Origin of the sequence: Yersinia thracica (assembly GCF_902170565.1) — a bacterium.
Taxonomy (GTDB): Bacteria; Pseudomonadota; Gammaproteobacteria; order Enterobacterales; family Enterobacteriaceae; genus Yersinia; species Yersinia thracica.
Genome location: NZ_CABHXX010000002.1, coordinates 1 through 57,671 on the forward strand (window position 1 = coordinate 1; position 57,671 = coordinate 57,671).

Genomic DNA, 57,671 nt, shown 5'->3' on the forward strand with positions numbered 1-57,671 from the left:
CATTTAGGTTCAAAAACCGGTCTTAAAGTGGCGCACTTTTAAAGCATAACTGTGGCTCATTTTTAGACCATAATTGACAATTCCTGCACCTGGCAGTGATTTCACAGCTAATATGCATATAGCACCGGTTTCGAGTGCTGGTCCAGGAAACCCGGCGGGAAGTGTGTGGTTACGTGCTAATGCATCACCGTCAGCTGCAATAATTGGTCTTAATACAACTACTAACATAAGTGTCGTAACAGGGGTACTCACTGGTAGCACTGGTACTGCTGGCAACCTCACAATCTCGGCAGCTAATACGAATAATTTCTATATCGAAAATAGAACAGGGTCATCTAAGACGTTTATTATAACCCTATTAGGAAATTAAAAGTCCGCGTCAGCAACATCCATTACTGACACGGAAACATTACTTAATAAAAATAACACCATCAGTGATAGGTTTTAATGGAGTGCAGCCATTCTTGAAGTTTATATATGTGTACCCCTCATCGCTAAATGTAGTACCAGTATTTTCATCTGTGCATAACTCTCCATGCATTTTGTATTCATTTGGCACAAGTACCTTCATTATTTTTCCATTATGTGAGAATGCTGGGTACCCTTTTTCTGAATATACATTTTTGAATGGTACTTCCTTGCCATAAAATCTCTCCCAGAAAATTTCAGGTGTTGGATTGTATATGGTTGGAATGTTTTTATATGCCCACAATGCAACATTTGAGCTATTTAGATTTTTTAAGCTAAAATATGAATTATTATATTGCAATGCGTAGGTAAACAACTGGATTAAAACTGATAGTGATAATAAAATCCAAAAAATAATCTTGTTTTTAATGTTAAATAAAAATTCAACAAATGCAAAAACCAGAGGTATAGACGCCCAGAATGCATACCTCATAACATTATCCGCACCAGAGTTCCAGTTTGTCGTTGACAATGACGGAATAGTGGAAATTATTGTTATGAAAACTAACAATAACACTGTTCTATTGTTTTTTTTCTTTATATTTAAAATTGACAATAAAGCAAATATAGGAGTTAGCAATAATATTGCTGGGTAAAGAAGTATGGAGCCTTGATTTAAATCATAATGCATTGAAATAAATCGTCGCATTGATATTAAGTCCGCTCTTGCCCAGCCAGTCGCTATTAAACTTGGGACTCCATAATGATATAAATAAAACATTGATGGAATCAATACTATGAGTCCGCTAAGAAAAGAAAAGGATATGTACTTTATTATTAGGTTTTTATTTCTAATTACATCAATTATACTTTTTTGTTTTGACTCTACCGCATCAGCTACAACACCATAAAATAACACAATGGCGGCAGCTAACCCAAGAGGTGGATACTGAAGTGATGCCAATGCAAAAATGACCGATGCTAGAAGTACCTTTTCTCTCTTTATAAGGCATATTGCAATAATGGAAAGAGAAACTGTTATTGATTCAGGGTGAGGCCATTTCATGTATAAAAATGTTGTTTGTCCAACAATAAAAAATAAAAGTGACAATCTATATAGTAAGGATTCTTTTAGAATGAAAAGCACAAAGAAAATGGATATTAGGAAAAATACTGCATTAGTGAGGTAAAATGATTTTGTTGGTGCCTTATCAAAATTATTGGTTAATAGTAACGCAGGGGTATTTATAATAGAAAGGAATGAAAAGTGATAAGAGTAAAAGTCTCCATGTTTATCTTTGAAGTACCCATTCATTGCATACTTTGAGTCGCTGCAATCTTTTTCGTTGCCACATATATATAATGGGCTATTAAATTTAGCATCTTCTCGTCTGAATGCATTAACCAAATCACCTACATCTTTACTTTCTCGAAGTTGTGGCGTTCCATGATTAAGGAATGACTGGCTCATCAGTATGTATTCATGACCATCCCCTCTGATACCTGGAGATTGAGCGTTAAATACAAAAGCCAAGAAAAATAAAGATACAACTATATAAATCGTTTTTAATATTCTGTTATTCATCTCTAATGCTCTACTTTGAGATTATTAATACGATGCCAAATATTACAAGCACGGCACCAACTATCATTTTTATTGAAATTGTTTCACCGAAAACCATACCAGCAATCATTAGCTGCAAGATGGCGAAGGAAACCATCACAGGGTATGCTCGAGAAACATCAATATCTTTAAGCCCGATACTGTACAGCACAAACCCAGCACCATAAAAAGCAATCGCCGGAAGCTTAATTAGTAGTGGATTAGATGATATTGAGAGTAACCCAATTTTATCAGGATATTTTAGAGCAATGCTTGCAGCAGCGCTGCATAGAGCACTTAAAAATAAGCAGATATATCCAAACATTTAAAACCCCGCCGCAAAAATCATTAAGGTTGCCATGCAAATACCCATAAGCTGGCTCGTTCTATCTTTAATAGCAAAAGCGACAGGGTCATCATGCATATCACCACGCCATGTAAGCAACCACACACGGGTAAGCCAAACGAAAAGAATTGGTGCGATTAAATATAAAACATCAGGGTTGTTGTAGTTCTGCAAGCTAGCTGAGCTATCTATATAGAGAACAAAAACAAGGATTGAGATATACCCAGCTGATATCCCCGATGATAAAAGCAATGGTATGTCAGTAGGGTAATAACCTCGACCCTTTATCTTTCCATCTGATTCAGCGGCTTTAAGTTCGACAACTCTTTTTACGATAGCAAGACTGAAGAAAATAAACATAGAAAAAGAAATTAGCCAGTTTGACAATATAATTCCCGTTGCCGCTGCCCCTGCGACGAGACGCATTGAGTACAAAATTGCTAATGTTGCGACATCGACCACAACCTTGCTTTTAAGAGAAAAAGAGTATGCCAGAGTGATAACGTAATATGAAGCCAATGCAAAGGCGAACTGTATTGGGAGATATGATGTGATTATTATGGATAATATGAACAATATAACAGCAGCAATAATTCCATGTATTAGTGGTATTGCCCCTGATGCCAGCGGTCTGTTTCTCTTTGTTTTATGCTCTCTGTCTGCTTCTAAGTCTACAAGGTCATTAAGTAGATAAACGCTTGATGCACAGAACCCAAATGCAATGAAAGCAAGCATTGCATCTAATAGTAGTGATGATTTACTTATCTCATGTGCAGCCAATATTGGAATAAAAATTAGTAGGTTTTTTGCCCATTGATGAATTCTTATTTCCTTTAGCCATGATTTTATGGTTTTTTTATCACTATCAAATTTATACAAAATTGGTACTGATACTTTATTCATTAATTTCTTTGGCAGGTCAACAACGATAGCGCCTATTGACTTATCCCACACCTTAATATCGTCAGATGAGTTACCCGCATAATCAAACGAGTCGGTATGAGATAAAATTTCATCTGCTTTAACTGATGATGAGACATTCTTAGTATCATTACTCGCAATTACTTTCGAGAAGATGCCTAGATGTTCTGATACTGATTGCGCTATTTTCTCATTTGCGGCAGTACACAGCCATATTTCCCTGCCATTTCTATGCTCTTCATGAAGCATAGCGAGCAGGCTTTCGTTATAAGGGAGTGATGACGCATTCATTGTTACGCGCTTAGCTATCTCGTTCTTAAGCGCAGCTTTGCCACGAATAAGCCATAATATGCATGCGAAAGCATAGAGTGGGTTTTTCTTAATCAGCATGAAGAATGATTCAACTAATGTATCTGTGCGCACTAATGTGCCATCCAGATCAATGCAAAGTGGCGTTCCCATAGAATTCATAAAGATCCGTATTTTTTTAATAGCAGGAGTTTAGCACCTGAATGGGTGATGGTCATCTTTGGTCGGCAAAAGTATATAATTGCCTGGAAGAATTAGAACGCGGTGGTGAGTGTGTCAAATTTGTGCCAGAACAATGGCACAAAAATGCAGAATAATGCAGATAACGATAATTACCACTTAAGCTGGCTGGCTTGTGTAGCGGGCTAGACAGTTGTTATGATGCGCTCCTTTTAATCACGCATCAGACTGTTTCTCTGATGCTGGAGGTTATGTGAAGTACGAATTACAAAAAACTGATGGGCGCGCCCGTCGTGGTCGTCTGGTATTTGAACGCGGTGTAGTAGAAACCCCGGCATTTATGCCTGTCGGCACCTACGGCACGGTAAAAGGGATGACGCCGGAAGAAGTGGCCGAAACCGGTGCGCAAATCTTGTTGGGGAACACTTTCCACTTGTGGTTGCGTCCGGGTCAGGAAATCATGAAGTTGCACGGCGACTTGCATGATTTTATGCAATGGCATGGTCCTATCCTGACAGATTCTGGCGGTTTTCAAGTGTTCAGCTTGGGCGCGATGCGCAAAATCAAAGAAGAAGGGGTGACATTCCAAAACCCTATCAACGGCGATAAAGTTTTTCTCAGCCCAGAAAAATCGATGGAAATCCAGAATGATCTCGGCTCTGATATCGTGATGATTTTCGACGAATGCACACCTTACCCAGCAGACTGGGATTATGCGAAGCGTTCGATGGAAATGTCATTGCGCTGGGCTGCCCGTAGTCGTCAACGCTTTGATGAACTGAACAATAAAAATGCATTGTTCGGTATTATTCAGGGCGGTGTTTACGAAGATTTACGTGATGTCTCCGTAAAAGGGCTGGTAGATATCGGTTTTGATGGTTACGCTGTGGGCGGCCTGGCGGTCGGTGAGCCAAAAGAAGATATGCACCGCATTCTGGAGCATGTTTGCCCACAGATCCCGGAGGATAAACCCCGTTACCTGATGGGCGTGGGGAAACCTGAGGATTTAGTTGAAGGTGTACGTCGCGGTATCGACATGTTTGACTGTGTAATGCCAACGCGTAATGCCCGTAACGGCCATTTGTTTGTCACTGACGGAGTCGTAAAAATCCGTAATGCCAAACATAAGAGTGATACAGCAACGTTGGACGAGCATTGTGATTGTTATACTTGTCGCAATTATAGCCGTGCCTACTTGCATCATCTTGACCGTTGCAACGAAATACTGGGTGCGCGGCTTAATACCATTCATAACCTGCGTTACTACCAACGCTTAATGGCGGGTTTACGTCAGGCTATTGAAGAGGGTAAATTAGAGAACTTCGTTGAAGATTTCTATGGTCGGATAGGGAAACCTGTTCCGCCATTATCTCCACAAGTAAGCGTTTGATTTTAAAATTATTACCTTTGTATTTGTCGGTCTAACAGTTAGGATTCACCGTTTCTGTTTTATCGCACTGATTTCACACTACTGATATTGATAACAATGAGGGAATTTTAATGAGTCTTTTCATTTCCGATGCTGTCGCATCCGCTGGGGCCCCGGCTCAGAGCAGCCCGTACTCCCTGGTGATTATGCTGGTGGTATTTGGTCTGATTTTCTACTTCATGATCCTGCGTCCACAGCAAAAACGTGCCAAAGAACACAAAAAACTGATGGATTCTATCGGTAAAGGTGATGAAGTTTTAACCACGGGTGGTTTACTGGGTCGTGTTACTAAAGTTGCGGAAACGGGCTACATCGTTATCGCACTGAACGACACCACTGAAGTGATGATCAAACGTGACTTCGTTGCTGCCGTTTTACCGAAAGGTACAATGAAAGCTCTGTAATTTTTGATTTTCCCGAAGGGAATTGCCGTGTTAAACCGTTATCCTTTGTGGAAGTATCTGATGCTGATCGTTGTGATCTTCATCGGTCTGCTATATGCACTTCCCAACCTTTATGGTGAGGATCCGGCTGTTCAAATCACTGGTGCGCGAGGAATCGCCGCCAGTGAAACAACGCTGGTCCAAGTCCGTGACGTTTTAGAAAAAGACAACATAGCGAGCAAGTCCATTGCGCTGGAAAACGGTGCAATCCTGGCTCGCTTTAGAGATCCCGACGTCCAGTTGCGTGCCCGTGAGGCACTGATGGAAGCGATGGGAGACAAATACGTTATCGCGTTAAACCTGGCTCCGGCAACGCCTTCCTGGCTTGCTAAGTTGGGTGCCGAGCCGATGAAGCTTGGCCTTGACCTACGTGGTGGTGTGCACTTCTTGATGGAAGTGGACATGGATACCGCGCTGGGCAAGCTGCAAGAGCAAACGATGGATACCCTGCGCAGCGATTTGCGTGAGAAAAATATCCCGTATGCCACTGTGCGTAAGCTCGATAACTATGGTGTTGAAGTGCGTTTCCGCGATGATAAAACCCGCGATGACGCCGTCAGCTACCTTTCTTCTCGCCACCGTGACTTGGTGATTGGCTCCAATGGCAGCAATACCTTAAAAGCTGTGATGAGTGATGACCGTCTGCGGGAAGCGCGCGAATATGCAGTCCAACAAAACATCACGATTTTGCGTAACCGGGTTAACCAGTTAGGTGTAGCCGAACCTTTGGTTCAGCGCCAGGGTTCAGATCGTATTGTGGTCGAGTTACCCGGCATTCAGGACACTGCACGTGCTAAAGAAATTCTTGGTGCAACCGCGACTCTTGAATTCCGTCTGGTAAACAGCAATGTTGACGCCACTGTTGCAGCCTCCGGTCGTGTACCGGGCGATTCCGAAGTTAAAAATACCCGTGAAGGCCGCCCGGTTGTCTTGTACAAGCGCGTTATCCTGACCGGTGACCATATTACCGATTCAACCTCCAGCACCGACGAATATAACCAAGCCCAGGTTAATATCTCGCTCGATAGCGCGGGTGGTTCTGTCATGTCTAATTTTACCAAGGACAATATCGGCAAGCCGATGGCGACTTTGTTTGTAGAATATAAAGACAGTGGTAAAAAAGATGCTAACGGCCGAGCGATTCTGGTTAAGCAGGAAGAAGTTATCAACATCGCGAACATTCAGTCGCGCTTAGGTAACAGTTTCCGTATTACCGGCATTGATAACCCGGCTGAGGCTCGTCAGCTTTCTCTGCTGCTGCGTGCGGGTGCATTGATTGCCCCAATCCAGATTGTAGAAGAGCGCACTATCGGGCCAACTTTGGGTTCTCAGAACATTACCCAAGGTCTGGAAGCCTGCTTGTGGGGCTTGGCGGTGTCTATCCTGTTTATGGTGGTTTACTACCGTAAATTTGGTGTAATTGCCAGTACTGCACTGTTGGCTAACTTAGTGTTGATCGTGGGCGTGATGTCTCTGTTACCGGGGGCGACATTAACCATGCCGGGTATTGCCGGGATTGTATTGACGCTGGCGGTAGCAGTTGATGCTAACGTGCTGATTAACGAGCGAATAAAAGAAGAGTACAGGAACGGGCGAACGATTCAGCAAGCGATTCATGAAGGGTACAAAGGTGCCTTCTCGAGTATCGTCGATGCGAACGTAACGACGCTGATCACTGCGATTATTCTATATGCTGTGGGTACCGGTTCGATTAAAGGCTTTGCCATTACAACGGCAATCGGTGTTATAACGTCAATGTTCACCGCAATAGTCGGTACTCGTGCCATCGTCAACCTGCTTTACGGCGGCAAGCGCATTAACAAGCTGTCTATTTGAGGAGTACGTTGTGGCACAGGATTATACTGTTGAACAACTGAACTATGGCCGTAAAGTCTATGACTTTATGCGCTGGGATAACGTCGCTTTCGGCATTTCGTTGCTGTTGTTGGTAGCATCCATTGCGGTTATCTCCGTTAAAGGGTTTAACTGGGGTCTGGATTTCACCGGTGGTACGGTGATTGAAATTAACCTGGAAAAACCTGCGGATTTGGATCAATTGCGCGATACGCTGGAAACGGCGGGTTTTGAATCGCCAATCCTGCAAAACTTTGGTAGCAGCCGTGATGTGATGATTCGTATGCCACCTGCAACCGGCACTGCCGGGCAGGAATTGGGTAACAAAGTCATCTCGGTTATCAATGAGTCAGTTGATAAGAATGCATCGGTAAAACGCATCGAATTCGTCGGGCCGAGTGTGGGCAGTGATTTAGCCCAAGCAGGCGGTATGGCATTGTTGGTGGCGTTGCTGAGTATTCTGGTTTATGTCGGTTTCCGTTTTGAGTGGCGTCTGGCGCTGGGGGCGGTTATCGCCTTGGCGCATGACGTGGTCATTACCATGGGGATCTTGTCGTTGTTCCATATTGAGATTGACCTAACCATCATTGCATCATTGATGTCAGTTATTGGTTACTCACTTAACGACAGTATCGTGGTATCAGACCGTATTCGTGAGAACTTCCGCAAGATCCGTCGCGGTACGCCTTACGAAATCATGAACGTGTCTTTGACCCAGACCTTAAGCCGTACCATTATGACCTCTGCAACTACGCTGATGGTGGTATTGATGCTGTTTATCTTCGGTGGTGCGATGCTGCAAGGCTTCTCACTGACGATGCTGATCGGTGTTTCCATCGGTACAGTTTCATCCATCTACGTGGCCTCCGCGCTGGCGTTGAAACTGGGCATGAAACGTGAGCATATGTTGCAGCAAAAAGTTGAGAAAGAAGGTGCAGACCAGCCTTCAATTCTGCCGTAATAGCTTGTAAGCGATAGCATGCAAGACTAAAACCCTGATACTGGTATTGCTGGTGTCAGGGTTTTTTATTGTTGTATTAGCGATTTTCCTGCCATTTCCTCACAGCAAAAATCATTATCCATTAATTTAAATTATTTCCTTTTAGTGTTTCTATTAAAACAGATTGCTATTTTAATTATTCACTTCGTTAATGTATTTTTTGTTTTAATTTACCACGTGAAATCAATAAGGATAATAAGTCATTAAGTTGTTTTTTTTATGAGTATTTCCCTTTATTTAATATCTAACCACTCAATTTTAACCGATTGTTTAGGCGGTAACAGACGTGTTTTATATATTAAGGTTTACATTGAAATTTAAGGGGGGGTAATGACCGTTATTTCGAGTGCTACGAGTAATACTCAAGTTGTAATTGCTAATGATGATCAAAAGGATAAGTCTGATAGCAATAACATTACGTTGGAAAAAATAAAACTAGAGATAGTGACTGCTTTCACGGGGGTAGAATATGATGCAAATTCAAAAATAAGTAATCTAATAAAAAGAAACACAAATGTAACGACGCTGGAAGATATACTAATTAGTGTAAATAAGTATCTAGAGAAAAGTAAAGGTACAGACAGATGTAATGTGTTAATTTCAAACATAGAAAAAGAACAAAATTCGGAAATTAATAAAAATTATAAATTAGAAAAGCATAGTAACGGGTTGCATCAATTAATCGACAGAAAATATGTCGTGGATGATGTATGTTCATCTGAAGTTAATGAGGAAGTTAGATACAAAGAGAGTCAAATACAAAAACAGAATGATAGAATAATTAATGAGGAAAAGATAAAAAAAGAGTTACAAGAAAAGAAAGAACTAAAAGAAGAAATAGAACGTATCAATAACAATTTGAGAGAGTTAGAACATCGAGATACTATATCCCGTGGTTTAGTCGCAGTTAGTGATGTAGTATTTGAATGTAAAACATTCTCAGGTTCATATGAAATAAAAAATAAACACGATTTTTTGAAGAGTAAAAATATAGACTCAAGTTGTTTAATAGAACTTAAAGAACATATTGAAAAGTTGAAGGGACTGGAGAAGCTTTATATCGATAATATGTATTTGAATATGGAAGAACTGCCAAAATTCCATGAGAATTTAGAATCTGTTAAAAATGAGGGTGTTCGTGATGCAGCGAAAATGATAAACACTCTGATAGAAAGTTTATCCTATAAAGAAAAAACCATCAGGACTCGGGTTGTTAATATTATTGCTTCTTTTCTATTTCCCAACTTATTTAAAAACAGAGAGAGTGAAAAAATGCAATTCGTGGGAAACATAATAAATTTGAAGGAGCTAATAACTGATTTAAGTCATAAACCAGGCTATGAAAACTTGTTAAAAGCAAAGTGGCTCTATGGATTAGTGACTCAGATATTAGTTAAGGGCACACCAGCCCAATACCCTTTCGATCCTCTCGGCGTGTTATCCCCAGACCGTAAAGTTTGGCTAGAACTGCAAAAGGAATGGTTGAAGCCTCTTGAACCGAAATCCGATGAACCAAAGCTTTCGTCATAGTTGATCGACATAAACTGCCGCTTCCGCCCTTTGTTGTCGCGGCAGTTCGCGCTAAACTGTCGCTAAGTTTAAGCTCACCCATCAGGAAGCGCTATGCATTGCCCGTTTTGTGCCGCTGTGGATACCAAAGTCATTGATTCCCGTCTGGTGAGCGATGGTTCGCAAGTGCGCCGTCGCCGTCAGTGTTTAGATTGTAATGAGCGCTTCACCACTTTCGAAGTGGCTGAACTGGTGTTACCGCGCGTGATTAAAAGTGATGAGGTGCGCGAACCCTTTAATGAAGAGAAATTACGCCGTGGCATGCTGAAAGCATTAGAAAAACGCCCTGTCAGCTCTGACGATGTCGAAACGGCAATAAGTCATATTAAATCTCAGCTACGTGCCACCGGCGAACGTGAAGTGCCCACCAAAATGGTCGGCAATCTGGTGATGGAAGCACTGAAACGCCTGGATAAAGTGGCGTATATCCGTTTTGCCTCGGTGTATCGCAGTTTTGAAGATATCCGCGAATTTGGCGAAGAAATTGCCCGTTTACAGGACTAGTCGCGGTAGCCGTAAAGCCGTTAGCACTATGCTAATTGTCACCGCATAAAACTAAGGAAAGCCATGCAGCCCGATGAATTTTATATGGCCCGTGCCTTTGAGTTAGCGCGGTTGGGCCGTTTTACGACGTCACCGAATCCGAATGTCGGCTGTGTTCTGGCGCGTGATGGGGAGATTGTCGGTGAAGGTTATCACCTGCGTGCTGGCGAACCCCATGCTGAGGTGCATGCTTTACGCATGGCGGGTGAAAAAGCGCGTGGCGCTACCGCTTATGTCACTCTTGAGCCATGTAGCCACCATGGGCGTACACCGCCCTGTGCTGATGCTTTGCTTGCCGCAGGGGTGAAGCGCGTGGTGGCCGCGATGCAGGATCCAAATCCGCAAGTTGCCGGGCGTGGCTTATATAAACTGAAACAAGCGGGTATCGAGGTTCAACACGGTTTGATGCTGGCAGAAGCCGAAGCCACTAATCTGGGTTTCTTGAAGCGCATGCGCACTGGGTTCCCTTATCTGCAACTGAAAATGGCAGCCTCTTTGGATGGCCGCACGGCGATGGCTTCTGGCGAAAGCCAGTGGATTACCTCGCCACAGGCACGTCAGGATGTGCAGCGTTTTCGGGCGCAAAGCTCCGCCATCCTCAGTACCAGTGCCACAGTATTGGCCGATGATCCTTCGCTTACTCTGCGCTGGCAGGAGTTTGATGCAGAAACTCAAGCGCTCTATCCTCAAGATAGCCTGCGTCAGCCAGTTCGCGTTATCGTCGATAGCCATAACCGTGTGATGCCAGAGCACAAGGTGATACAGCAAGATGGCCCATGCTGGTTAGCCCGGGTTGAGGCGGATGAGCAAACATGGCCTGGCAATGTCGAGCAATTGTTGCTGCCCCGACATGGTAATGGGGTAGATTTAGTCTTATTGATGATGCAATTGGGTAAGCGGCAAATTAATTCTGTTTGGGTTGAAGCTGGGTCACAATTCGCGGGTGCTTTGTTGCAGGCCGGTGTGGTTGATGAGTTAATTCTTTATATCGCACCAAAATTGTTAGGCAGTGATGCCCGAGGTTTATGCCAGTTAGCGGGGTTAACCTGCCTCTCTGATGCCCCAGAGTTTACATTTAGTGATGTGCGCCAGGTGGGGCCAGACTTGCGTTTGCGCTTGAAACCGAAGTATTGATGAATTATCCGGCAGGGATTCACTCTGCCAATCATAGTCTTGCCAGCGTTTTACAAATGCGCAGGGGCGGGGCGTGAAAGAATATGATAGAATCCGCCCCCCTGCGGGGTATGAACCTATATTGAGGAAAGCTATGAACGTTATCGAAGGTGTTGTTGCTACTCCTAATGCCCGCGTGGCGATTGCAATTGCGCGTTTTAACAACTTTATCAATGACAGCTTGCTGGAAGGTGCTATTGATGCCCTGAAGCGCATTGGCCAGGTAACCGACGACAACATCACTGTTGTTTGGGTGCCGGGTGCTTATGAATTGCCGCTGGTTGCTAATGTGTTAGCAAAAACAAATCGTTACGATGCGGTCATTGCGCTGGGTACAGTCATCCGTGGGGGCACGGCGCACTTTGAATATGTTGCTGGTGAAGCGAGTTCTGGTTTGGCAAGTGTCGCCATGAACAGCGATATCCCAGTGGCTTTTGGTGTGCTGACCACAGAAAGTATTGAGCAGGCAATTGAGCGTGCGGGTACTAAAGCAGGTAATAAAGGTGCAGAAGCTGCCCTGACCGCGCTTGAAATGATTAATGTAATCAAAGCTATTAAAGGCTGAATTTAGTTAAGTTAAGGGGAATTCCGTGAAACCTGCTGCTCGTCGCCGCGCTCGTGAGTGCGCTGTTCAAGCGCTCTACTCTTGGCAGTTGTCTAAAAACGACATCGCTGATGTTGAATTACAGTTCCTGTCTGAGCAGGATGTCAAAGATGTAGACATCGCCTATTTTCGCGAATTGCTGTCCGGGGTTGCCGTTAATGCCGCATCTCTGGATGCGCTAATGGCGCCTGTTCTTTCCCGCCAGCTCGAAGAATTAGGTCAGGTTGAAAGAGCGGTTCTGCGTATTGCGCTGTTTGAACTGAGCAAACGTGATGATGTCCCTTATAAAGTGGCAATCAATGAAGCTATTGAACTCGCCAAAACGTTCGGCGCAGCAGATAGCCATAAGTTCGTCAACGGAGTGCTGGATAAGGTGGCTCCGACGGTGCGTAAACGAAAATAATTCGTTGCATTAACGACTTGAATTGAGGCCGGATCCCGGCCTTAATTTATTGATCAGTTAACATTTCTGGAATTGTATTATGGCATGTGGCGAATTTGACCTCATTACCCGCTATTTTGACCGGTTCAGAAGTAATCGCCGAGATGTAGAGCTGGGTATTGGAGACGACTGCGCACTTCTTACCGTGGCAGAAAAACAGCTGTTGGCCATCAGTACCGATACATTGGTGTCGGGCATTCATTTCCTTCCTGATATTGATCCGGCCGATCTCGGATACAAATCTTTAGCGGTAAACCTTAGCGATTTAGCGGCTATGGGAGCCGACCCCGCTTGGTTATCTCTTGCTCTGACCCTACCTAATGTTAATGAAGATTGGCTGCAATCATTCAGTGATAGCTTGTTTGATCAGCTTAATTATTACGGTATGCAATTGATCGGCGGTGACACTACGCGTGGGCCGCTGAGCCTGACGTTGACCATCCAAGGTTTAGTCCCTGAAGGGCGAGCATTGAAACGCGCTGGCGCTCGGATTGGTGACTGGATTTATGTGACCGGGACATTAGGCGACAGTGCCGCTGGCTTGGCAATTTTACAAAATGAGTTGCTGGTTGACAATGAGGCAGACAGGGCGGCGCTAGTTCATCGCCATTTGCGGCCACAGCCTCGGGTCTTGCAGGGGCAGGCTTTGCGCGACCTTGCCAGCTCGGCTATTGATATCTCCGATGGTCTCATTTCTGATCTACAACATATTCTGAAAGCCAGTCATTGCGGCGCACGTATTGAGCTGGATGCTTTGCCGTATTCTGATGCACTAAAAAATCAGGTGAATGCTGATCAAGCTCTGCGCTGGGCATTGAGCGGCGGTGAAGACTACGAACTATGCTTTACTGTACCGGAGATAAACCGAGGTGCACTGAAAGTTGCATTGAGTCACACGGGCGCAAATTACACCTGTATTGGTCAGATTGGGCCACAAGCGGAAGGGGTTAAATTCTTCCGTGAGGGTAAGGCGGTTGAGATGAATTTACGTGGTTTTGATCATTTCTCAGCAGGTAACCCTCATGGTAGGTAATAGCATGGATGAAGCCAAACGTCGTCTGCGGTTATCTAATCCGTGGCACTTGTTGGCGACGGGTTTTGGCAGTGGTTTATCGCCGTGGGCTCCGGGCACCATGGGGTCTATTGCTGCGATTCCTTTCTGGCTGTTATTGATTCAGTTACCCTGGCAACTCTATTCTCTGGCCGTGATGTTTAGCATCTGTATTGGTGTTTATATCTGTCATCGCACCGCCAAAGATATGCAAGTTCATGACCACGGCAGTATCGTTTGGGATGAATTTGTCGGAATGTGGATTACCTTGATGGCATTGCCAGTCAATGATTGGCAATGGGTCGTCGCTGGGTTTGTGGCATTTCGTATTTTTGATATCTGGAAGCCTTGGCCGATTCGCTGGTTTGATCGCAACGTTCATGGCGGTATGGGCATCATGGTGGATGACATCATCGCCGGGGTGGTTGCGGCGGCGATTATTTTTGTCGTGGGGCACTACTGGCCAATAGACTTATTCTATTGATACCCGTCATCTTTCAAGTTGCAGGTAAAGCTGAGCCAAGGAAACGCTCCGTTCGGGGCGTAATGGGGTGAGCCACCGGAGTGCCCGCCCTTGGCTCACTGTGTTATCTGTCTAAATTACTCCAGCCAGGCTTCAATCTGGCGCTGTATTCCTACAGCATCTAAACCAAATTCAGCACGCATTTCATCTTGTTCACCTTGTGGAACAAAGTGGTCTGGCAAACCGAGATTCAACACCGGCACTAACTGGCGTTTTGCCATTAGCAGTTCATTCACACCACTGCCCGCACCGCCCATAATGACGTTTTCTTCTACAGTAACCAGTACTTCGTGGCTGGCAGCCAGTTCCAGTACCAACTCTTCATCCAATGGTTTAACGAAACGCATATCTACCAGTGTGGCATTCAGATTGTCGGCGACAATTTGCGCCTGTGCCAGCAAGGTCCCAAAGCACAGGATGGCAATTTTTTCACCTTCGCGGCGCACGATCCCTTTACCAATCGGCATTATTTCTAGTGGCTCTAATGTTACGCCAGTGCCATTGCCTCGCGGGTAACGCACGGCCGCAGGCCCTTGGTGGTGATAGCCGGTGTGCAGCATTTGGCGGCACTGGTTCTCATCACTTGGAGTCATGATGACCATGTTAGGGATGCAACGCATGAATGATAGATCGAATGCGCCCTGATGGGTTTGGCCATCGGCCCCCACTAAACCACCGCGGTCAATGGCGAATAATACTGGCAGATTCTGGATAGCAACATCGTGGATCAGCTGGTCATAAGCCCGTTGCAGGAAAGTCGAGTAGATAGCAACGACCGGTTTGTAGCCACCAATAGCTAAACCAGCAGCAAAGGTCACGGCGTGTTGTTCGGCTATCGCCACATCAAAATATTGTTGCGGATATTCACGCGAGAAGCGCACCATCCCCGAACCTTCACGCATTGCGGGTGTTACCGCCATTAACTGACTGTCTTTAGCGGCGGTTTCACATAACCATTCGCCGAAGATTTTAGAGTAAGTGGGTAAGTTGCCCTGACTTTTCGGCAAGGTGCCAGAGGCCGGATCAAACTTAGGTACAGCGTGCCAGCCAATGGGATCTTTTTCCGCTGGGGCGTAGCCTTTGCCCTTCTTGGTCATGATATGCAACAGTTGCGGGCCTTTTAGGCTGCGCATGTTTTTCAATGTTTGTGTCAAGGCTTGCACGTCGTGGCCATCAATCGGGCCGATATAATTAAAGCCCAACTCTTCAAATAAGGTGCTGGGTACTACCATGCCTTTCAGGTGTTCTTCGGTGCGTTTCAGCAAATCTTTAATGGGCGGTAAACCCGAAAGTGCTTTTTTCCCGCCTTCTCGTAGGCTGGCGTAGAGTTTGCCAGATAATAACTGGGCCAAATGGTTGTTCAGGCCGCCTACGTTTTCTGAAATAGACATTTCGTTATCGTTAAGGATAACCAGCATGTCTGAATGAATATCCCCAGCATGATTCATCGCTTCGAAAGCCATACCGGCAGTAATGGCACCGTCACCAATCACACACACGGTACGCCGGCCTTTACCTTCACGCTCGGCGGCAACCGCCATCCCCAAACCCGCACTGATGGAGGTTGAGGAGTGGCCGACAGAAAGTACGTCATATTCACTTTCATCACGCCATGGGAAAGGATGTAAACCATCTTTCTGGCGAATGGTCCCTATCTGCTCACGGCGGCCGGTTAATATTTTGTGCGGATAAGCCTGATGGCCGACGTCCCACACCAGGCTATCAAACGGCGTATTGTAGACGTAATGCAACGCGACAGTGAGCTCAACCACACCTAACCCAGAAGCAAAATGCCCACTGGATCGGCTGACAGAGGCAAGCAAATACTGCCGCAGTTCATCACATAACTTCGGCAGACTTTCTTTCGGCAACATGCGCAGTTCTTCAGGATTTTCCGCAAGTGCCAATGTCGGGTATTTGGCTATATCAATACTCATTCGATGCTCATATCAAAAGTTTAAGTAGGCATTCACGGACTGCCAGTATATTTCTAATTATCACGCTCAATAATGAAACAGGCTAAAGCCTGTAGTGGCGCTATGTTATAGGATTGCTCTGACAGCTCATTCAGGGCGCTAAGGGCTTCCTGATAAAGGTCCATGGCTTTGGCTTTGGCGCAATCTAACCCAAGAAGTGCCGGATAAGTGCTTTTTCCGTGTTGCTGATCTGACCCCTGGCGCTTACCAATTGTAGCGGTATCACCAATAACATCTAAAATATCGTCCTGCACCTGAAAGGCCAGGCCGATGGCATTGGCATAACGGTCTAGCAATGGTAATGCATCGCGGCCAGGGGCACCGGCTGCCAGCGCGCCGAGACGCATGGCTGCACGGATCAACGCACCGGTTTTATGGCGGTGGATTTTTTCAAGGTCAGCGAGTGCAATCTGGCGGGTTTCAGCTTCCAGATCCAAAGCCTGACCGCCACACATGCCCGCAACACCACTGGCATGGGCTAATTCTGCAATCATCGACAGGCGGTCTTTATCGGCCACACCGGGCATTGGGGCTTCCGCCAGGATAGAAAATGCCAGCGTTTGCAATGCATCACCGGCCAGAATGGCATTGGCTTCACCAAACTTCACATGGCAAGTGGGTTGCCCACGGCGCAAATCATCGTCATCCATCGCCGGTAAATCATCATGAATTAATGAATAAGCATGGATACATTCAATTGCCGCCGCAGGGGCATCCAAACTGGTCAGTGACAGGCCGAACATTTGGCCGGTGGCGTAAACCAGATAAGGGCGCAGCCGCTTACCACCCAGCACGGCACCATAGCGCATCGCCTCAACCAAATCACTGTTGCCAAAAGGAAGTGGCGCAATGAAATCCAACAGAGCCTGGTTGATTCGCTGCTGGTGCGCGGCAAGCTGCTGATTGAAGTCCACTGAGGAGTGAGTGTTAGACATAAGGCTACTCAGTATCTGGAGTGAAAGGGGTTAATGGCGCATCAACATCGTCGCTCAACAGAACTTGAACGCGTTGTTCAGCTTGCAGCAAGGTTTGCTGCCCAAGACGTGCTAACTGCACCCCGCGCTCAAACTCATTTAATGCCTCTTCCAACGGAAGCTCGCCGGACTCCAGGCGAGTAACAATCTGTTCCAGTTCGCTGAGCGATGTCTCAAAACTGGCGGCTTTGGTTTCAGGTGATGCGGCTTTTTTCGGCATAGTTTTATTCGACTCGGTATTTTTATGAAACGTAACCTTGATGGCGCGTAACGTCTTCCTGCTTACAGAGAGCAACTCTTCAGGTCAAAAATGTATTACCGGCTATTCTAGCGGATAATGAAGGGGAAATCGTGACGTTTAAGTCCGGTTTTTAGTACGCAGCAGCACATCATATAGTGATATACTCCTCGGCTTGCATATTTTCGCTAACACTTTTGACTGTTGCTCTCAATAGCGACGCCATCACTCCATAACCAGACAACTAAAGACCGCCATGAAGTTTATCATTAAATTGTTCCCAGAAATCACCATCAAGAGTCAATCTGTGCGATTGCGCTTCATTAAGATCCTCACCACCAATATCCGCAATGTATTGAAAAACCTTGAGGACGATACCCTCGCGGTGGTTCGCCATTGGGATCATATTGAAATCCGGACTAAAGATGACAATCTTGGCCCACAGATTTGTGATGCTCTGACCCGTGTCCCAGGGATCCACCATATTCTCGAAGTGGAAGATCGCAGCTACACTGATATGCACAATATTTTCGAGCAAACGCTGGAAGCCTATCGTGACACTCTGATCGGGAAAACATTCTGTGTTCGGGTGAAACGCCGTGGTAAACATGAGTTTTCATCGGGTGATGTTGAGCGATATGTTGGCGGCGGTCTGAATCAACATATTGAAAGTGCCAAAGTTAAACTGACTCATCCTCAGGTAACCGTCCATTTGGAAGTTGATCAGGACAAGCTGACCCTGATCAAGGCGCGTCATGAAGGATTGGGCGGCTTCCCGATTGGGACGCAGGAAGATGTTTTATCTCTGATTTCCGGCGGTTTTGACTCGGGTGTCTCCAGCTACATGCTGATGCGTCGTGGCTGCCGCGTGCATTATTGTTTCTTCAATCTTGGTGGCTCCGCCCATGAGATTGGGGTGAAGCAAGTTGCCCATTATCTGTGGAATCGTTTTGGTAGCTCCCATCGGGTGCGTTTTGTTGCCATTGATTTTGAGCCGGTGGTGGGCGAAATTCTTGAAAAAGTCGAAGATGGCCAGATGGGCGTGGTGTTGAAGCGCATGATGGTGCGCGCGGCGTCTCAAGTTGCAGAACGTTATGGCGTGCAAGCGCTAGTCACCGGTGAAGCGCTAGGGCAGGTGTCCAGCCAGACATTGACCAACTTGCGTTTGATTGATAATGCCTCTGACACGCTGATCCTGCGCCCACTGATCTCGCATGACAAAGAGCACATCATCAATCTGGCGCGTCAAATCGGCACCGAAGATTTTGCTAAGACCATGCCAGAATATTGCGGTGTGATTTCAAAAAGCCCGACGGTGAAAGCGGTTAAAGCCAAAATTGAAGAAGAGGAATCTCACTTTGATTTCTCCATTTTGGACCGAGTTGTCAATGAGGCCAAAAACGTCGATATCCGTGAAATTGCTGAACAAAGCCGTGAGCAGGTGGTTGAAGTTGAAACTGTCGCCGAGCTGGCGGATACCGATGTGTTGCTGGATATCCGTGCGCCCGATGAGCAGGATGAAAAGCCACTGAAGTTAGACGGAATTGAAGTCCGTGCGCTGCCATTCTATAAATTGAGTTCGCAATTTGCCAATTTGGATCAGAGCAAAAGCTATCTGTTATATTGCGATCGCGGTGTGATGAGCCGTTTGCAGGCGCTTTACTTGCGCGAGCAGGGCTATACCAATGTGAAAGTTTACCGCCCATAGTTTTTGAATAATTGACGGCTACTGCGCGTGTGGATTTTGAGCTTGAGCTGTGCTCGAACTCCTCACGTACTACGTGTACGCTCCGGGTTCTGCGCGCAGTGCGCACTCAAACTCCTTTCGCTCGCGACGCCTCGTTGCGGGATGTTAACGGCTACTGCGGCTTCAAGTCCGAAGGGTATAGTTATAAATCCCTGGCGGTAGTACCAACTGCCAGGCAATTTCTTCGGCTTTTCCCCGTCCGAGTAATAAGAAAACTATTTTTAGTGCGAAATCAATGGATGTTCCTGGCCCTTGGCTGGTCACCAGATTAACCCGCCGATCGTAAACTACCCGCTGATCCATCCACTTTGTCGGGTCAATTTTATCTTTTAATGCGGGGAAACCGGTCATATTCCCAACCGGGAATAACTGGTGATGTTCAAGGACTAAGGCGGGTGCGGCGCAAATGGCGGCGACCAAACGGCCCTCTTTATGTGTTTGTTCTACAGTGGCGACTAACAATGGGCTGTCGCGAAAGCATTCCGCGCCCTTAATCCCGCCGGGCAGCACCACCACATCAAATTTTTGATCCGCCACATCCACCAGGCGAGCATCGGCCAGTAACCGGACGCCGCGTGAACACACAATTTCCAGTGCGCCGTCACTGGCGACACTGGCGGTCGTGACGTTAATCCCTGCACGCACCAGAATATCAATGGTGGTGACGGCCTCGGTTTCTTCACTACCAGGAGCCAGACAAACCAGCGCCGATACGCTCATACTCATTTTCCTTACTTTTAATTAAGTCATACAACCGGGCATTCTCTGGCAAGGTCATGCCGTGACTGCGTGCGCGCCGCAGTAAGTAGCCGGTGATGTAGTCTATCTCGGTGTGTCGTTGGCAGCGTAAATCCTGTAATAGTGACGAGATGTTATCGGCGGTGCTCTGGATAACATCATTGACATAGCTTAACAGGCTGCTGGTTGAAGTATGGTAGCCCTCCATCTCCATCACACCGGCGATCTCAGCACATAATTTCTCAATCAGCTCTGGATAGCGCTGCAAATCACCATTGCGGCAGTTATATAGGCCGGTAAGCGGATTAATCACGCAGTTTACCGCCAGTTTTTGCCAACATGCCGCAGAAATATCGTCATGCCAGGCTACGTCCGGCAGGGCCTGATGCAAAACATCGGCCAATTGGCTGATATCGGTTGTAACAGAGGACATCGGGCCAATATGAGTAATACCGCTGGCGACATGGACGATAGTGTTGCCATCCCTGCGCGCTGCATGAGTGGTAACACCATGGAGAAAGAGATGGTCATCCCGTGGTAATTCTTCTTGCGTGCCCATCCCATTGTGTAACAGTAAAATCTTACATTCGGGGTTAAGTTTGGGCAGTAAGCCGGTGATGGCACTGGATACTTGCCATGCCTTTAAGCAAACCAATAATAGTTCACTTTTTGACAAATGCTCTGGATCATTAGTGGGGAGATTCTGATTGAATGCTTCGCCACCTAAGGATATGACATTAACCGAACAGTAGGGCTGTGGCACACGAAGCCAGCCTTGCACATCGTGGCCTTGCTGGTATAGCGCTGATAACCATAACTGCCCGAGAGCTCCGCAACCAAGCACAGTAATTTTCATTGAGACCTCCTTGGTATGGGCGGAAAGATACTGTATTTTTCTCAGTATTATGCGTGATTATAGACTTTTTGGTCATAAAACGCAGAGTTAGCTACAAACCGGTTTTACCCAGAATTGTGTGGGAGTTGAGCAATTGTCAGCACTTGGCTTTGTCTGTTGGGATAAAGCGGTTATTATGCTTGCCATTCATCTTATCAGGAGGAGGGAATATGCCATCTTTCGACATCGTATCTGAAATTGATATGCAAGAAGTGCGCAACGCAGTGGAAAACGCCACCCGTGATCTGGCAAACCGTTGGGATTTCCGTAATGTTCCTGCGAGTTTTGAGCTAAATGAAAAGAACGAAAGTATCAAAGTGGCCAGTGAATCTGATTTCCAGGTTGAACAACTGCTGGATATTTTGCGTGCTCAATTGACCAAACGCGGCATTGAAGGGGCGGCATTGGAAATCCCGGAAGAAATGGATCGTAGTGGCAAAACCTACAGTGTGGATGCCAAATTGAAGCAAGGGATTGAAAGTGCTCAGGCGAAGAAGCTGGTTAAGCTGATTAAAGACAGCAAGCTGAAAGTTCAGGCACAGATTCAGGGCGAACAAGTTCGGGTTACCGGTAAAGCGCGTGATGATTTGCAGGGGGTGATGGCATTGATTCGTGGTGCTGATTTGGGCCAACCATTCCAGTTCAATAACTTCCGTGACTGATTCATAGCTAAAACAGGTACAAAGGCATTCATCTCCTTTGTACCTGTTCTGGGTTATATCGCGTTAACTAACTCTTCTAGCTGATTGCGATTGGTTTTTTTGGTATCTACTTTGACATAAGCGCTGCGCTCGGCTCTTACCACGACGGCCTCCGTGACACCGGGTTGTGCTCTGATTCGCTCTTCTAAGGCTGAATCTTTTACCGCCAATTCTGACAAAGTAATGCGCAGGCTGCTGACATAAGGTGGCTCTTGCATGGTGGCACTCACGCCAAACCACACCAGCGCAATAACTGCGCCACCCGCAAACACCATACTTGCCCCTTCCATACCAAATATCCAGCCACCTAAACTCCCGCCGATAGCCACACCAATAAATTGGCTGGTGGAGTAAATTCCCATTGCGGTGCCTTTATAGCCTGCTGGCGATTCTTTGCTGATCAATGACGGCAATATGGCTTCCATCACGTTGAAAGCAATAAAGAATAGTTGCACACCGGCAATGATAATCCACAGCTGTTGCCCGGCAGACCACAGCACCACTTCGGCGGCAAACAGCACCGCGACACAGCCCATAAAGACCTGTTTCATGCGGCGTTTGACTTCAGCATAAATAATGAACGGCACGACTGCGGCGAAGGAGACCAACATGGTCACCAGATAGACAATCCAGTGTTGGGCAGGCGCTAAGCCCGCATTGGTCATAATCTGTGGCAATGCCACGAAGCTCGACATCAATAAAATGTGCAAACACATAATGCCAAAATTGAGTTTGAGTAACCGGCTATTGTTGAGCACTTTGCTCACACTGCCCTTGACGATACTGGATTCGCGATTCAGCACATGGCTATCGGCATCTGGCACCACGGCTAAGGTAATAACAATACCTAATAGCGCCAGGATGGCTATCCCCCAGAACAGGGCTTGCAAGCCAAAGGCATGAGTAACAATTGGCCCGAGCACCATGGCGATGGCAAAAGTGACGCCAAAGCTGACACCAATAAATGCCATCGCTTTGGTGCGGTTTTGTTCACGAGTCAAATCTGATAATAGCGCCATTACGGCGGCGGCAATCGCTCCGGAGCCTTGCAGCGCACGACCCAGAATGATGCCCCAGATTGAATCACTCATGGCGGCAATGACACTACCCAGAGCAAAAATTAACAGGCCGCCGACGATTAACGGCTTACGGCCGATGCGATCAGAAACCAGCCCGAATGGGATCTGGAAAATGGCCTGAGACAGCCCATAGATGCCAATGGCGATACCAATCAGTGCTTCACTGGCACCGGAAAGCGCCATGCCGTAGGTGGTGAGAACCGGCAAAACCATAAACATGCCGAGCATGCGCAAAGAAAATACCGTACCCAGCCCCCAGGTCGCCCGAAGCTCCAGCGGGGTCATTTTATTGTCGTTCATTACCACCTCAAAAAAACCTTCTTTCCCATTGTAATGATGTTGGGCACAGCCAGTAAATCTATTGATGTTTAGAATGTATTACAGGCGAGTTTTTAGCTAACAGCAGGGCGGGCAGAAATAAAAAATGGCTGGTAGGAATAGCCCGCCAGCCATTTTAACATCAATACGGTTGAAGTTACCCGACGTAAGTCAGTAATCCAGCCGAGGCAGGGACATTGAAATCAACCGACATCATGACGCTCAATGACGTAATAGCAATGATAGAGAAGACAAATAGTTTTCTCGCCCATACGATGTCATTGGTCGCCTTGTAACCGCGTAATGCCATCCCCAACCACCAGACACTCACCGCAGCAGCTACAACCAAATATTTGTAACCGGCATAGCCACTTAAGGTCAGCATCAAGGTGGCGACCATAAATGCCAAAATATAAAGGATAATATGGTTTTTGGTGACCGATATTCCTTTTATCACCGGCAGAACCGGAATGTTGGCAGCTTGATAATCCTTAAAGCGGAAAATCGCGATGGCGTAGGAATGCGGCATTTGCCACAAGCTGAAAATAAGCAGCAGGATCAAGGCGCCCATATCAAACTGCCCAGTAACGGCACAGTAACCAATCACCGGTGGGGCGGCACCTGACAAGCTGCCAATCAATGTGCCGTAGACGGATTTGCGTTTCATATAGAGGCTATAAACCCCGACATAAATCACGAAGCCAATCACAGCCAGCCACATAGCTAATGGGTTAGCGGCAACATAGAGCAGCAGCATGCCAGCAATACCCAGCACTGTTGCATAAATCAGGCTCACTTTCGGATCGATAAGCCCTTTTACCAGGACACGATTCTTTGTTCTCTCCATGATGCGGTCGATATCACGGTCGATATAGTTGTTAAAAACGCACCCGGAGGCAACAACTAACGAGACACCGAGCATGGTGGAGAGAAATAGGGGGTAATCAATCACGCCTTTGGAAGCGAGGAGAAATCCCCCAATGACAGAAATTAAATTACCGAAAATAATTCCTGGCTTAGTGACTTGCAGGTATTGCTTAATCATCACATGTAGCTCTTCAGTCAACCATCATATTGATGTTGAGGTTGTACATAATCCAGAGTGAGCCCACAACAACGATGGCGATAATCATAGCGGTGAACAAGAAAGCCACCAGATTCCAACGTTCCTCGGACGATCCATTCATATGTAGGAAGTACACCAAGTGCACGATAATCTGCACCACGGCTAAACCGACCACTGTGGCCAGAATAGTCGTATGGGAGGCGGTACCACTCATCACCATAGCGAATGGAATAACAGTCAGAATCACCGACAGAATAAAGCCAATAATATATGACTTCAAGCTACCGTGGCTGGCTCCACCGTGAGTCGTTGTTGAATGACTAGATGTTGGATGGCTCATCACATAGCTCCTAACAGATAGACAACGGTGAATACGCAGATCCAGACCACATCCAGGAAGTGCCAGAACAAGCTCAGGCACATCAGGCGGGTACGGTTCGTTTCATTCAGGCCGCGTTTTGCTACTTGAATCATCATAATGATGATCCAAACCAGGCCAGCGGTAACGTGAATACCGTGGGTGGCAACCAGTGCGAAGAAGCTAGACAGGAACGCGCTGCGATCCGGGCCGTAACCTTCAGCAATCAGGTGATGGAATTCATAGATTTCCATTGCCACAAAGCCCAGGCCGAACAGGAAAGTTAGACCTAACCAGGTATTAACCTGGTTTTTGTGGCCTTTGTTCATGCCCAGCATAGCAATGCCGTAAGTAATACTACTAAACAGCAACAGGAAAGTTTCGACCAGAACAAAGTTCAAGTCGAAGATATCCCGGCCTGAAGGACCACCAGCGGTCCCATTCACCAGCACTGCATAAGTTGCAAACAATGTCGCAAACAAAATACAGTCGCTCATCAAGTAGATCCAGAAGCCGAATACTTTCGTCGCTCCTGCATCGTGATGCCCATGCTCTGCATGGGCGACGTTATGGTTAGTCAGAGTTTCAGTTGACATGATTCACGCCTGCTTTGCTGATTTGTTCATGATGAAGATCTTCAATGCGCTCCACTTCTGCAACCGGCACATAGTAATCAACATCCTCGTCGAAGCTTTTCACAATCCAGGTCACAATCATGCCGACGAAGCCAACGATGGCCAGCCACCAGATGTACCAGATCATGGCAAAGCCGAAGATCAAGCTGAAGCCAGCAATAATCACACCTGCACCGGTATTCTTCGGCATGTGGATTTCTTCATATTTCGCTGGGCGTTTGTATGCTTCGCCTTTCTCTTTCATATCCCAGAATTCGTCACGGTCTGTCACTTCAGGAACAACAGCGAAGTTATAGAACGGCGGTGGGGAAGAGGTAGACCACTCCAGCGTACGGCCACCCCATGGGTCACCGGTCAGGTCACGATTCTGCTCGCGGTCACGGATACTGACGAACACCTGGATAACCTGGCACAAGATACCGCAAGCAATCAGCACTGCACCGCCTGCTGCCACCATTAACATCGAGTGAAATTCTGGGTTGATGTCCTGGCTCAGACGACGGGTCATGCCCATAAAGCCCAGTATATACAGCGGCATAAAGGCAACGAAGAAGCCGATAATCCAGAACCAGAAGGCACGGATGCCCCATTTTTCATTAAGCGTGAAGCCGAAGGATTTAGGCCACCAATAAGTCAGGCCAGCGAAGCAACCGAACACCACACCACCGATAATCACGTTATGGAAGTGGGCAATCAGGAACAAGCTGTTATGCAGCACGAAGTTTGCGCCTGGTACTGCCAACAGAACGCCGGTCATCCCACCGATAGAGAAGGTGATGATGAAGCCAACAGTCCACAACATCGCGGAGTTAAACTGAATACGGCCTTGGTACATGGTGAACAGCCAGTTGAATATTTTCACCCCGGTCGGGATAGAAATAATCATCGTGGCGATACCGAAGAAGGCGTTAACGTTCGCGCCTGACCCCATAGTGAAGAAGTGGTGCAGCCAAACAATAAACGACAGTACGGTAATCGCGATGGTTGCCCACACTAAAGAGGTGTAACCAAACAGACGTTTTCTGGAGAAGGTCGCGGTAACCTCGGAGAATACCCCGAATACCGGCAGAACCAGAATGTACACTTCCGGATGGCCCCAGGCCCAAATCAGGTTGATGTACATCATCATGTTGCCACCCATATCATTGGTAAAGAAATGGGTGCCAAGGTAGCGGTCCAGAGTCAGCAACGCGACGGTCACAGTCAGGATCGGGAAAGAAACGATAATCAAAATGTTGGTGCAAAGCGCCGCCCATGTGAAGACAGGCATCTTCATCATCGACATGCCAGGCGCACGCATTTTCAGGATAGTCGCGAAGAAGTTAACACCGGTCAGCAAGGTCCCTAAACCGGAAATCTGTAGACTCCAGATCCAGTAATCGACCCCAACACCAGGGTTGTACTCTTTACCTGACAGTGGCGGATAGGCCAACCAACCGGTTTGCGCGAATTCACCGACCCCCAGAGAGATGTTGATTAACACCACCCCGACGACAAAGAACCAGAAACTCAGGGAGTTCAGGAACGGGAAGGCAACGTCACGAGCACCGATTTGTAGCGGTACGACCACGTTCATCAAGCCCACCACAAAAGGCATCGCCATGAAGAAAATCATGATAACGCCGTGAGCGGTGAAAATCTGATCATAGTGATGAGGCGGCAGGAACCCGGCCTCGCCAGCGGAAGCAAGTGCTTGCTGGCTGCGCATCATGATGGCGTCGGCAAAACCACGCAAAAGCATGACCATGGCGACCAGAATGTACATGATACCGATTTTTTTATGGTCAACCGAAGTCAGCCATTCGCTCCATAACCATTTCCATTTGCCGAAATAGGTCAGAGCAGCGACAAGAGCCAGCCCACCCAGAACAATTGCAGCAACGGTAACCATAATGATTGGTTCGTGTAACGGAACCGCATCAAGTGTTAATTTTCCCAACATCGTTTTATTCCTCGGCTCCGGCGTGAGCGGCGTGTTCGCCCATATCCATGCCCTGGCTCATATCCATACCTGAATGGGTATCATCGCCTTTCTTGTGCATGTTCATATCGCCCATAAACTTGCCAATAATTCCTTTAAACAGCTCCGGTTTAATACTGGAGAAATACTCAACCGGGTTATTTTCGCTCGGTTCAGCCAGTTTATTGAAATCGTCAGTGGTATTCAGGGTGTTCGGCGATTTTTTCACCTGTGCGACCCACTGGTTAAAGTCTTCCTGCGTAGGTGTTGCGATCGCAGTGAATTTCATACCAGAGAAGCCTTTGCCGCTGAAGCTGCTGGAAATACCATTGTATTTACCGGCTTCGTTAGCAATCAGATGCAATTTGGTTTGCATCCCAGCCATCGCATAGATCTGCCCGCCTAACTGAGGAATAAAGAACGAATTCATTACTGAGTTGGAGGTGATTTTAAAATTCACCGGAACGTCAGTAGGGAAAGCCAGTTCATTTACTGTAGCAATACCTTGTTCTGGATAGATAAACAGCCATTTCCAGTCAAGGGAAACCACTTCAATGGTGATCGGTTCTTTACCAGCCACTTCGATCGGTTTGAACGGGTCAAGTTCGTGGGAGGTTTTCCAGGTTATCGTAGCTAAAATAGCAATGATAATGATTGGAACAGCCCAAACAACAAGCTCAATTTTGTTGGAATGGGACCAGTTTGGGGTGTAGGTCGCACTTTTGTTGGACGCGCGGTACTTCCATGCAAAAGCAAACGCCATAAAAATAACCGGAACTACGACGATCAACATTAAACCGATAGCAGTGAGTATCAGTGTTTTTTGCTCGACTCCGATTGCGCCTTTGGGGTTCATCAATACCATATCGCAACCACTGAGCATTACCGTGGCTGCTAATAAAGACAACATACCCATATTTTTAATGTATTTCTTAAGTCTCATCTAACGACCTCAATTACAAAAGGGCTCTATTGTCGTTTCATGTGTGCGGGCATTTTACGGGAAGGTTGCAGGACTGTAAACATACATCAGATTGTGTCAGCGGCTTGTTGACACTTTATGTTAAGGGGGTCACAGATGTTGTGCAGCGTGATAATTTACTAATGGCAACAATATGTTGGCGAAAGTGCTTGGTGGTGAAACTGAGGATGTTAAGGAAAAACAACGGTAATTGGCGTTTTATTCGTGGTAAATACTGATTTTTAATTATTTCGTAAGCTTATTTTATGTAAATAATATGTGATGCAATGGTGAATTTAAATATATTCCGGAGCGCTATAAATAGCTGCTCCGGAATCATTTAGTTAGAAGTTATATTTAATGGAATAAACGATACCATCTTGTAAAAAACCTTCGCCTAATTTGTTATAAGCATAACGGTACTGAATACCAGTAGTGAATTGCTTAATTGGTGTCCACCAAAGCGCAATGGCTCCGTTCACCCCGTCACGGCCACCGTTACCTGCGGCGTAGCGCTCAGCGCGGTTGAACTCAAGTTCATTCCAGTTGGTAATGCTGAAGTTTTCATCGAATGCAGTAAAGTCATAACCTGCAACCCAACCGACGACATAACCGTTATTGCCTGAGTAATAGGTTTGATCAACATAATGCAGTGCAACGAAGGGTTTCATCCACACGCCAGCAACTGTTGCGTTATAGCCGATACCGTACAAGGTATTCACTTCATGGAAGTTGCTGTAATTATTACCTTCTGCACTTGGCAGTGAGTAAGTTCCGTAGATGTGACCATACAGGTTGAAACCGGTATCGCCTAAGTAGTAACGTCCGGTCGTTTTGAAAGTATAACGTTGGTTATCACCGGGTTGTGCCGTTTTTGAATTGAATGGGTTTTCTAAGTCAAAGAAGCCGTAAACCTCGCCCCAGCTATAACCTGCACCACCTTCCAACTCAATATATGCGAAGTCATCTTTATGCGAAGAATTACCTGATTTATGCGTCGTACTGCGCGTCCAATCTAAGTAGTTCATGCTGATATTAGCAAATCCCCATTGGTATTCAGCTTGCACAGCCGGAGCCAAGGTGATCGCAGCCAGCGCCGCAGCACCGATAAGAATTTTACGCATAAATGCCTCTGTGTGGTTGAAAGATGTCAGGAGAAATAAAAAGACACAATCCCTAACAAAAAGTGCGCTCATCATAGTCTCAGAGCACGAAAGGATAAATAGTCGAAAGTGACGCAGATCTCGTTTTGTGAATAATATTTTGCAAGTGTTACTGTGATTTGTGATTAAGTTCAATAAATCGACAGGAGAGTATTTAGGTGGCTTATTTTGTAGTCATAAAAAAACCGGTATAAGTACCGGCTTTTACAATTTAATATGGTTTATTAAGCTAATTTATCACGCCTGAGTGCGAGATAATCTAATACCCCACCGAGAACCATGCCGAGCACGCTGAGCTGAATACCCCGTAACAGCAACATATCAGCCACTTGGGGAGCTGCAGTCCAATCTAGTGCATTACTTATCAGTAAAATCAGCCATGCGGCTAGCAATACGCAGCCAATGGTCAAAAAGCGCAATGCCCAGCGATAAGCGGTTTTGAATGCTGTTCGCGGCATAAATTCATCTGTTTTCTGCGTATGTTCCAATGTCTGGCGGCAGATATAAAGCAATATCAGGCCAGGAATAGCTGCAGCAATGGAGAATAAATAGAAGAGAGGCCAGCCATGTGTTTCAACGAACCATCCGGCGATCGGGCCAACATATACACGGCCCACAGCGGATAATGCTGATAACAAAGCAAATTGTGTCGCGGAGAAAGATTTATTACACAGCGTCATCAGCAGAGCAACAAACGCCGCTGTTCCCATCCCACCACACAGATTTTCCAGGAAAATGGCGCTACCCATGGAAAATATATTTTTGTCCGTAATGGATAATAGCCAATAACCAATATTGGATATGGCTTGTAAAATGCCGAAAATCATCAATGCCCTGAATAAACTCAGGCGCTGCATCAGCAGGCCGCCATACAGTGCGCCAATAATTGTGGCGATTAATCCCAAGGTTTTATTGACCAGCCCGACTTCTCCAGCATCAAATCCTACTCCACGAATCAAGAAAGTGGTGCTCAAGCTGGCGGCAAAGGCATCGCCCATTTTGTACAGCACGATCAGCAGCAGAATGAGCCAGGCATTGTTGCGACCAAAGAAATCGCGCAGTGGTTCGACGATGGCCTGTTCGAGTGTTTTCGGCGGAGCAATACGGATGTCGGGTTCAGGGGCCAATAAAGTGGTAAATACCCCAATGAGCATCAAACCCGCCATCAGCCAGTAAGTGGATTGCCAGCCGAGATAGCGATCCGCTATCCACAGGGCCAACCCGCCAGACACCAACATGGCGAGGCGATAACCCAGCACGGAAACTGCGGCACCGGTGCCGCGCTCTTCCGCTGTCAGTAAATCGGTTTTATAGGCATCAAAAACAATATCTTGCGATGCAGAACAGAATGCAACCAGCACGGCAATAGCGGCCAGCCACCATAAATGTTTAGCCGGTTCCATAAAGCCCATGGCGATAATGGCGACGATTAATAGCAATTGGCTGATTATCAACCAACCCCGGCGACGCCCCAGAAATGAGGGGGTATAGCGGTCCATTAATGGGGACCAAAGGAACTTAAAAACGTAAGCTTGGCCGACCAAGGAAAAAATACCAATGGTTTTCAGGTCGACGTTTTCAACCGTCATCCAAGCTTGCAATGTCCCGCCGGTCAGGGCTAAAGGCAGGCCTGAGGCAAATCCCAACAACAAAAGAACAAGAGAATTACGTTGGGTAAAAAGGTTCGAATAGCGATTGGGCATGTGAGACCTACATGCTCCACCCCATGAGCGGGGCAGAGCATTCTGTTAAGCAGTAATAATGATATTAAGCAAACGGCAGATTAGCGGGCATTTTGTTTGATAAAGCTGCTGACACTGGTGTCTTGGGCCATATCTGCAATCACATCACTCAACACGGTATTAACGGCATCAGTGATCTTTTCATTGGTCGCAGTAAAGGCGCCCTGGACGTTATAGCTGGCACGGTAGTTTTTAACCTGCTTGTTGCCGTTTTTCGCGGTAGCAGTAATCGAAATGTCGGCTTTGGTGGTAATGTTATAGCGAAGATTACCTTCCTGCACGTCAGCAAACAGTTGATTGACAACAATTTGTAAGTCAACTGGCGCGTTAGTACCAATCATATAGCCACGAGCCGTCATTTGTTTTTCGAGCACTTCTTGTAACAGGAAACGCAGATCACGCGACGGCGTTAATACCACCAACTGGCCATCACGATTCACTCTAGCCAACGCAGCATCTTGGCGCTGATCGGCCCCATTAATGCTGATAGTCACCCCCATCAGGGTTGGATCTTGCGGTGGCAATACCACTTTTGGAGTGACATTCAATGTGTTGTTACTGGCAGCACAGCCGGCCAGAATAAAAACAGCCAACAGCGGGAAAAGAATTTTCTTTAGCATGTTCACTTTCTCAATAGTTATGGAATTCTTTAATAATCAGAGCGGGATAGCAGCCATGTTATTTTGCGAGTTTGCAGTTGCGACATCATAGCACTGCGAGTGGCTGGTGGAAGATCCTGATGTAGAGAATTTCACCAAAAAATACGTTTTTCCCCCAAGTGACCTTTCATTTACTTCAAAGCTCTTACAAATAGCATTTTGATTGATGAGGAGATTGGACCCTTAGCTTGAGCCGATAGCGGTGAGATATTCGGGATATTTTGTATCTGAAATGTTATAAAACAGCGAAAATACACTAATATTGCAATACAGAGTAGGCAGTTTTCTGCCTCAGCAGTCAGGAGAGCATGATGATTTTGATTCGAGAACAAATTGAAGAAAAACTAAAAGCGGCATTCGAACCGGATCATCTGGAGGTAATTAATGAAAGTTACCGCCACAATGTTCCTGCTGGTTCGGAAAGTCATTTTAAAATTGTGATCGTCAGCGATAAATTTCAAGATCAACGCTTTCTTACTCGCCACCGCGCGATTTATAGTGCGTTGGCTGAAGAGTTGGCGAGCACGGTTCATGCGCTGGCTTTGCACACTTACACCCTGAAAGAGTGGGCTGGATTACAAGATACCGTACCGGCTTCACCCTCTTGCCGCGGAGCAGGAACGTTGGCTTAACAGGAAAATTGGCTTAAGCGGTCAGATAAATTAAATCAAGCTTGATAACAGTAGTCATTCTGGCCTGATTTAGGGTATTAGTAGATGAGAATTTTGTAGGCGGCCTTAGGGCCGCTTGTGTTTCTGTATAGGCGACATTGACATTTTATTGCTGCGCCACAGGAGTTTTAGCCGAGGGAACGATTCACGCGTGAATTTTACCGCGACAACATTCGCTTGCTTTCCTCGACTCATAACCTGTGCGCCGCTATAATGTCGCGTCTTATTTTTCCGGAATGGTTTCGGGACGCTTCTGACATCTGGGATACTCGGTTCTGTATAATGCGGCCGTCCCGGTTCTTAGAGGGTGTTTTCAGAGTTCGCATCATTCCTGAAAGGGGTGTGATGCTGCTTCGTTGGCAGCTTCTGGAGTTGACCGAGCACTGTGATTTTTTTGAGGTAACAAGATGCAAGTTTCTGTTGAAACCACCCAAGGCCTTGGCCGCCGTGTAACAATTACTGTTGCTGCTGACAGCATTGAGAAAGCAGTAAAAAGCGAATTAGTGAAAGCCGCTAAAAATGTTCGTATCGACGGTTTCCGTAAAGGCCACGTGCCGATGAACATCGTTGAGCAGCGCTACGGCGCATCTGTTCGCCAGGACGTTCTGGGTGAGCTGATGCAACGTAATTTCGTTGATGCGATCATTAAAGAAAAAATCAACCCAGCTGGCGCACCTAACTATGTGCCAGGCCAGTACAAAGAGGGTGAAGATTTTACTTATTCCGTTGAGTTCGAAGTGTATCCGGAAGTTGAGCTGAAAGATCTGGAAAGCATTGAAGTAGAAAAGCCAGTTGTTGAAGTCAATGACGCTGACGTTGATACCATGCTGGAAACTCTGCGTAAGCAACAAGCAACCTGGAAAGAAACTGACGCCGCAGCAACAGCTGAAGATCGCGCAACTTTGGATTTCACCGGCTCTATCGACGGTGAAGTGTTCGAAGGCGGTAAAGCGACTGATTTCGTGCTGGCAATGGGTCAGGGTCGTATGATCCCTGGTTTCGAAGAAGGTGTGATCGGCCATAAAGCCGGTGAAGAATTCACCATCGACGTAAACTTCCCAGAAGATTACCACGCAGAAAATCTGAAAGGTAAATCAGCTAAATTCGACATCGTGTTGAAGAAAGTTGAAGTGCGTGAGCTGCCAGAACTGACTGAAGAATTCATCAAACGTTTTGGCGTTGCTGATGGTTCAGTAGCAGGCCTGCGTGCTGAAGTGCGTAAAAACATGGAGCGCGAGCTGAAAGGCGCGGTACGCAACCGTGTTAAAACTCAGGCAATCGACGGTCTGGTTAGCGCTAACGAAATCGACGTTCCAGCTGCACTGGTAGAAAGTGAAATCGACGTTCTGCGCCGTCAGGCTGCACAGCGTTTCGGTGGTAACGAGAAACAAGCTGCTGAATTGCCACGCGAATTGTTCGAAGAACAAGCTAAACGTCGCGTTGTTGTTGGTCTGTTGCTGGGCGAAGTCATCAGCCAGCACGAACTGAAAGCTGATGAAGATCGTGTTAAAGCGCTGATCGAAGAAATGGCATCTGCTTACGAAGATCCACAAGAAGTTGTTGAGTTCTACAGCAAGAACAAAGAGCTGATGAACAATATGCGTAATGTTGCTCTGGAAGAACAAGCAGTAGAAACTCTACTAGCTAAAGCCAAAGTGACTGAAAAACCAACGACCTTTAGTGAGCTGATGAATCAGACCACTACTGCGTAATGTTTTTTAGCGCATCAAACTGGATATAATTTATCTGGTGTATTGAAAAAGCCCGTAGCCTTCTGGCCGCGGGCTTTTTCTTTTAGTAACAATAATCCTTCAATAGTATGATTAACCTGGCATCTTTAGCTGTAATTTGCGCTATATTTGAAAAGTATTAACAGGTAAATAATCACTAGGGCGTCGGGATTACGGCAGAGATCGTGAGCGAGTTTCAGGTTAAAAAAAGGGTTGTTAGGCTAAAAAAAGTTTCATTGGGGCTTGAAAATGAATATTAATCCCCCAATTAATCTAACAGACGTTTATATGAAACACTGGCTGATTACCACCGTCTAATGAGTCTGTATCTACCCTAAATAATTCGAGTTGCAGGAAGGCGGCAAGGGAGATAACCCCGATGAGCTTACTGTCGTAAGTGATTCGGGTTATTGAGTGTAGCCAACTCACATGCAGCTTGAAGTATGACGGGTATAACCGGACTGTTTGCACGCATGAACATAGTCATCATTGCTTATCTCAAGTAGAATCGGTTATGAATGGCGCCAAAGTAAATTCTATTAGGAGACGGTAATGTCATACAGTGGCGAACGAGATCAATTTGCACCTAACATGGCTCTGGTGCCTATGGTGGTTGAGCAGACTTCACGTGGAGAGCGTTCTTACGATATTTTCTCCCGTCTGCTTAAAGAGCGTATTATTTTTCTGACTGGCCAAGTTGAAGACCATATGGCCAACTTGATCACAGCGCAAATGCTGTTTCTGGAAGCAGAAAACCCAGAAAAAGACATCTTCCTGTATATTAACTCGCCAGGCGGGGTGATTACTGCCGGGATGTCAATTTATGACACTATGCAATTCATTAAGCCAGATGTTAGTACTATCTGTATGGGCCAGGCGTGTTCAATGGGGGCATTCCTGTTGACTGCGGGCGCTAAGGGTAAACGTTTCTGCTTGCCGAATTCACGGGTCATGATTCATCAACCGTTGGGCGGTTTCCAGGGCCAGGCTACAGATATTGAAATTCATGCCAGAGAGATTTTAAAAGTGAAATCGCGTATGAATGAGCTGATGGCACTTCACACGGGAAAATCTCTTGAAGAAATAGAGAGAGACACTGAGCGTGACCGTTTCCTGTCTGCCGAACAGGCTGTAGAATACGGTTTAGTTGATTCTGTGTTCACCCGTCGTGACTAACGACTTATTTCTGTGAGCCGATATACTATAGTTAGTGTAAATAGATAGTGAATGTAAATAGAACAAATCGTAGTGCTGCATAAAGCCAATTGCGTATTGTTTGTATCCTACTCATTATATCGGCTGTCCGTTGCAAGCTAACGTGGCGTACAGAAATAGCGAGAATAGTCTCCCTGTCGCATGGTTTGTAGTGTGGCAGATACTGAAGAAGAGGTTTACTGATGACAGATAAGCGCAAAGACGGTTCTGGAAAGCTGCTGTATTGCTCTTTCTGCGGCAAAAGCCAGCATGAAGTGCGTAAGCTAATTGCCGGGCCGTCAGTGTATATCTGCGATGAATGTGTCGATTTGTGTAACGACATTATTCGCGAAGAGATCAAAGAAGTTGCGCCGCACCGGGAGCGTAGTTCGCTGCCAACGCCGCACGAAATTCGTCGCCACCTGGATGATTATGTCATCGGGCAAGAGCCGGCGAAAAAAGTGTTGGCCGTTGCGGTATATAACCATTACAAGCGTTTACGCAATGGTGACACCAGCAATGGTATCGAGTTGGGTAAAAGTAATATTCTGCTGATCGGCCCGACGGGTAGTGGTAAAACGCTGCTGGCGGAAACATTAGCTCGCTTCCTGGATGTGCCATTTACCATGGCCGATGCGACCACACTGACCGAAGCAGGTTATGTGGGCGAAGATGTTGAAAATATCATTCAGAAGCTATTGCAGAAATGTGATTACGACGTTCAGAAAGCGCAACGCGGTATCGTCTATATCGATGAAATTGATAAGATTTCACGTAAGTCTGATAACCCATCCATCACCCGCGATGTTTCGGGCGAAGGTGTGCAGCAGGCCTTGCTGAAATTGATCGAAGGGACGATTGCTGCCGTACCACCACAAGGTGGTCGTAAGCATCCACAGCAGGAGTTTTTACAGGTTGATACCTCTAAAATTCTGTTTATCTGTGGTGGTGCTTTTGCGGGTCTGGACAAAGTTATCGGGCAGCGCATTAACACCGGAACGGGTATTGGTTTCGGCGCTACGGTAAAAGGCAAATCAGAAAAGGCAACAGAAGGCGAATTGTTGAGCCAGGCTGAGCCGGAAGATCTGATTAAATTCGGTTTAATCCCTGAATTTATTGGCCGTTTGCCAGTGGTTGCAACCTTGAGCGAATTGAGCGAAGACGCCCTGATTCAGATTCTGAAAGAGCCGAAAAATGCGCTGACTAAACAATATCAGGCATTGTTCAATCTTGAAGGCGTTGAACTTGAATTCCGTGATGAAGCGCTGACGGCGATTGCTAAGAAAGCGATGGCACGTAAAACCGGTGCTCGTGGCTTGCGCTCTATCGTAGAGGGGGCTTTGCTCGATACTATGTACGATTTGCCGTCTATGGACAGCGTGGAAAAAGTAGTGGTAGATGAGTCAGTTATTGCTGGCCAATCTGCACCAATGCTGATTTATGGCCAGCCTGAAGCTCAAGCTTCTGGCGAATAATTAGCCAAATAATCCAGATGCTTAGTATGACAATGGGGGATTTTATCCCCCATTTCTTTTTCCTCGCATTGTAATCGTTGAATGTAAGACATTCGTCCCCATATACTCAATTACCTATTTAGTGAAACTCGTGATGACTCGTGTTTCACGAGATTCCCAGTAATCTGGCGGAAGATAAACTAAGAGAGAGCTCTATGAACCCTGAGCGTTCCGAACGCATAGAAATCCCCGTATTGCCTCTGCGCGATGTGGTGGTTTATCCGCATATGGTGATCCCACTGTTTGTTGGCCGGGAAAAATCGATTCGGTGCCTGGAAGCTGCAATGGACCATGATAAAAAAATCATGCTGGTTGCGCAGAAAGAAGCCTCGACGGATGAGCCTGGTATCAATGATCTGTTTTCAGTCGGCACCGTAGCCTCTATTTTGCAAATGCTGAAATTGCCAGATGGTACGGTAAAAGTGCTGGTTGAAGGGCTACAGCGTGCGCGTATCACCACGCTTTCCGACAGCGGCGAGCATTTTGCTGCTCAGGCGGAATATCTTGAATCGCCAGTGATGGACGATCGTGAGCAGGAAGTGCTGGTTCGCACGGCGATTAATCAGTTTGAAGGCTACATCAAGCTGAATAAAAAGATCCCACCAGAAGTACTGGCTTCGTTGCACAGTATTGATGATGCAGCACGTCTGGCTGATACTATCGCGGCTCATATGCCGTTGAAGTTAAATGATAAACAAGCTGTTCTGGAAATGTTCGATGTGACCGAACGTCTGGAATATCTGATGGCAATGATGGAGTCTGAAATCGATCTGTTGCAGGTCGAAAAACGGATTCGTAATCGTGTCAAAAAGCAGATGGAAAAGAGCCAGCGCGAGTACTATTTGAATGAGCAAATGAAAGCCATTCAGAAAGAACTGGGCGAGATGGACGATGCACCTGATGAGCATGAAGCGCTAAAACGCAAAATCGAAGCGGCTAAAATGCCGAAAGATGCGCGCGAAAAAACTGAAGCTGAACTGCAAAAACTGAAAATGATGTCGCCGATGTCGGCTGAGGCCACGGTAGTGCGTGGTTACATTGATTGGATGTTGCAGGTGCCGTGGAACAGCCGTAGCAAAGTAAAAAAAGACTTGGTAAAAGCGCAGGAAGTTCTGGATACCGACCATTACGGCTTGGAACGCGTTAAAGATCGTATTTTAGAATACCTCGCAGTACAGAGCCGGGTCAGCAAAATCAAAGGGCCAATCCTGTGTCTGGTGGGGCCTCCTGGGGTGGGTAAAACCTCTTTGGGGCAATCTATTGCTCGGGCGACAGGCCGTCAGTATGTGCGTATGGCATTGGGTGGCGTGCGCGATGAAGCAGAAATTCGTGGTCATCGCCGTACCTACATCGGTTCCATGCCAGGTAAATTGATCCAGAAAATGGCAAAAGTCGGGGTGAAAAACCCGCTCTTCCTGTTGGATGAGATTGATAAAATGGCATCCGACATGCGCGGCGATCCGGCGTCTGCATTGCTGGAGGTGTTAGATCCAGAACAAAACGTGGCATTTAACGATCACTATCTGGAAGTGGATTATGACTTGTCAGATGTCATGTTTGTTGCGACCTCTAACTCCATGAATATTCCGGCGCCATTACTGGACCGTATGGAAGTGATTCGCCTGTCTGGTTATACCGAAGATGAGAAACTCAATATTGCCAAGCAGCATTTGCTACCAAAACAATTTGAGCGCAACGCCATTAAGAAAGGCGAATTGACCATCGACGACAGCGCGATCATGAGTATTATCCGTTATTACACCCGTGAAGCTGGGGTGCGTAGTCTGGAGCGCGAAATCTCCAAACTGTGTCGTAAAGCAGTCAAAAACCTGCTGATGGATAAAACGGTTAAGCACATTGAAATCAATGGCGACAACCTGAAAGACTTCCTGGGGGTACAGAAAGTTGATTATGGTCGTGCTGACACTGAAAACCGTGTAGGGCAAGTGACGGGCTTAGCATGGACCGAAGTGGGCGGTGACTTACTGACCATCGAGACTGCGTGTGTGCCGGGTAAAGGCAAACTGACTTATACCGGTTCACTGGGCGAAGTTATGCAAGAGTCCATTCAGGCCGCATTGACCGTGGTGCGTGCGCGTGCGGATAAATTAGGTATTAATCCTGATTTCTACGAAAAACGCGATATCCATGTGCACGTGCCTGAAGGCGCGACGCCGAAAGATGGCCCAAGCGCAGGTATTGCGATGTGTACAGCGCTGGTTTCTTGTCTGACCGGTAACCCGGTGCGTGCCGATGTTGCCATGACTGGCGAAATCACTTTGCGGGGCTTGGTATTGCCAATCGGTGGTTTGAAAGAGAAACTGTTGGCGGCTCACCGTGGTGGGATCAAAGTGGTGCTGATTCCAGATGATAACAAACGTGATTTGGAAGAGATTCCGGACAATGTTATCGCCGATCTGGAAATTCATCCGGTTAAACGAATTGATGATGTTTTAGCCATTGCTTTGCAAAATCCAGCCTTCGGGGCACAGCCGGTAGCGTCAAAATAGTGACGGAACGCAAGAAGTATTGATAAAACTGATGCTGGGAAGTGAAATGCTACTTGCCAGCTATTTTATGTGCCGCTAAGTTAGTTCAGCTGTCTGACAAAAGTTTACGCCTTTGGGCTGCTTGCTAAGGTCGGGCAGGGTTGATATAACAGCTGCGCTGTCGTGTGTCCGTAGGGATTTTCGGCGCGACAATAGAATTCTAAAGGGGATGAAAGAGTGAATAAGTCACAACTAATCGACAAAATTGCCGCAGGTGCTGATATTTCTAAAGCGGCCGCTGGGCGCGCGTTGGACGCAATTATTGCTTCTGTTACTGAATCTTTGAAAGAAGGGGATGACGTAGCTCTGGTTGGTTTTGGTACTTTTGCAGTACGTGAGCGTTCTGCACGTACTGGCCGTAACCCTCAGACAGGCAAAGAAATCAGTATTCCAGCAGCTAAAGTTCCAGGTTTCCGCGCCGGTAAAGGCTTGAAAGACGCTGTAAACTGATTGCTGCGCCACTTATCACCTGTAGCCGAATATTGTTTGTGTTAAACAATAACCTGACGCAGTTGAGCTGGTAAGGTAAGATACAAGGCGCATCGTTAATGATGCGCTTTTTTTTCGCGCAGCAGCATGAAGGGCTGTCGCAAGGAATGCTGGGTTTATTTAGACCTGCGCAACAGTTTTTATCCATATTACAGCGGAGTATTGTCACATTATGATGGACAATTTACGCGCGGCTGCTAATAACGTCGTGCTCAAAATCATTCTGGCCCTGATCATGTTGTCCTTTATCCTGACTGGGGTTGGCAGCTATTTGATTGGCGGCTCCAACGACTTTGCAGCCAAAGTTAATAGCCAAGAGATTAGTCGTGCTCAGTTAGAACAGGCTGTACAGAGTGAACGTAGCCGCTTGCAGCAGCAATTAGGTGAACAGTTCTCCGCATTGGCTGCGAATGAAGGCTACATGCTACAACTGCGTCAGCAGGTACTTGGGCAATTGGTCAACAATATGTTGCTCGACCAATATGCTAAAAAACTTGGCCTGACTGCCAGTGACGAACAAGTGAAAGATGCCATCCGCCAGGCACCTTATTTCCAGACTGATGGTAAGTTCGATAACAGCAAATATCTTGAGTTGGTTAATCGTATGGGCTACACCCCAGACCAATTCGCTCAATTACAGCGCCAACAGTTGATTAATCAGCAATTACTGCAAGCCTTTGGTGATACTGGCTTTATCCTGCCTATCGAAGCCCAGGCAATGTCAGAGCTGATTTTGCAGCAACGTGAAGTTCGTCTGGCAACGCTAGACCTCAAAGCACTTCAAGCGCAGCAGAAAGTCACTGATGAAGAACTGCAAGCCTACTACGACCAGAATAAAAATAGCTTCATTGCACCGGAACAGATGAAAATCAGTTTCATTGCGATGGACGCCGCTGCGATGCAGGACAAAATCACTGTTACTGAAGAAGATATCGCCGCGTATTACGATCAGCATAAAAGCACCTATACCCAGCCAGAGCAGCGCAGCTACAGTGTTATTCAGTTTAAAACTGAAGCTGAAGCCAAAACTGCATTGGATGAGTTGAAAAAAGGCGCTGATTTTGCCGCTATGGCTAAAGAGAAATCGACTGACATTATTTCCCGCAAAAATGGCGGCGAATTGGGTTGGTTGGAGCCGGAAACCACCGCGGATGAATTGAAACAAGCCAATCTGAGTGAGAAAGGCCAACTGTCTGATGTGGTGAAATCCTCTGTGGGTTATTTGATTGTTCGTCTTAACGATATCAAACCTGCACAGGTAAAACCGTTGTCAGAAGTTCATGATGCACTGGCTAAACAGGTTAAGCAGGAAAAAGCAGTTGATGCTTATTACGCCTTACAGCAAAAAGTAAGCGAAGCTGCTACCAGTGACAACGAATCTCTGGCGTCGGCGGAAGAAGCCGCAGGTGCTAAAGCCAAGCAAACTGGCTGGTTCACCCGTGATGCAGTGCCAGCTGAGGTTAATTTCAAACCTGTGGTGCAAGCAATCTTTGAGGGTGGCTTAATTGGTGAGAATGGCGCACCTGGCAGCAACTCTGATGTCATCACCGTTGATGGGGACCGTGCTTTTGTTATCCGTATTGACGGCCACAAACCTGAAGGTATTGAGCCATTTGATCAAGTTCGAGATCAAGTTGCCGAGCTGGTAAAACGTCAGAAAGCAGAACAGTTGGCCCGTGTTGATGGTGAGAAGATCCTGACTGCGCTGAAACAAGGTAAAGGCGAAGAAGCGATGAAAGCCGCTGGTATCAGCTTCGGTGAGCAGAAAACCTTGTCACGAGCACCAGATGATGACCAATTAGTACAGACTATCTTTAGCTTGCCTCATCCGCAAAAAGACCAGCCGGTGTATGGCTTGTCTCAGGACCGTCAAGACAACATCGTTTTGATCGAGCTGTTATCTGTGACACCGGGTAAATTGCCGGCAGGCGAAATGAAGAATTTCGTCGCGAAGATGGAAGAAGGGTCTAGCGGTGTGACCTTTGATGCACTGATGGCGAACTTGCGCAAACAGGCCACTATTAAGATGGGGCCTGCGGAGCAACAACAACCTCAATAAAGTCATCATTGCAATAAGCTCCGCATTGATTTGCAATTCGATGTAACAACGAAAGGTCGCTTTGGCGGCCTTTCGCATATCTAAAATCTGCCCTTTGCGGCAAATCGGAGACTGAGGCAAGGTAGGCATGCTGTCAAACACAAGGAGGATACAGCATGAAATTCATAGGAAAATTATTTGTAATAGCGGCATTATTAGCAGGTTTTAATATCCAGCCTTTGGCTTATGCCGTTCCCAGTCCCTCGGAGGATAAAGCTCTCAAGCTATCCGAAAAAACCACGACCAAGGGTAATGTTGCACCCAAAATCCCCGTAAAAGCCGGGCATGATAAAATGATTGTAAGTGCTACAGTGGGTAATCCATCGGATAACGCACAAAACAAAATAAACATTAATAGCGCTGATGCGGAACAGTTGGCGCAGTCACTCAACGGGATAGGCAGGAAGAAAGCCGAAGCCATTGTGAACTATCGCGAGCAGTTCGGTTTTTTCACTGATGCAGAACAATTACTTGAAGTTCCGGGTATTGGCCCCTCTTTCTTAGAGAAAAATCGCGGTAAGCTGAGGATGTAGACGTCAGTTATAAAATAGTCAGGCGGGTATTAGTGAGTATTTGTCTGGCTCTTTCATCACAAACAATACCCAGTATCCCATAATGTAAGGCGCAACTGTCCGGTAAAACTGTGACGTTAATCTGAATTATTGTGATGTTAATCCTAATTATATAGTAAGCATGCTATGAAGTGATTTTCCTCTGCTAGTCTTTCTCTTGAGGTCATACCAGTTGTGGTTGTCACTTTATTATTACGATTAACTGTTTGGAGAAGCTCGTCGCCATGCATACTCATATCAAAGTCAGGGGTTTCCATATTGATGTTTTTCAACATGTTAATAATGCCCGCTACTTAGAGTTTCTCGAAGAAGCGCGTTGGGAATGGCTTGAAGGGGAGCCAGCCGCGCAATGGATGGCTGAAAATCAAATCGCTTTTATCGTAGTTAATATCAATATTAACTATCGTAAACCCGCAGTCTTGGGTGACCTATTGCGGATAGATAGCCAACTATTAAAGCTGAATGGGAAAAGTGGTGTGATGAAGCAAATTGTCACGCTGGAACCTGAGTTAATTCCGGTAGCTGATGCAGAATTGACTTTTGTCTGTATCGACCTGCATAGCCAAAAAGCATTACCCATTGATGGGGAATTGCATGAAAAGCTTCAGGAGTTTGTCAATCGAGGGCGCTAAAAGGAAACCGTGATTAATCGAGACCTACCTCGCTCTGATTGAGCGAGGTAGTGAGCACAGGGCAGTGATTCGCGCTTAGGTGGTTACTCTGAGGTACAAGATTAAACCAGCCCGGTTTTTTGTTTTAAGCTTAATAGAACTTTAGGTTTATTCGCCAGATAGAACTCTAGCCCTTTGGCGCGTAAGTGGCAGGCAGCACATTGACCGCAGCCATCACCCTGAATCCCATTGTAGCAAGTTAGGGTGTCATGACGGACACGATCGAGTTGCTGATAATAATCGGCTAATGCCCATGTCTCGGCTTTATCAAGCCACATCAGCGGGGTGATGAATACTATATCTCGGCCAATACCTAAATCTACTGCATGGTTAAGAGCTTTAACGAATTCATCCCGACAATCTGGGTAACCGGAAAAATCTGTTTCGCAGACACCAGTAATAACCGCTTGGGCTTGTACCTGATAAGCATAAATGGCTGCCAAGGTCAGAAAAAGAATATTACGGCCAGGCACAAATGTGCTGGGAAGTGAATCTCCAGCCTCTTCATTGTGGATTGGGACGGGAATACTGTCTCGAGTCAGGCTGCTGACCGCTAGCTCATTGAGCATCGTTACATCCAACACTTTGTGTGCTTTAGCACCCAGTTTAATTGCCAAATCACGAGCCACATCGATTTCTGCACGGTGTCGCTGCCCGTAATCGAAAGTTATGCAGTGGACTTCATCATACTGCTGTAATGCTTGAATTAAGCAGGTTGTGGAATCTTGCCCACCACTAAAAACAACTACGGCACGTTTCATACTGTTACCTCGTACGGCTGTGAGCTTTAACGCGCTAATCTCACAGCAAAATTAAAAACTGGCAGTATGGTACTCAGATAGCGCCAGAAAAGGTAGCCGCCTGAGTTTGGTTATCAGGTTGTTGTGGGGGGTAACCATGCCTGGCTGAAGTCGAACCATCCGTAAGCTGTTAATGTTACACCATTAATTCGTGGTGGGGCATTGACCTGATATTGATAGTTGAACAGCGGCAGAATCAGCCCGGACAACATCAGGTTATTATAGTGTTCCCGTAATTGGCGGAAACGTTCTGGAGCCAGTTCGATTTGCTGGATGTGGGCCAATGTATTTTGCTGCTGTTCCCGTTGCAGTGGTGAGAGTATGCCACGCCACAGTGGATCAAGCCGGAGCCAGCTTTCCATTGCGGCTTCAGGTGATTCACCGACTAAATGGTCTGCTAATAATAAATCAGCATTTTCAATTTGGCGGGCATCTTTCCACTGTTTATCGTCGCTAGCACGGATTTCTAATGTACAACCTTGTGCTGCCAATACTGTTTTTAGTTGTTCGGCGACGCTTTTTAGCTCCATTGGCGGTTGATATATCAGTATCAGGTGAGCTGGCAGCGGTGAGTCTTCATCAGCCTTAAACTGCGGGATGGGCCAACCCGGCAGCATTTCATTGCTTGGCGTTATGACTCCTCGTCGGATTGATAGCTCCTCCAATATGCCGGAGGTTTGCACTAACATCAGCAATTTGGCTATTTGCTGCGAAGTCATATCACTGCGGTGCTGATTAATTGCCAGATAACAAAATCCCAGGCTCATACTGCGCTGGACGGGGCGTGCTAAAGGGAAGTCCTCTTCCTGGCCGATAGTAATACGCACCGGATGTTGGCAACTGCCGTCTGCTGAGTGCTCCATCAGGTTCGGGGTTATCCAATACTCGATAATCTCCAGATAAGGGTGCTGCAAATGGTAGAATTCATGTTGTTCCAGCCGCACCAGATGCTGCTCGAAAGTCGCCAACTTAAAAGGACCAGCGCCCAGCAGGGGGTGGTCTGGATGAAATAAACGGCAGGGTAAATCAGCTAGTCGATGAGCTAACCAGTAATCCGGCTGATAAAGGGTAAATTGCAAGCATAAAGCGTGAGGTAGGGTGATGGTCAAAATATTGGCGAAACTGGGTTGGCTGCGAGCATTTCCCCGCAGTAACATCAGTGTCTGCAATAATTGCTGGCCGTGAAGACGCTCCCCATTATGCCAACGTAACTGGCTGCGCAAAAAGAACCGCCAGGTTAAACCATCATCACTGACTTGCCAGTGGTGGGCCAGATCCGGTTTGGGCTGAGGGTCACCGGTGTTAAAACGGGTCAGGCCCGCGTGTAAGGTATAAATCAGGTGTTGTTCGGCCCGCCCAGTGGCGGTGAGTGGATTTAAGGGTTCAAGTGTCCGGTAATAAGGAATACGCAATATGGGGCTGTCTGCTTGCCACTGCCCGCCCATATGAGGATTCAGCAAGGCTTGTAGGCGGTCGGGTGCCAGTTGAGCCAATTCGAGCGCAGCCTGGCTATCACCTTGTTCGAGAAACACCTGTAGATAGGTCGCCCGAAGTGTATCGGGGCTTTTCAAACATTGCAGTTGTGCCCGTTTTCCCCGGCCAACCTGTGAATGCCAGCTGAGCCAGTCATTCGCCTGTAGCTGCTGTATTAAGGTGCGAGCATGACGTTCGCTGCAAAATAGCAGGCCAGCGACCTCACCTACGGTAGTCGCGGCTAAGTTGTCTCCGAACTTTTGGTATAGGCGCTGATATTGGGTGAGTCGGTGAATAATGCGCATAATTAAGAACCTACCCATTAGAACTATTTTATTTGTCATTTTGAACTTGGGTAGTGCTCAGAATCCTCACGTACTAGGTGTACACTCCGTTTCTTCCGCGCTATCCATGTTCAAACTGTCTGCAACAATGACGCCTACTGGGATAGGCTCTAAATCCGGAATAGTTTAAATTATTTGTTCACTATTAGTTCCGTAAATACTACGTCATAATTTTATCTATATCACCAGTTTCACTCTTTATGAGGTTTTAAATGTATCGTTTAGCCGCTTTTGATATGGATGGAACCTTGCTAATGCGCGACCATAAGATTGGCGGTGCGACATTGAATGCGTTACACCAGTTAGTGGAAAACGGGGTGATCCTGACATTTGCTACTGGTCGGCATTACCTTGATATGAAAGGCATTCTGTCTCATTCAGATATTAACGGTTATTTAATTACTGGCAATGGCACTCGAGTGTGTGACATGGATGGAGTGCATTTAGATGGTATGGATTTACCGGCAGAACTGGTGGAGTTTGTGCTGCGTACCCCATGGCAGACAAATGCCAGTGTTCATATCTTCCGCGATGATGGTTGGTTCACTGATTACAATGATCCAGCATTACTGGCGGCCCATCAAACCAGTAGTTTTCAGTTCCAACTCACTGCGCTGGATGCATTACCGATGACCGGTAATCACAAAATTTGCTTTATTGCGCCACATCAAGAACTAGCTGAACTTAAGATTCAGCTTGAGCAGCAAATGGGTGACAAAGCCGATTTCTGTTTCTCGGCCGAGGAGTGCCTCGAAATGTTGCCTCGTGGTTGTAATAAAGGGGCGGCTTTAGAGCGATTAAGCCACCATCTTGATTTAACCTTGGCTGATTGCATGGCGTTTGGCGATGCGATGAATGATAAAGAAATGTTGTCGCGAGTCGGTCGTGGGCTAGTGATGGGAAATGCGTTACCGCAATTGAAGCAAGAGTTACCTCAGTTACAGGTTATTGGTCGCTGCGAGGAACAAGGCGTAGCGCACTATTTGCAACATTGGCTAAGTTCACCACACCTCACCTATTCCCCCGAATTCTGAGGTTATATGCCCTTGGTTCTTCCAACTGAACATTGGGTGTAGCTATTAGCCAGCCGGATAACCATCCGGTTTTTTTCTTCCTAAAAGGGCCTCTATTAAGGCCCTTTTATCAATGAGTTACAGGTTTTTTAATTCATTGCGATAGGCTGTCAAATCGCCGATATTGTTGCTGACCCACAGAGGATCGTAATAAGTATCGAGATAACGCTCGCCGCTGTCACACAGTAACGTCACGATAGCACCAGTTTGACCTTGCTCACGCATCTGTTTAGCTAATTGTAATGCTCCCCAAACGTTAGTGCCGGTGGAGGCACCCACTTTGCGGCCCAATATCCCCTCCAGCCAATGGATGGTGGCAACACTGGCGGCATCAGGAACCCGTAACATGCTGTCGATCACTTCTGGAATGAATGAAGGCTCAGCACGTGGCCGCCCAATCCCCTCAATCCGGCTACCACAACTGCCTGTGACTGTACGGTCACGGTGACAGAAACAATCATAAAAAACTGAGTTTTCCGGATCGACCACCATCAGTTGGGTGTCATGCCCTTGATAGCGAATGTAGCGTCCCAAAGTGGCGGAGGTGCCGCCAGTGCCGGCGCTCATGACAATATAGTTAGGAATTGGGTAGGGTTCGCGGGCCATTTGGCGGAAGATACTATCGGCAATGTTATTATTCCCGCGCCAATCAGTTGCCCGCTCAGCATAAGTGAATTGGTCCATATAATGGCCGTTAAGCTCACGAGCCAATTGCTCGGATGCAGCATAAATTTGCCCAGCATGGTCGACAAAATGGCAGCGCCCACCATAGAAAGTGATTTGCTCCACTTTACGTCGAGCAGTACAACTTGGCATTACTGCAATAAATGGCAAACCAATCAGGCGGGCAAAATAAGCCTCTGACACCGCCGTGCTCCCCGATGAGGCTTCTATTATTGTGGTGTCTTCTTTGATCCAGCCATTACATAAACCATAGAGAAACAAAGAGCGAGCCAAACGGTGCTTTAAGCTACCGGTCGGATGTGTACTTTCGTCTTTTAAATAGAGATAAATGCCGGGAAATGCGGGCAGATTCAAGCGGATCAGATGGGTATCAGCGGAGCGTTGAAAATCGGCTTCTATTTCACTGATAGCATTTTTTACCCAAGTGTTGGTCATTTTATGGCCTGCGATGTAGGTAGTAAACTAATGATGACTAGATTAACGGTTATCAAAGAAAAAAACGTTGCCATTTTTACTTCTTTATCGCCAAATAGTAGAAATTTATTCTATGGTTATTCGCTATGTTAGATAAAACTGACCGTAAGCTCCTGTGTATGTTGCAAGAAGATTGCACGCAATCACTGCAAGTGCTGGCCGAAGCTGTCAATTTGACCTCTACACCTTGCTGGAAACGTTTGAAGCGCCTTGAGGATGATGGGTTTATCCGCGGGCGAGTGGCATTGCTAGATAGCGAAAAGTTAGGATTAGGACTCACGGCATTTGTGCTGATCAAAACACAGCAGCATAATAGTGATTGGTATCAGGAGTTCGTCGAGTTCGCCAAGCAAATGCCAGAGGTGCTGGCGTTTTATCGAATGGCGGGGGAGTACGACTATTTGATGCAGGTTGAAGTCGCTGATATGAAGAGTTATGACAACTTTTACAAACGCATGGTGAACGGTGTGCCGGGGTTGATTGATGTAACATCCAGCTTTGCAATGGAAAAAATTAAATACACCACTGCGTTGCCTGTACCCGAGTGATTCCTGTCATTTTTCAAACTGCGGAGTGTGAGTTGCTTGGCATCTATTGGGTATAAAAAATCATTTTAACGATGGTATTCTACTGCCCTGTCGCATTGAGCGAGCAAATACCGATGTTATTCGGTGTCAGACCATGGAATAAAACTGCGTGAGATTGTTTGCACAATTAGGCTGGTATTTCCGCCGTGAGTGGCGCCGCTATGTGGGAGCGGTGCTGTTGCTGATCATTATTGCTATCTTGCAATTATTACCACCTAAGTTAGTGGGGGTAATTGTTGATGGCATCAGCACAAAACAGATGTCGACCAATATGTTATTGGTATGGGTTGGCGTGATGCTAGTGACGGCTATCGTGGTCTATCTGCTGCGTTATGTTTGGCGCGTTTTACTTTTTGGTGCTTCCTATCAATTGGCTGTGGAATTACGCGGCAATTTTTATCGCCAACTTAGCCGCCAAGCCCCAGGTTTTTATTTACGTCACCGCACCGGTGATTTAATGGCGCGCGCCACAAATGATGTCGACCGCGTGGTCTTTGCCGCTGGTGAGGGGGTATTAACACTGGTGGATTCGCTGGTGATGGGGTGTGCCGTATTGATTGTCATGAGCACCCAAATCAGCTGGCAATTAACTTTGCTGTCATTGCTCCCCATGCCGGTTATGGCGGTGGTCATCAAATATTACGGCGACCAATTGCATCAGCGTTTCAAATCAGCTCAGGGGGCATTTTCTGCTCTTAATAATCAAGCGCAGGAAAGCCTTACCAGCATTCGCATGATTAAAGCTTTTGGTCTGGAAGAGAACCAATCGCAACAATTTGCGCGGGTTGCCGAAGAGGCGGGTGCTAAAAATATGTATGTCGCCCGCATTGATGCCCGCTTCGATCCGACAATTTATATTGCTATCGGTATCGCAAATTTATTGGCTATTGGCGGTGGTAGCTGGATGGTGGTTAACCACAGTATCACCTTGGGGCAGTTGACTAGCTTTGTTATGTACTTAGGTTTAATGATTTGGCCGATGTTGGCGCTGGCGTGGATGTTCAATATTGTTGAGCGCGGCAGTGCTGCTTATAGCCGTATTCGTAGTTTGCTGGAAGAAGCGCCTGTGGTGAAAGATGGTGATATCGAACTATCGAGCGAGCGCGGCACTTTGGCGGTGAATATTCGTCATTTCTATTATCCAGAAGCCAAACAGCCCGCTCTGCATGATGTGTCACTGAAACTAGCTCCAGGGCAGATGTTGGGGTTATGTGGGCCAACGGGGTCTGGCAAAAGTACCTTACTGGCGCTTATTCAGCGGCAATTTGATATTGATGACGGCGCGATTTGCTATCAAGGGCATCCGCTGTCTGATATCCGCTTGCATGACTGGCGTGGGCGCTTATCCGTGGTCAGCCAGACGCCATTTTTATTCTCCGATACCGTCGCGGGCAACATTGCACTGGGTAAACCTGATGCGACCCAAGATCAAATCGAACGGGCTGCCCGCTTAGCCAGTGTGCATGAAGATATTTTACGTCTTCCTCAGGGGTATGACACGGAAGTGGGCGAGCGCGGTGTGATGCTGTCCGGTGGACAAAAACAGCGGATTTCCATCGCCCGAGCGCTGCTGTTGGAGACTGAAATTCTGATCCTCGATGACGCGCTCTCTGCGGTTGATGGTCAGACCGAACATGAAATCTTAAAGAATCTGCGCGAGTGGGGCGAGCATCGCACCGTGATTATCAGCGCACACCGCCTTTCAGCCCTAACTGAAGCCAGCGAAATTCTGGTGATGCAGCACGGCGGGGTGATGCAACGCGGTACTCATAATATTTTGGTGAATCAGTCTGGGTGGTATCGGGAAATGTACCGCTATCAACAATTGGAGGCAGCATTGGATGACGGTGAGTCGGAGGTCAAAACCGATGAGTAAAGTTAAGCAACTTTGGCCGACACTAAAACGCCTGCTTTCCTATGGTTCCCCTTATCGCAAGCCATTAGGGCTGGCAGTTCTGATGCTGTGGATTGCCGCGGCTGCTGAGGTCAGTGGCCCACTGTTGATCAGTTATTTCATTGACCACGTGGTGGCGAAAGGCACTTTACCGCTGGGGTTGGTCAGTGGGCTGGCTTTGGCTTATTTGCTGCTGCAATTACTGGCAGCCACATTGCACTATTTTCAAGCATTATTGTTTAATCGCACGGCAGTCGGTGTGGTTCAACGGCTCAGGATTGAAGTGATGGATGCGGCTTTGCGCCAGCCTCTCAGTGCTTTTGATACTCAACCTGTTGGGCAATTGATTTCCCGCGTAACTAACGACACCGAAGTCATAAAAGATTTGTATGTGATGGTGGTGTCGACAGTATTAAAAAGTGCGGCATTAATTGGCGCGATGCTGGTGGCAATGTTTAGCCTGGATTGGCGCATGGCGCTGATTTCGATTTGTATTTTTCCCGCAGTGCTGGTGGTTATGGCGATTTATCAACGCTATAGCACACCGGTGGTCCGCCGGGTTCGCGCCTATTTAGCGGATATTAATGACGGTTTTAATGAAGTCATTAACGGAATGGGCGTTATCCAGCAGTTTCGCCAGCAAGTACGTTTTGGTGAGCGCATGGCGTCTACCAATCTCGCTCATTATAAGGCGCGGATGCAAACGTTGCGTCTGGAAGGCTTTTTATTGCGCCCATTGCTGAGCCTATTTTCAGCCATGGTGCTGTGTGGTTTATTGCTGCTTTTCGGCTTCAGTCCAGAGGGGTCTGTGGGGGTTGGGGTGCTGTATGCGTTTATCAACTACCTTGGTCGTCTCAATGAACCATTGATTGAATTGACATCACAGCAGTCAGTCATGCAGCAAGCCGTGGTTGCAGGGGAGCGTATTTTCGAGCTGATGGATAGCGCCCAGCAAGGTTATGGTACGGATGACCGCCCACTGACGAGCGGCCGTATTCAGGTTAATAATGTCAGCTTTGCTTATCGCCACGATAAAATGGTGCTGCAAAATATTACCCTGGATGTACCTTCGCATGGGTTTGTCGCACTGGTTGGGCATACTGGCAGTGGCAAGAGTACCCTGGCAAATCTGTTGATGGGGTATTATCCCGTGCAGCAAGGTGAGATTTTGCTTGATGGGCGGCCTCTCTACCAATTATCACATCAAACATTGCGCCAGGGCGTGGCTATGGTGCAACAAGACCCGGTGGTATTAGCCGATTCATTTTTTGCCAATGTGACATTAGGCCGTGATATTAGTGAGCAGCAAGTGTGGGATGCGCTGGAAACTGTGCAATTGGCTCCGCTGGTCCGTGCATTGCCAGATGGGTTGCACAGTTTGCTTGGAGAGCAGGGCAACACTTTGTCAGTCGGGCAAAAGCAGCTCTTGGCGATGGCGCGAGTATTGGTGCAGGCACCGCAGATTCTTATTTTGGATGAAGCGACTGCTAATATTGATTCTGGCACAGAGCAAGCCATTCAGCGCGCTTTGCAATTGATCCGCAAAAACACCACCCTGGTGGTGATAGCTCACCGCCTGTCGACCATTGTCGAGGCGGATACTATTTTGGTATTGCACCGTGGTGTAGCCGTTGAGCAGGGTAAGCATCAAGAGTTGCTGGCGGCACATGGGCGCTATTATCAAATGTATCAATTGCAATTAGTCAGTGAGGATTTGGCGGCCATTGACCAAATCGAAACTGCGGTAAGTTAAAGAATAAGCTGCGGGGGCGATGTCCTCGCAGCTTACCGCTATTTTCCATTTCATTTCTGTTATTTTCTTTCAGCCAATAGCCCCGCGAATACCTATCAAGAAGCATTGCCGCACCATAATCAGGCAACGCAATCACACGAAGATATCCTGGTGCACTTTTGTGACGCGCATCGCACTAATTTGGTGCGTAAAAACTGTTCAATCCTCTCAATCTAGTGACACCGCTGCCGTGCTGTACATCTCAACCCCCATTAACTCACCCTTTTTACATTAAATTCTCGTCAACATTATTTATGGCATAGCCTTTGCTTTACTTGTTCTGAGAAAGATAAATGTTTCGTGGCCGACATAAATTCGACTTAATTCGAGAAGGGGCAAATATGAAGCTGGTTACCGTGGTTATCAAACCATTTAAGCTGGAAGATGTGCGTGAAGCCTTGTCCTCTTTAGGTATTCAAGGGCTGACTGTAACCGAAGTGAAAGGATTTGGTCGCCAAAAAGGGCATGCAGAACTCTATCGGGGAGCAGAATACAGCGTCAATTTCTTACCCAAAGTAAAGATTGATATCGCGATTGCTGATGATCAATTGGATGAAGTCATTGATGTTATCAGTAAGGCTGCTTATACCGGAAAAATTGGTGACGGCAAAATTTTCGTTGCTGAATTGCAACGTGTTATTCGCATCCGTACCGGCGAAACAGACGAAGCAGCACTGTAATTTGCAGGCTCAAATTTAGTGAATAGGGATGGGTTGATGATGAAAAAACTTTTATCCGTGTTGGGCCTGAGTTCGGTAGCAATGCTGCCCTCTTTGGCAATGGCTGCTGCACCGGCGGTAGCTGACAAAGCAGATAATGCCTTTATGATGATTTGCACCGCGTTGGTGCTGTTTATGACGGTCCCCGGTATTGCCCTGTTCTACGGCGGCCTGCTGCGTTCCAAAAACGTATTGTCGATGATGACTCAGGTCATGGTGACCTTTGCGCTGATTTGTGTTTTGTGGATTTTGTATGGCTACAGTCTGGCGTTCAGTACCGGCAACGCATTCTTCGGTAACTTTGATATGGCGATGCTCAAAGGTATTGGCCTGACGAGCTTGAGTGGCAGCTTCTACCAATATATCCATGTGGCGTTCCAGGCTTCATTCGCCTGTATCACCGTTGCATTGGTGGTCGGTTCATTTGCTGAGCGTATCCGCTTCTCTGCGGTACTTATTTTTGCCGTGTTGTGGTTCACTTTCTCATACCTGCCAATGGCACACATGGTCTGGGGTGGCGGTTTCCTGGCACTGGACGGCGCTCTGGACTTTGCGGGCGGCACTGTGGTGCATATTAACGCCGCGATTGCAGGGTTGGTAGGGGCTTATTTACTGGGTAAACGTGCCGGTTTTGGTAAAGAAGCTTTCAAACCACACAACTTACCGATGGTGTTCACCGGGACTGCAATTCTGTATATCGGCTGGTTTGGTTTCAACGCCGGTTCAGCTAGCGCCGCTAACGAAATTGCTGCATTAGCTTTCTTGAACACAGTTGTCGCGACAGCGGGCGCCATTCTTTCCTGGGTATTTGCTGAGTGGGCTTTACGTGGTAAACCCTCGCTGTTAGGTGCTTGTTCAGGTTGTATCGCCGGTTTGGTGGCGATTACACCGGCGGCCGGGACTGTCGGTGTTGGCGGTGCGCTGATTATCGGCCTGGTGGGGGGGGTTGCCGGTCTGTGGGGGGTGGTTTTACTGAAAAAATGGCTGCGGGTGGATGATACCTGTGATGTGTTTGGTGTCCACGGTGTATGCGGGATCATCGGTTGTATCCTGACTGGCGTCTTCACCTCTGCTTCATTAGGCGGTACAGGTTACGCGGCTGGCGTCACCATGGGCCATCAAGTCGGTGTGCAGTTGTTCAGCGTGGGCGTGTGTTTGGTCTGGTCTGGTGTGGTTGCTTTCGTCGCCTACAAAATTGCTGACATGTTGGTTGGCCTGCGGGTACCCGAAGAGCAAGAGCGCGAAGGTCTGGATGTTAATAGCCACGGCGAAAATGCCTATAATCAGTAAGTTAAGAATAGCAGCAGAATAAATAATAATGATGTAGCAAAAGAAGGGGCGATGGCGACATCGCCCTTTCTTATTGATGGCGATTACCGATGCAAACGAATTACACCTTCCTGCACGGTAGAGGCGACCAATACTCCCTCCTGATTATAGATTTGCCCGCGAACAAAACCACGGGCCCCAGAGGCTGAAGTGCTTTCTACTGCATATAGCAGCCAATCATCAAGACGGAATGGGCGGTGGAACCACATGGAGTGATCAATGGTGGCAATTTGCACGCCCGGTTCAAGGAAGCCAATGCCGTGAGGCTGTAAGGCCGTTGGCAAAAAATTGAAATCAGAAGCATAACCCAGTAAATACTGGTGAACCCGCAAGTCATCCGGCATTTGGCCATTGGCGCGGAACCAGACGTAGCGATTAGGTTCTGCTTTTGAACCTTGCAGTGGGTTATAGAATTTCACCGGGCGCATTTCAATCGGCTGATTGCCAATAAACTTCTCCCGCACTTTTTCGGGGATCAGATGAGCAAATTGGCGGGCAATCTCAGTTTCCGACATCAATCCTTCCGGTGGTGGGATATCCGGCATAGTATTTTGGTGTTCAAAACCGATTTCGGGACTCTGGAACGATGCGGTCATATAGAAGATAGGTTTACCATTCTGAATCGCGCTGACCCGACGAGCGCTGAAACTATTGCCATCGCGTAATGTTTCTACATCATAAATAATGGGTTTGCTGCTGTCCCCTGGGCGCAGAAAATAGCTGTGAAATGAATGGACGAGCCGATCAGTAGGGACGGTTTGTTTCGCCGCATAAATAGCCTGACCGACAACCTGACCACCAAATACTTGGCGCAAGCCCAGATCTTCACTTTGGCCACGGAAGAGCCCTTCTTCAATTTTCTCCAAATCGAGCAGATCGAGCAGTTTTTCTAATGCCTGGGTCATGTTGTAGTCCCTGATGATTGAGTTCATACACAGTGTGCGGAATCCATTAGGCGGTCGTCAATATATTGCTGTGAAACAGCTGTACAATTGAAGATAGCTTGATAAGGAATAGTCTGATAAATGGCTCAATTGGGAGAGAACCGGCAGGGAGTAGAGGATTGTGCTATAATTAGCTTGCTAGGTGGTTGAAGCCACTTATTAAACGCCAACTCTTATGTGAATAGCTGGCATCTTAATAATAAGAAGGAGTGCGACCTATGAAGCCTTGGCAATCAAAAAAATTCTGGCAGATAGTAGGTGGGGCAGCATTGGTAGTCAGTTTAGCTGGGTGCGCCCACAAAGGGGCTGATGTTCCCGTTCCGGCATCCGCAGGAGCCGCTGCGGCACCTATTGCTCAACCTGCCGTGCAGGGAACAGTGAATATCCGCGAGCGTATTGCTTTGCCACATGATGCTATCGTCACGGTAACGCTGTCGGATGCTTCACTGGCCGATGCGCCGACTCGGGTTATTGCTCAAAAAGCAATTCGTACTGAGGGTAAACAGGCTCCGTTTAGTTTTACCTTGCCGTTTAACCCAACTGAGATCCAGCCAAATGCCCGTATCATCGTAAGTGCGGCTATTACACGTAATGGTCAGCTCCTGTTTATCACTGATACCATTCAAGAAGTGATTAACAACGGCACTGGCACTCAGGCGAATCTGCTACTGGTTCCAGTGACTTCTGTTGCAATTGAAACTGCACCTACAGCCACAACGACCGGTACTGGGACGATACAGTAATTATCACGTCGCTTTATGCGCTACAGTATTGAACTGTGGCGCTAAAGCTCACTGTAGCGCCAGCGATATTGCTGTAAATCAATGCGCCCCGCAGGACTTATTTCAATACCTTCAGCCAATAATGCATTTTTCTGTCGGAGATAATCTTCTCCGACTAACGATATTTCCCCGTGACGATTAATCACCCGATACCAAGGTAATGCAGAGCCTTCAGGTAAGCGTTTCAGAACACCGCCAACTTGCCGCGCGGCTCTGGGTGAGCCTATCAGCCGGGCAATATCGCCATAAGTGGTTACTTGCCCAAATGGAATTGCCGCCACAACGTGAAATACTCGCTGACGGAAGTTGTCGACTATTGGCTGGGGATTCTGCTCTGCTGTGTCATTTAGCGTTTCAGCGTCATCCAGGCTGGGTAGCTTAGTTCTTGGTGGTGTCACTGCGTCCTCTTTCTTATTGGGTATTTGTGTTAGCAAATAGTGTGGCGCTATAGAGAAAATGAGAGTGATATAAATAGAATGAGGATAATAAATAACATTATCAGCGATTTTTTTGCCACAAGAAAATAGATTTCGTCCGAAGCTTAAGTATGATGGGCAAGAAACAACCAGTTAGCGCGTGTTGTCTTGCTATTTCGAGGTCCATAGTCGATAATGCCCACCGCTCCAGAGTACAAGGAGCCGTTAACGTCAATGGAGGTCCTGTTGGTTCTCCCGCAACACTAACTTGTGAACTCGGTCAGATCCGGAAGGAAGCAGCCGTAGCAGGCGAGGTGTGTGCCGGGATGTAGCTGGCAGGGCCTCCACCAATTTTGATGAGTCAATTCATTATCAAAATCATTTGGTCCATCGGCACTCTTAGCCGGCACGACAGTCGTTATGAACCAATAGCTATCAACTAATCCTTATCAACTAATCGTTATCAGCGATAAATCTTCCCCCCCAATTCCTACAGTACTAAACAACCGTCCATTAGAATCAATACAAGAATTTTCTTATTTGTTTACAAATTGGGTTTTAATTTGCATTTTAGATTTAGCCAATAATTAAGAGTATTTCTAAATTATTAGCGATTAGGCGGATTTAATAAATTAAATAGCACAACAATACAGCATCACTTCAATGTTCTGATAAACCTCATTACTTCATCTAAACACGCTTCATTTAAACACAGATGCGCAATAACGCGGGATTAAAGTTAACCTTCAATACTTGGGTTTTTTACCTCAAATTAAACACTTACAACCCGCTAGTTGCATTGAAGCCGATAGCGATTATCGGCTCAACGTTGTGTGTCTTAACCAGCGTTAAGCAGACTATTTCACATGTTGCCAAACAGTAGGTGGGATTTTATCATAAAGTTTATTCATTGTGAGCTCAGCTAAACGATGGTCTGCAGCTGAATAAAATAATTCCAGCTCATCATCTGAAAGTTCGTACTTATTCTTTTCAATTACACGTTCTAATGTATCAATCGTTGTACATTTTCTTAAACGCATCAGGTAGTCAGTTTTTGTCATGGTGAATCTTCTTCTCGATATAAAAATAATATAGTGAAACTATCTTTTAAGTTTTCATCAGGGTACAGATGTATTCCCCTGAGAAAAGTCTGAATAAACGCTCTTTGGTTTTTTGCCAGCGACGCAATTCAGGATCATTGATCCCATAACTACTAAACAGAGTATATGTATCGTCTAAATATTCTTCCACTAACTCTGAAAAG

53 protein-coding genes and 1 other RNA gene (1 of these 54 running past the window's edge) are annotated in these 57,671 nt (G+C 46.7%); 30 read left to right on the forward strand and 24 right to left on the reverse strand.

Annotated features, from left to right (window positions below):
- Positions 1 to 409: 409 nt before the first annotated feature.
- Genes FTA91_RS00015 through FTA91_RS00025 form a run of 3 tightly spaced genes read right to left on the reverse strand, consistent with a single transcriptional unit; the run spans position 410 to position 3,749 of the window.
- The gene (locus FTA91_RS00015; protein WP_145535395.1) at positions 410 to 1,993 is read right to left on the reverse strand and encodes a hypothetical protein; all 1,584 of its coding nucleotides are present in this window, start codon (positions 1,991 to 1,993) and stop codon (positions 410 to 412) included.
- A 10-nt stretch (positions 1,994 to 2,003) separates the two neighbouring features.
- A complete protein-coding gene (locus tag FTA91_RS00020; RefSeq protein WP_145535392.1) occupies positions 2,004 to 2,336 on the reverse strand; it encodes a DMT family transporter in 333 nt (110 codons plus the stop codon).
- Positions 2,337 to 3,749 (reverse strand): UbiA family prenyltransferase, encoded by a 1,413-nt coding sequence (locus tag FTA91_RS00025; protein WP_145535389.1) that lies wholly within the window; start codon positions 3,747 to 3,749, stop codon positions 2,337 to 2,339. It abuts the gene before it with no gap.
- 271 nt (positions 3,750 to 4,020) lie between these two features.
- On the opposite strand from FTA91_RS00025, the gene tgt reads away from it, so the two are divergent.
- The 11 genes from tgt to pgpA all read left to right on the forward strand — a co-directional run bounded on the left by tgt (position 4,021) and on the right by pgpA (position 14,359).
- Positions 4,021 to 5,157 carry a tRNA guanosine(34) transglycosylase Tgt gene (gene tgt / locus FTA91_RS00030; protein WP_050113254.1) on the forward strand — a complete coding sequence of 379 codons (1,137 nt, stop codon included), beginning with the start codon at positions 4,021 to 4,023 and terminating at the stop codon, positions 5,155 to 5,157.
- A gap of 110 nt (positions 5,158 to 5,267) precedes the next feature.
- Entirely contained in the window at positions 5,268 to 5,600 is a 333-nt protein-coding gene (yajC, locus tag FTA91_RS00035; RefSeq protein ID WP_005166605.1) for a preprotein translocase subunit YajC, read from the forward strand.
- Between the two features lie 27 nt (positions 5,601 to 5,627).
- A complete protein-coding gene (gene secD / locus FTA91_RS00040; RefSeq protein ID WP_072082503.1) occupies positions 5,628 to 7,475 on the forward strand; it encodes a protein translocase subunit SecD in 1,848 nt (615 codons plus the stop codon).
- Positions 7,476 to 7,485: 10 nt separating this feature from the next.
- A complete protein-coding gene (gene secF, locus FTA91_RS00045) occupies positions 7,486 to 8,454 on the forward strand; it encodes a protein translocase subunit SecF (protein ID WP_050113256.1) in 969 nt (322 codons plus the stop codon).
- Between the two features lie 369 nt (positions 8,455 to 8,823).
- Positions 8,824 to 10,023 carry a hypothetical protein gene (locus FTA91_RS00050; protein WP_145535386.1) on the forward strand — a complete coding sequence of 400 codons (1,200 nt, stop codon included), beginning with the start codon at positions 8,824 to 8,826 and terminating at the stop codon, positions 10,021 to 10,023.
- Positions 10,024 to 10,116: 93 nt separating this feature from the next.
- Positions 10,117 to 10,566 (forward strand): transcriptional regulator NrdR, encoded by a 450-nt coding sequence (gene nrdR, locus FTA91_RS00055; protein ID WP_004393175.1) that lies wholly within the window; start codon positions 10,117 to 10,119, stop codon positions 10,564 to 10,566.
- A gap of 63 nt (positions 10,567 to 10,629) precedes the next feature.
- On the forward strand, positions 10,630 to 11,739 hold the full coding sequence (gene ribD, locus FTA91_RS00060; protein WP_050113258.1) for a bifunctional diaminohydroxyphosphoribosylaminopyrimidine deaminase/5-amino-6-(5-phosphoribosylamino)uracil reductase RibD: 1,110 nt from the start codon (positions 10,630 to 10,632) through the stop codon (positions 11,737 to 11,739).
- 133 nt (positions 11,740 to 11,872) lie between these two features.
- Positions 11,873 to 12,343, forward strand: coding sequence for a 6,7-dimethyl-8-ribityllumazine synthase (gene ribH, locus FTA91_RS00065; RefSeq protein ID WP_004393184.1), 471 nt, complete (start codon positions 11,873 to 11,875; stop codon positions 12,341 to 12,343).
- A 25-nt stretch (positions 12,344 to 12,368) separates the two neighbouring features.
- Positions 12,369 to 12,785 (forward strand): transcription antitermination factor NusB, encoded by a 417-nt coding sequence (gene nusB, locus FTA91_RS00070; RefSeq protein ID WP_005166503.1) that lies wholly within the window; start codon positions 12,369 to 12,371, stop codon positions 12,783 to 12,785.
- 79 nt (positions 12,786 to 12,864) lie between these two features.
- Entirely contained in the window at positions 12,865 to 13,857 is a 993-nt protein-coding gene (gene thiL / locus FTA91_RS00075; RefSeq protein ID WP_050113259.1) for a thiamine-phosphate kinase, read from the forward strand.
- 4 nt (positions 13,858 to 13,861) lie between these two features.
- Entirely contained in the window at positions 13,862 to 14,359 is a 498-nt protein-coding gene (pgpA, locus tag FTA91_RS00080) for a phosphatidylglycerophosphatase A (protein ID WP_050113391.1), read from the forward strand.
- A gap of 116 nt (positions 14,360 to 14,475) precedes the next feature.
- On the opposite strand, the gene dxs is transcribed toward pgpA, so the two are convergent.
- The 3 genes from dxs to xseB are packed head-to-tail and all read right to left on the reverse strand — an operon-like array spanning position 14,476 to position 17,568.
- Entirely contained in the window at positions 14,476 to 16,335 is a 1,860-nt protein-coding gene (gene dxs / locus FTA91_RS00085; RefSeq protein ID WP_050113260.1) for a 1-deoxy-D-xylulose-5-phosphate synthase, read from the reverse strand.
- Positions 16,336 to 16,388: 53 nt separating this feature from the next.
- On the reverse strand, positions 16,389 to 17,309 hold the full coding sequence (gene ispA, locus FTA91_RS00090; RefSeq protein ID WP_050113261.1) for a (2E,6E)-farnesyl diphosphate synthase: 921 nt from the start codon (positions 17,307 to 17,309) through the stop codon (positions 16,389 to 16,391).
- Positions 17,310 to 17,313: 4 nt separating this feature from the next.
- Positions 17,314 to 17,568, reverse strand: coding sequence for an exodeoxyribonuclease VII small subunit (xseB, locus tag FTA91_RS00095; RefSeq protein WP_038631488.1), 255 nt, complete (start codon positions 17,566 to 17,568; stop codon positions 17,314 to 17,316).
- Positions 17,569 to 17,842: 274 nt separating this feature from the next.
- On the opposite strand from xseB, the gene thiI reads away from it, so the two are divergent.
- The gene (thiI, locus tag FTA91_RS00100) at positions 17,843 to 19,294 is read left to right on the forward strand and encodes a tRNA uracil 4-sulfurtransferase ThiI (protein ID WP_050113262.1); all 1,452 of its coding nucleotides are present in this window, start codon (positions 17,843 to 17,845) and stop codon (positions 19,292 to 19,294) included.
- 162 nt (positions 19,295 to 19,456) lie between these two features.
- Here thiI and yajL read toward each other — a convergent pair whose 3' ends face one another.
- Together yajL and panE are read right to left on the reverse strand one after the other, a co-directional pair.
- Positions 19,457 to 20,053 carry a protein deglycase YajL gene (gene yajL, locus FTA91_RS00105; protein WP_050113263.1) on the reverse strand — a complete coding sequence of 199 codons (597 nt, stop codon included), beginning with the start codon at positions 20,051 to 20,053 and terminating at the stop codon, positions 19,457 to 19,459.
- Positions 20,016 to 20,927: a 2-dehydropantoate 2-reductase gene (gene panE / locus FTA91_RS00110; protein ID WP_145582758.1), complete on the reverse strand. Its 912-nt coding sequence runs from the start codon at positions 20,925 to 20,927 to the stop codon at positions 20,016 to 20,018. Before panE ends, yajL begins: the two co-directional genes overlap by 38 nt.
- Before the next feature lie 209 nt (positions 20,928 to 21,136).
- Between panE and FTA91_RS00115 the strand changes: the two genes are divergently transcribed.
- Positions 21,137 to 21,628 (forward strand): YajQ family cyclic di-GMP-binding protein, encoded by a 492-nt coding sequence (locus tag FTA91_RS00115; protein ID WP_004393506.1) that lies wholly within the window; start codon positions 21,137 to 21,139, stop codon positions 21,626 to 21,628.
- Between the two features lie 53 nt (positions 21,629 to 21,681).
- Here the strand turns inward: FTA91_RS00115 and FTA91_RS00120 are convergent, their stop codons facing one another.
- From FTA91_RS00120 to FTA91_RS00160, 9 genes are all read right to left on the reverse strand, one after another.
- Positions 21,682 to 23,046 (reverse strand): MFS transporter, encoded by a 1,365-nt coding sequence (locus tag FTA91_RS00120; RefSeq protein ID WP_050113265.1) that lies wholly within the window; start codon positions 23,044 to 23,046, stop codon positions 21,682 to 21,684.
- Positions 23,047 to 23,221: 175 nt separating this feature from the next.
- The gene (cyoE, locus tag FTA91_RS00125; protein WP_174634781.1) at positions 23,222 to 24,109 is read right to left on the reverse strand and encodes a heme o synthase; all 888 of its coding nucleotides are present in this window, start codon (positions 24,107 to 24,109) and stop codon (positions 23,222 to 23,224) included.
- A 13-nt stretch (positions 24,110 to 24,122) separates the two neighbouring features.
- Positions 24,123 to 24,470, reverse strand: coding sequence for a cytochrome o ubiquinol oxidase subunit IV (locus FTA91_RS00130; protein WP_005163527.1), 348 nt, complete (start codon positions 24,468 to 24,470; stop codon positions 24,123 to 24,125).
- Positions 24,470 to 25,084, reverse strand: a complete 615-nt coding sequence (locus FTA91_RS00135; RefSeq protein ID WP_005163525.1) for a cytochrome o ubiquinol oxidase subunit III — start codon at positions 25,082 to 25,084, stop codon at positions 24,470 to 24,472. The genes FTA91_RS00130 and FTA91_RS00135 overlap by 1 nt, the downstream gene beginning before the upstream one ends.
- Positions 25,074 to 27,065: a cytochrome o ubiquinol oxidase subunit I gene (gene cyoB, locus FTA91_RS00140; protein WP_050113268.1), complete on the reverse strand. Its 1,992-nt coding sequence runs from the start codon at positions 27,063 to 27,065 to the stop codon at positions 25,074 to 25,076. Before cyoB ends, FTA91_RS00135 begins: the two co-directional genes overlap by 11 nt.
- Positions 27,066 to 27,069: 4 nt before the next feature.
- Entirely contained in the window at positions 27,070 to 28,026 is a 957-nt protein-coding gene (gene cyoA / locus FTA91_RS00145; protein ID WP_050113269.1) for a cytochrome o ubiquinol oxidase subunit II, read from the reverse strand.
- A 362-nt stretch (positions 28,027 to 28,388) separates the two neighbouring features.
- Positions 28,389 to 29,168 (reverse strand): nucleoside-specific channel-forming Tsx family protein, encoded by a 780-nt coding sequence (locus tag FTA91_RS00150; protein WP_050113270.1) that lies wholly within the window; start codon positions 29,166 to 29,168, stop codon positions 28,389 to 28,391.
- A gap of 263 nt (positions 29,169 to 29,431) precedes the next feature.
- Positions 29,432 to 30,910 (reverse strand): muropeptide MFS transporter AmpG, encoded by a 1,479-nt coding sequence (gene ampG / locus FTA91_RS00155; RefSeq protein ID WP_050113271.1) that lies wholly within the window; start codon positions 30,908 to 30,910, stop codon positions 29,432 to 29,434.
- A gap of 80 nt (positions 30,911 to 30,990) precedes the next feature.
- Complete coding sequence (locus FTA91_RS00160) at positions 30,991 to 31,569, reverse strand: lipoprotein (protein WP_004393496.1); 579 nt, start codon at positions 31,567 to 31,569, stop codon at positions 30,991 to 30,993.
- Between the two features lie 350 nt (positions 31,570 to 31,919).
- Here FTA91_RS00160 and bolA point away from each other — a divergent pair, with 350 nt between their 5' ends.
- The 9 genes from bolA to FTA91_RS00210 all read left to right on the forward strand — a co-directional run bounded on the left by bolA (position 31,920) and on the right by FTA91_RS00210 (position 43,057).
- Entirely contained in the window at positions 31,920 to 32,240 is a 321-nt protein-coding gene (gene bolA, locus FTA91_RS00165) for a transcriptional regulator BolA (RefSeq protein WP_072082505.1), read from the forward strand.
- Between the two features lie 446 nt (positions 32,241 to 32,686).
- Positions 32,687 to 33,991: a trigger factor gene (gene tig / locus FTA91_RS00175; protein WP_050113272.1), complete on the forward strand. Its 1,305-nt coding sequence runs from the start codon at positions 32,687 to 32,689 to the stop codon at positions 33,989 to 33,991.
- Positions 33,992 to 34,561: 570 nt separating this feature from the next.
- On the forward strand, positions 34,562 to 35,185 hold the full coding sequence (gene clpP, locus FTA91_RS00180; protein ID WP_004392666.1) for an ATP-dependent Clp endopeptidase proteolytic subunit ClpP: 624 nt from the start codon (positions 34,562 to 34,564) through the stop codon (positions 35,183 to 35,185).
- A 221-nt stretch (positions 35,186 to 35,406) separates the two neighbouring features.
- On the forward strand, positions 35,407 to 36,678 hold the full coding sequence (clpX, locus tag FTA91_RS00185) for an ATP-dependent protease ATP-binding subunit ClpX (protein ID WP_004714578.1): 1,272 nt from the start codon (positions 35,407 to 35,409) through the stop codon (positions 36,676 to 36,678).
- Between the two features lie 194 nt (positions 36,679 to 36,872).
- Positions 36,873 to 39,227 carry an endopeptidase La gene (lon, locus tag FTA91_RS00190; RefSeq protein ID WP_004392664.1) on the forward strand — a complete coding sequence of 785 codons (2,355 nt, stop codon included), beginning with the start codon at positions 36,873 to 36,875 and terminating at the stop codon, positions 39,225 to 39,227.
- A 216-nt stretch (positions 39,228 to 39,443) separates the two neighbouring features.
- A complete protein-coding gene (gene hupB / locus FTA91_RS00195) occupies positions 39,444 to 39,716 on the forward strand; it encodes a nucleoid-associated protein HU-beta (protein WP_004392663.1) in 273 nt (90 codons plus the stop codon).
- Positions 39,717 to 39,927: 211 nt separating this feature from the next.
- Positions 39,928 to 41,814 carry a peptidylprolyl isomerase gene (gene ppiD / locus FTA91_RS00200; protein ID WP_145582760.1) on the forward strand — a complete coding sequence of 629 codons (1,887 nt, stop codon included), beginning with the start codon at positions 39,928 to 39,930 and terminating at the stop codon, positions 41,812 to 41,814.
- Positions 41,815 to 41,969: 155 nt separating this feature from the next.
- Positions 41,970 to 42,386, forward strand: a complete 417-nt coding sequence (locus FTA91_RS00205; protein ID WP_050113274.1) for a ComEA family DNA-binding protein — start codon at positions 41,970 to 41,972, stop codon at positions 42,384 to 42,386.
- A 263-nt stretch (positions 42,387 to 42,649) separates the two neighbouring features.
- On the forward strand, positions 42,650 to 43,057 hold the full coding sequence (locus tag FTA91_RS00210; RefSeq protein WP_050113275.1) for an acyl-CoA thioesterase: 408 nt from the start codon (positions 42,650 to 42,652) through the stop codon (positions 43,055 to 43,057).
- Between the two features lie 101 nt (positions 43,058 to 43,158).
- On the opposite strand, the gene queC is transcribed toward FTA91_RS00210, so the two are convergent.
- Together queC and FTA91_RS00220 are read right to left on the reverse strand one after the other, a co-directional pair.
- Positions 43,159 to 43,857: a 7-cyano-7-deazaguanine synthase QueC gene (gene queC / locus FTA91_RS00215; RefSeq protein WP_145535377.1), complete on the reverse strand. Its 699-nt coding sequence runs from the start codon at positions 43,855 to 43,857 to the stop codon at positions 43,159 to 43,161.
- A 113-nt stretch (positions 43,858 to 43,970) separates the two neighbouring features.
- Positions 43,971 to 45,674, reverse strand: a complete 1,704-nt coding sequence (locus FTA91_RS00220; RefSeq protein ID WP_145535374.1) for an SgrR family transcriptional regulator — start codon at positions 45,672 to 45,674, stop codon at positions 43,971 to 43,973.
- A gap of 251 nt (positions 45,675 to 45,925) precedes the next feature.
- Between FTA91_RS00220 and cof the strand changes: the two genes are divergently transcribed.
- Positions 45,926 to 46,747 carry an HMP-PP phosphatase gene (cof, locus tag FTA91_RS00225; protein ID WP_145535371.1) on the forward strand — a complete coding sequence of 274 codons (822 nt, stop codon included), beginning with the start codon at positions 45,926 to 45,928 and terminating at the stop codon, positions 46,745 to 46,747.
- 117 nt (positions 46,748 to 46,864) lie between these two features.
- Here the strand turns inward: cof and FTA91_RS00230 are convergent, their stop codons facing one another.
- A complete protein-coding gene (locus FTA91_RS00230) occupies positions 46,865 to 47,905 on the reverse strand; it encodes a PLP-dependent cysteine synthase family protein (protein ID WP_145535368.1) in 1,041 nt (346 codons plus the stop codon).
- Positions 47,906 to 48,030: 125 nt separating this feature from the next.
- Between FTA91_RS00230 and FTA91_RS00235 the strand changes: the two genes are divergently transcribed.
- From FTA91_RS00235 to amtB, 5 genes are all read left to right on the forward strand, one after another.
- A complete protein-coding gene (locus FTA91_RS00235; protein WP_050113280.1) occupies positions 48,031 to 48,492 on the forward strand; it encodes an Lrp/AsnC family transcriptional regulator in 462 nt (153 codons plus the stop codon).
- Positions 48,493 to 48,640: 148 nt separating this feature from the next.
- Positions 48,641 to 50,407, forward strand: a complete 1,767-nt coding sequence (locus FTA91_RS00240; RefSeq protein ID WP_145535365.1) for a SmdA family multidrug ABC transporter permease/ATP-binding protein — start codon at positions 48,641 to 48,643, stop codon at positions 50,405 to 50,407.
- On the forward strand, positions 50,400 to 52,178 hold the full coding sequence (locus FTA91_RS00245) for a SmdB family multidrug efflux ABC transporter permease/ATP-binding protein (protein WP_145535363.1): 1,779 nt from the start codon (positions 50,400 to 50,402) through the stop codon (positions 52,176 to 52,178). Before FTA91_RS00240 ends, FTA91_RS00245 begins: the two co-directional genes overlap by 8 nt.
- A 380-nt stretch (positions 52,179 to 52,558) precedes the next feature.
- Positions 52,559 to 52,897, forward strand: a complete 339-nt coding sequence (glnK, locus tag FTA91_RS00250; RefSeq protein WP_145535360.1) for a P-II family nitrogen regulator — start codon at positions 52,559 to 52,561, stop codon at positions 52,895 to 52,897.
- 39 nt (positions 52,898 to 52,936) lie between these two features.
- Complete coding sequence (amtB, locus tag FTA91_RS00255; RefSeq protein WP_050113392.1) at positions 52,937 to 54,226, forward strand: ammonium transporter AmtB; 1,290 nt, start codon at positions 52,937 to 52,939, stop codon at positions 54,224 to 54,226.
- Positions 54,227 to 54,309: 83 nt separating this feature from the next.
- On the opposite strand, the gene tesB is transcribed toward amtB, so the two are convergent.
- Positions 54,310 to 55,170, reverse strand: a complete 861-nt coding sequence (gene tesB, locus FTA91_RS00260; protein WP_050113283.1) for an acyl-CoA thioesterase II — start codon at positions 55,168 to 55,170, stop codon at positions 54,310 to 54,312.
- Positions 55,171 to 55,427: 257 nt separating this feature from the next.
- Between tesB and FTA91_RS00265 the strand changes: the two genes are divergently transcribed.
- Positions 55,428 to 55,952, forward strand: coding sequence for a YbaY family lipoprotein (locus FTA91_RS00265; RefSeq protein WP_050113284.1), 525 nt, complete (start codon positions 55,428 to 55,430; stop codon positions 55,950 to 55,952).
- Between the two features lie 41 nt (positions 55,953 to 55,993).
- On the opposite strand, the gene FTA91_RS00270 is transcribed toward FTA91_RS00265, so the two are convergent.
- The gene (locus tag FTA91_RS00270) at positions 55,994 to 56,389 is read right to left on the reverse strand and encodes an MGMT family protein (RefSeq protein WP_050113285.1); all 396 of its coding nucleotides are present in this window, start codon (positions 56,387 to 56,389) and stop codon (positions 55,994 to 55,996) included.
- 262 nt (positions 56,390 to 56,651) lie between these two features.
- On the opposite strand from FTA91_RS00270, the gene ffs reads away from it, so the two are divergent.
- An RNA gene (gene ffs, locus FTA91_RS00275) (signal recognition particle sRNA small type) lies at positions 56,652 to 56,748 on the forward strand.
- Positions 56,749 to 57,264: 516 nt separating this feature from the next.
- On the opposite strand, the gene ymoA is transcribed toward ffs, so the two are convergent.
- Both ymoA and tomB read right to left on the reverse strand, forming a co-directional pair.
- Positions 57,265 to 57,468, reverse strand: coding sequence for an expression modulating protein YmoA (ymoA, locus tag FTA91_RS00280; RefSeq protein WP_002208622.1), 204 nt, complete (start codon positions 57,466 to 57,468; stop codon positions 57,265 to 57,267).
- Positions 57,469 to 57,514: 46 nt separating this feature from the next.
- Positions 57,515 to 57,671: the 3' portion of an Hha toxicity modulator TomB gene (tomB, locus tag FTA91_RS00285; RefSeq protein ID WP_050113286.1), read on the reverse strand. The gene runs 212 nt beyond the window's last position; only the last 157 of its 369 coding nucleotides appear in the window; the start codon falls outside the window, past its right edge; it ends in the stop codon at positions 57,515 to 57,517.

Coding starts and splice junctions, on each gene's coding strand:
- FTA91_RS00015 (WP_145535395.1), bottom strand. CDS start 1,993: ATGAATAACAGAATATTAAAAACGATTTATATAGTTGTATCTTTATTT.
- FTA91_RS00020 (WP_145535392.1), bottom strand. CDS start 2,336: ATGTTTGGATATATCTGCTTATTTTTAAGTGCTCTATGCAGCGCTGCT.
- FTA91_RS00025 (WP_145535389.1), bottom strand. CDS start 3,749: ATGAATTCTATGGGAACGCCACTTTGCATTGATCTGGATGGCACATTA.
- yajC (WP_005166605.1), top strand. CDS start 5,268: ATGAGTCTTTTCATTTCCGATGCTGTCGCATCCGCTGGGGCCCCGGCT.
- FTA91_RS00050 (WP_145535386.1), top strand. CDS start 8,824: ATGACCGTTATTTCGAGTGCTACGAGTAATACTCAAGTTGTAATTGCT.
- nrdR (WP_004393175.1), top strand. CDS start 10,117: ATGCATTGCCCGTTTTGTGCCGCTGTGGATACCAAAGTCATTGATTCC.
- ribD (WP_050113258.1), top strand. CDS start 10,630: ATGCAGCCCGATGAATTTTATATGGCCCGTGCCTTTGAGTTAGCGCGG.
- ribH (WP_004393184.1), top strand. CDS start 11,873: ATGAACGTTATCGAAGGTGTTGTTGCTACTCCTAATGCCCGCGTGGCG.
- thiL (WP_050113259.1), top strand. CDS start 12,865: ATGGCATGTGGCGAATTTGACCTCATTACCCGCTATTTTGACCGGTTC.
- pgpA (WP_050113391.1), top strand. CDS start 13,862: ATGGATGAAGCCAAACGTCGTCTGCGGTTATCTAATCCGTGGCACTTG.
- dxs (WP_050113260.1), bottom strand. CDS start 16,335: ATGAGTATTGATATAGCCAAATACCCGACATTGGCACTTGCGGAAAAT.
- ispA (WP_050113261.1), bottom strand. CDS start 17,309: ATGTCTAACACTCACTCCTCAGTGGACTTCAATCAGCAGCTTGCCGCG.
- xseB (WP_038631488.1), bottom strand. CDS start 17,568: ATGCCGAAAAAAGCCGCATCACCTGAAACCAAAGCCGCCAGTTTTGAG.
- thiI (WP_050113262.1), top strand. CDS start 17,843: ATGAAGTTTATCATTAAATTGTTCCCAGAAATCACCATCAAGAGTCAA.
- yajL (WP_050113263.1), bottom strand. CDS start 20,053: ATGAGCGTATCGGCGCTGGTTTGTCTGGCTCCTGGTAGTGAAGAAACC.
- panE (WP_145582758.1), bottom strand. CDS start 20,927: ATGAAAATTACTGTGCTTGGTTGCGGAGCTCTCGGGCAGTTATGGTTA.
- FTA91_RS00115 (WP_004393506.1), top strand. CDS start 21,137: ATGCCATCTTTCGACATCGTATCTGAAATTGATATGCAAGAAGTGCGC.
- FTA91_RS00120 (WP_050113265.1), bottom strand. CDS start 23,046: ATGAACGACAATAAAATGACCCCGCTGGAGCTTCGGGCGACCTGGGGG.
- cyoE (WP_174634781.1), bottom strand. CDS start 24,109: ATGATTAAGCAATACCTGCAAGTCACTAAGCCAGGAATTATTTTCGGT.
- FTA91_RS00130 (WP_005163527.1), bottom strand. CDS start 24,470: ATGAGCCATCCAACATCTAGTCATTCAACAACGACTCACGGTGGAGCC.
- FTA91_RS00135 (WP_005163525.1), bottom strand. CDS start 25,084: ATGTCAACTGAAACTCTGACTAACCATAACGTCGCCCATGCAGAGCAT.
- cyoB (WP_050113268.1), bottom strand. CDS start 27,065: ATGTTGGGAAAATTAACACTTGATGCGGTTCCGTTACACGAACCAATC.
- cyoA (WP_050113269.1), bottom strand. CDS start 28,026: ATGAGACTTAAGAAATACATTAAAAATATGGGTATGTTGTCTTTATTA.
- FTA91_RS00150 (WP_050113270.1), bottom strand. CDS start 29,168: ATGCGTAAAATTCTTATCGGTGCTGCGGCGCTGGCTGCGATCACCTTG.
- ampG (WP_050113271.1), bottom strand. CDS start 30,910: ATGCCCAATCGCTATTCGAACCTTTTTACCCAACGTAATTCTCTTGTT.
- FTA91_RS00160 (WP_004393496.1), bottom strand. CDS start 31,569: ATGCTAAAGAAAATTCTTTTCCCGCTGTTGGCTGTTTTTATTCTGGCC.
- bolA (WP_072082505.1), top strand. CDS start 31,920: ATGATTTTGATTCGAGAACAAATTGAAGAAAAACTAAAAGCGGCATTC.
- tig (WP_050113272.1), top strand. CDS start 32,687: ATGCAAGTTTCTGTTGAAACCACCCAAGGCCTTGGCCGCCGTGTAACA.
- clpP (WP_004392666.1), top strand. CDS start 34,562: ATGTCATACAGTGGCGAACGAGATCAATTTGCACCTAACATGGCTCTG.
- clpX (WP_004714578.1), top strand. CDS start 35,407: ATGACAGATAAGCGCAAAGACGGTTCTGGAAAGCTGCTGTATTGCTCT.
- lon (WP_004392664.1), top strand. CDS start 36,873: ATGAACCCTGAGCGTTCCGAACGCATAGAAATCCCCGTATTGCCTCTG.
- ppiD (WP_145582760.1), top strand. CDS start 39,928: ATGATGGACAATTTACGCGCGGCTGCTAATAACGTCGTGCTCAAAATC.
- FTA91_RS00205 (WP_050113274.1), top strand. CDS start 41,970: ATGAAATTCATAGGAAAATTATTTGTAATAGCGGCATTATTAGCAGGT.
- FTA91_RS00210 (WP_050113275.1), top strand. CDS start 42,650: ATGCATACTCATATCAAAGTCAGGGGTTTCCATATTGATGTTTTTCAA.
- queC (WP_145535377.1), bottom strand. CDS start 43,857: ATGAAACGTGCCGTAGTTGTTTTTAGTGGTGGGCAAGATTCCACAACC.
- FTA91_RS00220 (WP_145535374.1), bottom strand. CDS start 45,674: ATGCGCATTATTCACCGACTCACCCAATATCAGCGCCTATACCAAAAG.
- cof (WP_145535371.1), top strand. CDS start 45,926: ATGTATCGTTTAGCCGCTTTTGATATGGATGGAACCTTGCTAATGCGC.
- FTA91_RS00230 (WP_145535368.1), bottom strand. CDS start 47,905: ATGACCAACACTTGGGTAAAAAATGCTATCAGTGAAATAGAAGCCGAT.
- FTA91_RS00235 (WP_050113280.1), top strand. CDS start 48,031: ATGTTAGATAAAACTGACCGTAAGCTCCTGTGTATGTTGCAAGAAGAT.
- FTA91_RS00245 (WP_145535363.1), top strand. CDS start 50,400: ATGAGTAAAGTTAAGCAACTTTGGCCGACACTAAAACGCCTGCTTTCC.
- glnK (WP_145535360.1), top strand. CDS start 52,559: ATGAAGCTGGTTACCGTGGTTATCAAACCATTTAAGCTGGAAGATGTG.
- amtB (WP_050113392.1), top strand. CDS start 52,937: ATGAAAAAACTTTTATCCGTGTTGGGCCTGAGTTCGGTAGCAATGCTG.
- tesB (WP_050113283.1), bottom strand. CDS start 55,170: ATGACCCAGGCATTAGAAAAACTGCTCGATCTGCTCGATTTGGAGAAA.
- FTA91_RS00265 (WP_050113284.1), top strand. CDS start 55,428: ATGAAGCCTTGGCAATCAAAAAAATTCTGGCAGATAGTAGGTGGGGCA.
- ymoA (WP_002208622.1), bottom strand. CDS start 57,468: ATGACAAAAACTGACTACCTGATGCGTTTAAGAAAATGTACAACGATT.